This window comes from Rhodococcus mengyinensis (assembly GCF_048381435.1).
Taxonomy (GTDB): Bacteria; Actinomycetota; Actinomycetes; order Mycobacteriales; family Mycobacteriaceae; genus Rhodococcus_F; species Rhodococcus_F opacus_D.
The window spans coordinates 139,213-194,326 of sequence record NZ_JBLWIT010000154.1 but is presented as its reverse complement, the minus strand read 5'-3'; the positions used below and the strand labels follow the sequence as shown (position 1 = coordinate 194,326).

Annotated in this window: 57 protein-coding genes, 1 tRNA gene and 1 other RNA gene (1 of these 59 cut by a window edge); 26 read left to right on the top strand and 33 right to left on the bottom strand. The window is 68.4% G+C overall.

The features are described 5' to 3' along the window. Positions 1-52: transfer RNA gene (locus ACNJ7E_RS41110), tRNA-Val, on the top strand (it extends 20 nt beyond the left edge of the window). Positions 53-150: 98 nt separating this feature from the next. Here ACNJ7E_RS41110 and ACNJ7E_RS41105 read toward each other — a convergent pair. After that, on the bottom strand, positions 151-411 hold the full coding sequence (locus ACNJ7E_RS41105) for a hypothetical protein (protein ID WP_280784848.1): 261 nt from the start codon (positions 409-411) through the stop codon (positions 151-153). Beyond that, entirely contained in the window at positions 404-919 is a 516-nt protein-coding gene (locus tag ACNJ7E_RS41100; protein WP_280784847.1) for a GbsR/MarR family transcriptional regulator, read from the bottom strand. The genes ACNJ7E_RS41105 and ACNJ7E_RS41100 overlap by 8 nt, the downstream gene beginning before the upstream one ends. Positions 920-1,054: 135 nt before the next feature. Between ACNJ7E_RS41100 and ACNJ7E_RS41095 the strand changes: the two genes are divergently transcribed. Continuing rightward, complete coding sequence (locus ACNJ7E_RS41095) at positions 1,055-1,252, top strand: hypothetical protein (protein WP_105422786.1); 198 nt, start codon at positions 1,055-1,057, stop codon at positions 1,250-1,252. 4 nt (positions 1,253-1,256) lie between these two features. Here the strand turns inward: ACNJ7E_RS41095 and ACNJ7E_RS41090 are convergent, their stop codons facing one another. Continuing rightward, positions 1,257-1,448: a hypothetical protein gene (locus ACNJ7E_RS41090; RefSeq protein ID WP_280784846.1), complete on the bottom strand. Its 192-nt coding sequence runs from the start codon at positions 1,446-1,448 to the stop codon at positions 1,257-1,259. Between the two features lie 332 nt (positions 1,449-1,780). Then, positions 1,781-2,143 (bottom strand): DUF5655 domain-containing protein, encoded by a 363-nt coding sequence (locus tag ACNJ7E_RS41085; RefSeq protein ID WP_280784845.1) that lies wholly within the window; start codon positions 2,141-2,143, stop codon positions 1,781-1,783. A gap of 49 nt (positions 2,144-2,192) precedes the next feature. Here ACNJ7E_RS41085 and ACNJ7E_RS41080 point away from each other — a divergent pair, with 49 nt between their 5' ends. Further along, a complete protein-coding gene (locus tag ACNJ7E_RS41080) occupies positions 2,193-3,176 on the top strand; it encodes a cobalamin biosynthesis protein (RefSeq protein ID WP_418342513.1) in 984 nt (327 codons plus the stop codon). On the opposite strand, the gene ACNJ7E_RS41075 is transcribed toward ACNJ7E_RS41080, so the two are convergent. From ACNJ7E_RS41075 to ACNJ7E_RS41065, 3 genes are read right to left on the bottom strand one after another with little or no spacing between them, the layout of a single operon-like run. Further along, positions 3,117-3,998: an SURF1 family cytochrome oxidase biogenesis protein gene (locus ACNJ7E_RS41075; RefSeq protein ID WP_418342512.1), complete on the bottom strand. Its 882-nt coding sequence runs from the start codon at positions 3,996-3,998 to the stop codon at positions 3,117-3,119. The genes ACNJ7E_RS41080 and ACNJ7E_RS41075 overlap by 60 nt on opposite strands. Positions 3,999-4,041: 43 nt before the next feature. Next, a complete protein-coding gene (locus ACNJ7E_RS41070; RefSeq protein ID WP_005254274.1) occupies positions 4,042-4,515 on the bottom strand; it encodes a low molecular weight protein-tyrosine-phosphatase in 474 nt (157 codons plus the stop codon). Next, entirely contained in the window at positions 4,502-5,203 is a 702-nt protein-coding gene (locus tag ACNJ7E_RS41065; protein WP_280784842.1) for an HAD-IA family hydrolase, read from the bottom strand. Before ACNJ7E_RS41065 ends, ACNJ7E_RS41070 begins: the two co-directional genes overlap by 14 nt. 29 nt (positions 5,204-5,232) lie before the next feature. Between ACNJ7E_RS41065 and cobC the strand changes: the two genes are divergently transcribed. The 4 genes from cobC to ACNJ7E_RS41045 all read left to right on the top strand — a co-directional run bounded on the left by cobC (position 5,233) and on the right by ACNJ7E_RS41045 (position 9,342). Next, the gene (cobC, locus tag ACNJ7E_RS41060; RefSeq protein ID WP_418342511.1) at positions 5,233-6,267 is read left to right on the top strand and encodes an Rv2231c family histidinol phosphate aminotransferase CobC; all 1,035 of its coding nucleotides are present in this window, start codon (positions 5,233-5,235) and stop codon (positions 6,265-6,267) included. Next, positions 6,264-7,403, top strand: coding sequence for a Nif3-like dinuclear metal center hexameric protein (locus tag ACNJ7E_RS41055; protein WP_280784840.1), 1,140 nt, complete (start codon positions 6,264-6,266; stop codon positions 7,401-7,403). The genes cobC and ACNJ7E_RS41055 overlap by 4 nt, the downstream gene beginning before the upstream one ends. A 98-nt stretch (positions 7,404-7,501) precedes the next feature. Further along, positions 7,502-8,239 (top strand): zinc ribbon domain-containing protein, encoded by a 738-nt coding sequence (locus tag ACNJ7E_RS41050; protein WP_280784839.1) that lies wholly within the window; start codon positions 7,502-7,504, stop codon positions 8,237-8,239. Then, a complete protein-coding gene (locus ACNJ7E_RS41045; protein ID WP_418342510.1) occupies positions 8,236-9,342 on the top strand; it encodes a bifunctional RNase H/acid phosphatase in 1,107 nt (368 codons plus the stop codon). The genes ACNJ7E_RS41050 and ACNJ7E_RS41045 overlap by 4 nt, the downstream gene beginning before the upstream one ends. A 7-nt stretch (positions 9,343-9,349) precedes the next feature. On the opposite strand, the gene ACNJ7E_RS41040 is transcribed toward ACNJ7E_RS41045, so the two are convergent. Together ACNJ7E_RS41040 and ACNJ7E_RS41035 are read right to left on the bottom strand one after the other, a co-directional pair. Continuing rightward, the gene (locus ACNJ7E_RS41040; RefSeq protein WP_418342509.1) at positions 9,350-10,600 is read right to left on the bottom strand and encodes an SLC13 family permease; all 1,251 of its coding nucleotides are present in this window, start codon (positions 10,598-10,600) and stop codon (positions 9,350-9,352) included. Between the two features lie 7 nt (positions 10,601-10,607). Next, on the bottom strand, positions 10,608-11,135 hold the full coding sequence (locus ACNJ7E_RS41035; RefSeq protein WP_418342508.1) for a DUF1697 domain-containing protein: 528 nt from the start codon (positions 11,133-11,135) through the stop codon (positions 10,608-10,610). 60 nt (positions 11,136-11,195) lie between these two features. Between ACNJ7E_RS41035 and rnpB the strand changes: the two genes are divergently transcribed. Beyond that, positions 11,196-11,634, top strand: an RNA gene (gene rnpB, locus ACNJ7E_RS41030) — RNase P RNA component class A. A gap of 196 nt (positions 11,635-11,830) precedes the next feature. Beyond that, positions 11,831-12,634: an alpha/beta fold hydrolase gene (locus ACNJ7E_RS41025; protein WP_280784835.1), complete on the top strand. Its 804-nt coding sequence runs from the start codon at positions 11,831-11,833 to the stop codon at positions 12,632-12,634. Positions 12,635-12,642: 8 nt separating this feature from the next. Here ACNJ7E_RS41025 and ACNJ7E_RS41020 read toward each other — a convergent pair whose 3' ends face one another. From ACNJ7E_RS41020 to ACNJ7E_RS41010, 3 genes are read right to left on the bottom strand one after another with little or no spacing between them, the layout of a single operon-like run. After that, entirely contained in the window at positions 12,643-13,266 is a 624-nt protein-coding gene (locus ACNJ7E_RS41020; RefSeq protein ID WP_418342507.1) for a LysE family translocator, read from the bottom strand. A 22-nt stretch (positions 13,267-13,288) separates the two neighbouring features. Continuing rightward, complete coding sequence (locus tag ACNJ7E_RS41015) at positions 13,289-13,708, bottom strand: MaoC/PaaZ C-terminal domain-containing protein (protein WP_280784833.1); 420 nt, start codon at positions 13,706-13,708, stop codon at positions 13,289-13,291. Beyond that, a complete protein-coding gene (locus tag ACNJ7E_RS41010; RefSeq protein ID WP_418342506.1) occupies positions 13,705-14,151 on the bottom strand; it encodes an FAS1-like dehydratase domain-containing protein in 447 nt (148 codons plus the stop codon). Before ACNJ7E_RS41010 ends, ACNJ7E_RS41015 begins: the two co-directional genes overlap by 4 nt. Positions 14,152-14,555: 404 nt before the next feature. On the opposite strand from ACNJ7E_RS41010, the gene ACNJ7E_RS41005 reads away from it, so the two are divergent. Together ACNJ7E_RS41005 and ACNJ7E_RS41000 are read left to right on the top strand one after the other, a co-directional pair. After that, positions 14,556-14,741, top strand: a complete 186-nt coding sequence (locus ACNJ7E_RS41005; RefSeq protein WP_009473817.1) for a hypothetical protein — start codon at positions 14,556-14,558, stop codon at positions 14,739-14,741. Positions 14,742-14,772: 31 nt separating this feature from the next. Continuing rightward, on the top strand, positions 14,773-16,173 hold the full coding sequence (locus ACNJ7E_RS41000; RefSeq protein WP_418342505.1) for an RNB domain-containing ribonuclease: 1,401 nt from the start codon (positions 14,773-14,775) through the stop codon (positions 16,171-16,173). 4 nt (positions 16,174-16,177) lie between these two features. On the opposite strand, the gene pip is transcribed toward ACNJ7E_RS41000, so the two are convergent. The 3 genes from pip to panB are packed head-to-tail and all read right to left on the bottom strand — an operon-like array spanning position 16,178 to position 18,521. Continuing rightward, positions 16,178-17,143, bottom strand: a complete 966-nt coding sequence (gene pip, locus ACNJ7E_RS40995) for a prolyl aminopeptidase (RefSeq protein ID WP_418342504.1) — start codon at positions 17,141-17,143, stop codon at positions 16,178-16,180. Positions 17,144-17,150: 7 nt separating this feature from the next. Beyond that, positions 17,151-17,612 (bottom strand): hypothetical protein, encoded by a 462-nt coding sequence (locus ACNJ7E_RS40990; protein ID WP_418342503.1) that lies wholly within the window; start codon positions 17,610-17,612, stop codon positions 17,151-17,153. Between the two features lie 39 nt (positions 17,613-17,651). Then, positions 17,652-18,521 carry a 3-methyl-2-oxobutanoate hydroxymethyltransferase gene (gene panB / locus ACNJ7E_RS40985; protein ID WP_105422819.1) on the bottom strand — a complete coding sequence of 290 codons (870 nt, stop codon included), beginning with the start codon at positions 18,519-18,521 and terminating at the stop codon, positions 17,652-17,654. A gap of 183 nt (positions 18,522-18,704) precedes the next feature. Here panB and ACNJ7E_RS40980 point away from each other — a divergent pair, with 183 nt between their 5' ends. The 4 genes from ACNJ7E_RS40980 to ACNJ7E_RS40965 all read left to right on the top strand — a co-directional run bounded on the left by ACNJ7E_RS40980 (position 18,705) and on the right by ACNJ7E_RS40965 (position 25,715). Further along, positions 18,705-20,273, top strand: a complete 1,569-nt coding sequence (locus ACNJ7E_RS40980) for an alpha/beta hydrolase (protein WP_280784828.1) — start codon at positions 18,705-18,707, stop codon at positions 20,271-20,273. Between the two features lie 116 nt (positions 20,274-20,389). Beyond that, positions 20,390-21,730 carry a type I glutamate--ammonia ligase gene (gene glnA, locus ACNJ7E_RS40975; protein ID WP_005247775.1) on the top strand — a complete coding sequence of 447 codons (1,341 nt, stop codon included), beginning with the start codon at positions 20,390-20,392 and terminating at the stop codon, positions 21,728-21,730. A gap of 8 nt (positions 21,731-21,738) precedes the next feature. After that, positions 21,739-24,753: a bifunctional [glutamine synthetase] adenylyltransferase/[glutamine synthetase]-adenylyl-L-tyrosine phosphorylase gene (locus ACNJ7E_RS40970; RefSeq protein WP_283352605.1), complete on the top strand. Its 3,015-nt coding sequence runs from the start codon at positions 21,739-21,741 to the stop codon at positions 24,751-24,753. Then, positions 24,750-25,715: an endonuclease/exonuclease/phosphatase family protein gene (locus tag ACNJ7E_RS40965; RefSeq protein WP_418342502.1), complete on the top strand. Its 966-nt coding sequence runs from the start codon at positions 24,750-24,752 to the stop codon at positions 25,713-25,715. Before ACNJ7E_RS40970 ends, ACNJ7E_RS40965 begins: the two co-directional genes overlap by 4 nt. A gap of 3 nt (positions 25,716-25,718) precedes the next feature. On the opposite strand, the gene ACNJ7E_RS40960 is transcribed toward ACNJ7E_RS40965, so the two are convergent. The 6 genes from ACNJ7E_RS40960 to ACNJ7E_RS40935 form a co-directional block, all read right to left on the bottom strand. Further along, the gene (locus tag ACNJ7E_RS40960; RefSeq protein ID WP_418342501.1) at positions 25,719-26,702 is read right to left on the bottom strand and encodes a glycine betaine ABC transporter substrate-binding protein; all 984 of its coding nucleotides are present in this window, start codon (positions 26,700-26,702) and stop codon (positions 25,719-25,721) included. Then, the gene (locus ACNJ7E_RS40955) at positions 26,702-27,475 is read right to left on the bottom strand and encodes an ABC transporter permease (RefSeq protein WP_007299549.1); all 774 of its coding nucleotides are present in this window, start codon (positions 27,473-27,475) and stop codon (positions 26,702-26,704) included. Before ACNJ7E_RS40955 ends, ACNJ7E_RS40960 begins: the two co-directional genes overlap by 1 nt. Next, positions 27,472-28,698: an ABC transporter ATP-binding protein gene (locus ACNJ7E_RS40950; protein WP_418342500.1), complete on the bottom strand. Its 1,227-nt coding sequence runs from the start codon at positions 28,696-28,698 to the stop codon at positions 27,472-27,474. Before ACNJ7E_RS40950 ends, ACNJ7E_RS40955 begins: the two co-directional genes overlap by 4 nt. Then, positions 28,691-29,341 (bottom strand): ABC transporter permease, encoded by a 651-nt coding sequence (locus tag ACNJ7E_RS40945; protein ID WP_105422827.1) that lies wholly within the window; start codon positions 29,339-29,341, stop codon positions 28,691-28,693. Before ACNJ7E_RS40945 ends, ACNJ7E_RS40950 begins: the two co-directional genes overlap by 8 nt. A gap of 96 nt (positions 29,342-29,437) precedes the next feature. Then, positions 29,438-30,418, bottom strand: coding sequence for an antibiotic biosynthesis monooxygenase (locus tag ACNJ7E_RS40940; RefSeq protein WP_280784823.1), 981 nt, complete (start codon positions 30,416-30,418; stop codon positions 29,438-29,440). 6 nt (positions 30,419-30,424) lie between these two features. Continuing rightward, on the bottom strand, positions 30,425-31,678 hold the full coding sequence (locus ACNJ7E_RS40935) for a multidrug effflux MFS transporter (RefSeq protein WP_280784822.1): 1,254 nt from the start codon (positions 31,676-31,678) through the stop codon (positions 30,425-30,427). Between the two features lie 232 nt (positions 31,679-31,910). On the opposite strand from ACNJ7E_RS40935, the gene ACNJ7E_RS40930 reads away from it, so the two are divergent. Further along, complete coding sequence (locus tag ACNJ7E_RS40930; RefSeq protein WP_280784821.1) at positions 31,911-32,597, top strand: DNA alkylation repair protein; 687 nt, start codon at positions 31,911-31,913, stop codon at positions 32,595-32,597. A 114-nt stretch (positions 32,598-32,711) separates the two neighbouring features. Here ACNJ7E_RS40930 and glnA (ACNJ7E_RS40925) read toward each other — a convergent pair whose 3' ends face one another. Continuing rightward, positions 32,712-34,148 carry a type I glutamate--ammonia ligase gene (gene glnA / locus ACNJ7E_RS40925; protein ID WP_005247755.1) on the bottom strand — a complete coding sequence of 479 codons (1,437 nt, stop codon included), beginning with the start codon at positions 34,146-34,148 and terminating at the stop codon, positions 32,712-32,714. Between the two features lie 211 nt (positions 34,149-34,359). Here glnA (ACNJ7E_RS40925) and ACNJ7E_RS40920 point away from each other — a divergent pair, with 211 nt between their 5' ends. Continuing rightward, positions 34,360-34,836 carry an RDD family protein gene (locus ACNJ7E_RS40920; RefSeq protein WP_280784820.1) on the top strand — a complete coding sequence of 159 codons (477 nt, stop codon included), beginning with the start codon at positions 34,360-34,362 and terminating at the stop codon, positions 34,834-34,836. A 65-nt stretch (positions 34,837-34,901) separates the two neighbouring features. Here the strand turns inward: ACNJ7E_RS40920 and ACNJ7E_RS40915 are convergent, their stop codons facing one another. The 5 genes from ACNJ7E_RS40915 to sucB form a co-directional block, all read right to left on the bottom strand. Continuing rightward, complete coding sequence (locus ACNJ7E_RS40915; protein WP_005247752.1) at positions 34,902-35,660, bottom strand: DUF4191 domain-containing protein; 759 nt, start codon at positions 35,658-35,660, stop codon at positions 34,902-34,904. Between the two features lie 73 nt (positions 35,661-35,733). Then, entirely contained in the window at positions 35,734-36,744 is a 1,011-nt protein-coding gene (lipA, locus tag ACNJ7E_RS40910) for a lipoyl synthase (protein ID WP_005561159.1), read from the bottom strand. A 52-nt stretch (positions 36,745-36,796) separates the two neighbouring features. Beyond that, a complete protein-coding gene (gene lipB / locus ACNJ7E_RS40905; protein ID WP_418342499.1) occupies positions 36,797-37,573 on the bottom strand; it encodes a lipoyl(octanoyl) transferase LipB in 777 nt (258 codons plus the stop codon). Positions 37,574-37,621: 48 nt separating this feature from the next. Next, positions 37,622-38,512: a TIGR01777 family oxidoreductase gene (locus tag ACNJ7E_RS40900; RefSeq protein ID WP_105413604.1), complete on the bottom strand. Its 891-nt coding sequence runs from the start codon at positions 38,510-38,512 to the stop codon at positions 37,622-37,624. A 91-nt stretch (positions 38,513-38,603) separates the two neighbouring features. Then, positions 38,604-40,331 (bottom strand): 2-oxoglutarate dehydrogenase, E2 component, dihydrolipoamide succinyltransferase, encoded by a 1,728-nt coding sequence (gene sucB / locus ACNJ7E_RS40895; protein WP_280784818.1) that lies wholly within the window; start codon positions 40,329-40,331, stop codon positions 38,604-38,606. 329 nt (positions 40,332-40,660) lie between these two features. Between sucB and ACNJ7E_RS40890 the strand changes: the two genes are divergently transcribed. After that, positions 40,661-40,999 carry an oxidoreductase gene (locus tag ACNJ7E_RS40890; protein WP_283352584.1) on the top strand — a complete coding sequence of 113 codons (339 nt, stop codon included), beginning with the start codon at positions 40,661-40,663 and terminating at the stop codon, positions 40,997-40,999. Positions 41,000-41,068: 69 nt separating this feature from the next. On the opposite strand, the gene ACNJ7E_RS40885 is transcribed toward ACNJ7E_RS40890, so the two are convergent. Continuing rightward, positions 41,069-42,586 carry a leucyl aminopeptidase gene (locus tag ACNJ7E_RS40885; protein ID WP_418342497.1) on the bottom strand — a complete coding sequence of 506 codons (1,518 nt, stop codon included), beginning with the start codon at positions 42,584-42,586 and terminating at the stop codon, positions 41,069-41,071. A 121-nt stretch (positions 42,587-42,707) separates the two neighbouring features. On the opposite strand from ACNJ7E_RS40885, the gene gcvT reads away from it, so the two are divergent. Together gcvT and ACNJ7E_RS40875 are read left to right on the top strand one after the other, a co-directional pair. Then, entirely contained in the window at positions 42,708-43,808 is a 1,101-nt protein-coding gene (gene gcvT, locus ACNJ7E_RS40880; RefSeq protein WP_280782600.1) for a glycine cleavage system aminomethyltransferase GcvT, read from the top strand. Positions 43,809-43,871: 63 nt separating this feature from the next. Further along, positions 43,872-44,975, top strand: coding sequence for a branched-chain amino acid aminotransferase (locus ACNJ7E_RS40875; RefSeq protein ID WP_105413746.1), 1,104 nt, complete (start codon positions 43,872-43,874; stop codon positions 44,973-44,975). Between the two features lie 19 nt (positions 44,976-44,994). Here ACNJ7E_RS40875 and ACNJ7E_RS40870 read toward each other — a convergent pair whose 3' ends face one another. Genes ACNJ7E_RS40870 through cobU form a run of 3 tightly spaced genes read right to left on the bottom strand, consistent with a single transcriptional unit; the run spans position 44,995 to position 47,500 of the window. Then, a complete protein-coding gene (locus ACNJ7E_RS40870) occupies positions 44,995-45,735 on the bottom strand; it encodes an adenosylcobinamide-GDP ribazoletransferase (RefSeq protein ID WP_418342496.1) in 741 nt (246 codons plus the stop codon). A gap of 2 nt (positions 45,736-45,737) precedes the next feature. Continuing rightward, on the bottom strand, positions 45,738-46,856 hold the full coding sequence (gene cobT, locus ACNJ7E_RS40865; protein WP_280782598.1) for a nicotinate-nucleotide--dimethylbenzimidazole phosphoribosyltransferase: 1,119 nt from the start codon (positions 46,854-46,856) through the stop codon (positions 45,738-45,740). Beyond that, positions 46,853-47,500, bottom strand: coding sequence for a bifunctional adenosylcobinamide kinase/adenosylcobinamide-phosphate guanylyltransferase (gene cobU / locus ACNJ7E_RS40860; RefSeq protein ID WP_280782597.1), 648 nt, complete (start codon positions 47,498-47,500; stop codon positions 46,853-46,855). Before cobU ends, cobT begins: the two co-directional genes overlap by 4 nt. Positions 47,501-47,600: 100 nt before the next feature. On the opposite strand from cobU, the gene ACNJ7E_RS40855 reads away from it, so the two are divergent. Further along, positions 47,601-47,816, top strand: a complete 216-nt coding sequence (locus ACNJ7E_RS40855; RefSeq protein ID WP_280782596.1) for a hypothetical protein — start codon at positions 47,601-47,603, stop codon at positions 47,814-47,816. Positions 47,817-47,819: 3 nt separating this feature from the next. Here the strand turns inward: ACNJ7E_RS40855 and ACNJ7E_RS40850 are convergent, their stop codons facing one another. Next, complete coding sequence (locus ACNJ7E_RS40850) at positions 47,820-48,476, bottom strand: DUF3043 domain-containing protein (RefSeq protein WP_280782595.1); 657 nt, start codon at positions 48,474-48,476, stop codon at positions 47,820-47,822. Between the two features lie 88 nt (positions 48,477-48,564). Here ACNJ7E_RS40850 and ACNJ7E_RS40845 point away from each other — a divergent pair, with 88 nt between their 5' ends. The 3 genes from ACNJ7E_RS40845 (at position 48,565) to ACNJ7E_RS40835 (ending at position 51,283) form a co-directional block, all read left to right on the top strand. After that, positions 48,565-49,638 (top strand): glycerate kinase family protein, encoded by a 1,074-nt coding sequence (locus tag ACNJ7E_RS40845; protein WP_418342495.1) that lies wholly within the window; start codon positions 48,565-48,567, stop codon positions 49,636-49,638. A gap of 141 nt (positions 49,639-49,779) precedes the next feature. Continuing rightward, positions 49,780-50,130, top strand: a complete 351-nt coding sequence (locus ACNJ7E_RS40840; RefSeq protein ID WP_418342494.1) for an iron-sulfur cluster assembly accessory protein — start codon at positions 49,780-49,782, stop codon at positions 50,128-50,130. Between the two features lie 178 nt (positions 50,131-50,308). Further along, positions 50,309-51,283, top strand: coding sequence for a carbohydrate kinase family protein (locus ACNJ7E_RS40835; protein WP_280782593.1), 975 nt, complete (start codon positions 50,309-50,311; stop codon positions 51,281-51,283). Between the two features lie 71 nt (positions 51,284-51,354). Here the strand turns inward: ACNJ7E_RS40835 and asnB are convergent, their stop codons facing one another. Further along, complete coding sequence (gene asnB, locus ACNJ7E_RS40830; RefSeq protein ID WP_283352579.1) at positions 51,355-53,280, bottom strand: asparagine synthase (glutamine-hydrolyzing); 1,926 nt, start codon at positions 53,278-53,280, stop codon at positions 51,355-51,357. 272 nt (positions 53,281-53,552) lie between these two features. Between asnB and ctaC the strand changes: the two genes are divergently transcribed. Together ctaC and ACNJ7E_RS40820 are read left to right on the top strand one after the other, a co-directional pair. Then, positions 53,553-54,626 (top strand): aa3-type cytochrome oxidase subunit II, encoded by a 1,074-nt coding sequence (gene ctaC / locus ACNJ7E_RS40825; protein ID WP_418342493.1) that lies wholly within the window; start codon positions 53,553-53,555, stop codon positions 54,624-54,626. 41 nt (positions 54,627-54,667) lie between these two features. Beyond that, positions 54,668-55,084, top strand: a complete 417-nt coding sequence (locus ACNJ7E_RS40820; protein ID WP_005573189.1) for a cytochrome c oxidase subunit 4 — start codon at positions 54,668-54,670, stop codon at positions 55,082-55,084. The last annotated feature ends 30 nt before the right edge of the window (positions 55,085-55,114 follow it).

Sequence of the window (55,114 nt, the reverse complement as noted above, 5' to 3'; positions counted from 1 at the left end):
GAGCTCTGGTTTTACACACCAGCGGTCGGGGGTTCGAAACCCTCCGCGCCCACAGTCAGGCAAAGCCCCGATCTGCGTTTCCGCGCGGGTCGGGGCTTTCTCCGTGTCGGTGTTGACCGTGGTCCGCGTTCGACTGCCGCTCACCTCGTTTCACTCCTCGGTGAGCTCCATGAGCTGCTCGGCGGCGGTGATGTTGCCGTTGTCGGCGAGGCGGCGAAGTTCGTTCATGTCGCCCAGTTCCGTGGCGAGTTCGATGAGCTGGTCGGCCGCGTCGGAGCTGCCGTTGTCCGCGAGCCGGCGGAGTTCGTCCATGTCACCCCGCTCGCCGGCGAGCTCGATCAGGATGTCGAGCGCGGTCGAATCACCGTTGGCCGCCTGCTCGCGCAGGGCGGACAGGTCGAATTCAGTCATGGTGGACATCCTCTTCTCGATCGAGTTTCCTCGTGTGCCGAGCCCGGAGCTCGTCGCGATGCGTGTGCCACTCGTCCAGCAGCGCCGGAAGTCGCTCGCTGAGGAAGTCGGCCAGCGCGACCATCTCCTCGAGCGGGGCGCGACGTTCGGGTGGAGCGTCGACCAGCAACGCCAAGCCCTCCCGGAACAGCGCCGCGTGCTCCCGGTGCAGGGCGGAATCGAAGTTCTGCGGTTGCTGACTGGCCGGGTCCAGGCTCACCCGGTCCACCCGCTCGCCGGCCACTCGGGTTCGCCGCGCCATCCGATAGCCCTCGAGCAGCTTGACCGCCCCGGTGATGGCGCTCCGGCTCGCCAGCAACGCCTCGCCCAGTTCGTCGATCGTCTGCTGCGGCGGATCGCAGACGAACAGGTACCCCAGCAGCCGTCCCGCCATCGGCGGGAATCCGTATCGGCGTGCGTAGAAACGGCCGACGTGGTCGGCGAATATCAGCTGTGTGTCGGACGGCACAGTATCGAAAATAGCAGTTCTGACTGACATGACACAGATTTGTGTTATTTCAGTTCCACTGCGGTCCTGTGACAGGTTTCGTGGAGTTATCCTGTTCATCGCCCGCGGCTTCGCCTGCAGTGGCATATTCCTGACATGCCCAGGTACAAGGTGACGCTGCGCAACGGCACGTCGAGCGACAAGACCTTCGAATCAGACTTCCAGGCCGTCAACGAGACGCACCGGCCCACCGAAACCGGGGCGGGCATCGTGAAGATCGACCGCTACGAGGAGAGCGGGGAAGTGACCGGCGTCTGGTCCGCTCCCACCACGAGTCGCACGTCCCGCACGTAGCGCGTCAGGTCGCGTCGCGCGAGGTCGCGGAGCCGCGGCGATCGAGTTCGGCCTCGTACGCTGTGATCCGGCTGGTGACTCCGCGGACCGTTTCGCAACCGTAGTCGTTCGCGATCGACTCGCCGAGCAGTGCTCGGTGCTCATCCAGCTGGGCGAGCAGTTCGTCGTCGCCGAGCTTCGTCAGGTCGCTGCACACCTCTCGATCGTCCCAGGCGCAGTCGGCGAAACCAATGCCTCACATGAATGTCCACCGGACGCGCAGAACCCCGCCGGGCCACGTGGGTGTGTTGAGTCAGCACCGAAGATGTGAGCAGGGCGGGGCCGTGCGCCGCCCCTGAATGGGGGGAACGAGGCGGCATTTACCATGGTAGGCGCAATAAAGGGCGCTTGGCGAGATACTCGGCAGAGTTTCAGGAATCAGACATGCCGACCGGAACGGGTGCGTCGTTCGCAGCCGCCGACGGATTGGTGAGACGCACACGCTGTTGCGCGGGATTCCGGCGAATCGGCGCGCAATTGTGCCCTCGGCTAGCGCGCGCGAGTGCCCGGACCCACCGTGTCGTAGGCCTCGGCGAGGAGCGCCGCCAGGGTGTCGTCGAGTTGATCGTCGGAGGTGATCGTCAAACGGTGGGTGATCACCGTCTTCGTCGTGGGAAACGCCTCGCGGAGCTGCGGGTGATGGACGCGGCGACGCAGGTCGAGGGCGATCTCGAGCCGCGACGAGTAGATGAACGCGGCAGCGAAGACACGGGCACGAGCCCACGCGATCTCGGTCCGGTGGACCCGTTCGTCCACCTCGCCGCACGCGAGAACGAGGTCACGGAACTGCAGCAGGCGCTCGGTGGCGTCCGGGTTCTTGCCTGCCAGGTACTCGTCGATCGCGGCATTCATGGGACGCTCCTTTACATCGACTGCAACGTTAGTTGATACAAATATCGGCGTGCATCGAACCTCCCGTCCCGCCACCGCGCGTGCTGCAGGCCTGCTCCTCGGCTTCGCCGCCGACCGCGTGTTCGCCGATCCGGCCCGGTGGCATCCCGTGGCCGGATTCGGACGCACCGCAATGGCATTGGAGAAGGCGACGTACCGTGACTCCCGGTCGGCCGGGATCCTGCACGTGGCCGTCCTCGTCGGCGGAGCGGCGGGGCTGGGGGTCGCCGCGACGCGGATCGCGCGGCGCGGGGGATGGCCAGGCGAGGTAGCCGGAACGGCCGTCGCGACATGGGCCGTGCTCGGCGGGACGTCGCTGGGACGGACCGGATCGAGCATGGCCGCACACCTGGAGGCGGACGATCTTGCCGCCGCCCGCGCCCTGCTGCCGTCGCTGTGCGGTCGCGACCCCAGCGTGCTCGGCGTCGACGGGCTCACGCGGGCGACGCTGGAGTCGGTCGCCGAGAACACGTCCGACTCGGCGGTCGGGGCATTCGTGTGGGGCGCCGTGGCCGGAATTCCCGGACTGTTCGTCTACCGGGCGTCCAACACCCTGGACGCGATGGTCGGGTACCGCTCGCCGAAGTACCGCAACTTCGGATGGGCGGCGGCGCGGTGGGACGACGGCCTCAACCTGCTGCCCGCCCGCCTGACGGGTGCGCTGTCGGTCGTAGCCGCGCCGGCGGTCGGCGGGTCGCCGAACGAGGCGTGGGTGGCGTGGCGGCGCGACGCCTCCCAGCACCCCAGCCCCAACGCGGGCGTCGCGGAGGCCAGCGCGGCGGGCGCACTCGGGATCTCGCTGGGCGGGCGCACCGAATACGCGCACGGCGTCGAGATGCGACCCGTCCTGGGCTCCGGGCCGTCGCCCCTGCCTGTCGACCTCGACCGTGCGGTGCGGCTGTCCGCCGCGGTGCAGGGCGGTGCGGCGCTGGTGTCAGCGGCCCTTGCCGTAGCGGTCGGCCAGCTTCGCTTCCGCCGCCGTCCGCGGCGCTGACTCCACCGGCTTGCTTCGGGTGAACGGCTTCTTCCGGGCCACCGGTGCGTGAGCCGCAGCGGAGTCGTCGGAGGTCTTCGCGGACTTCTCCTTGCGGCGCTCGCGCCACTCCGCGCGGATGAAGTAGGCCAGGCCGAGCGGGGCCATGATGCCGAACGCCAGCCACTGCAAGCCGTACGACAGGTACGGGCCCGCGTCGAGCTGCGGGAGCGGGATGGTCCCGAGGCCGCCGGGCTGATCGGGTTCGAGTTGCACGTACGCGTCGACGAGATCGGTGCCGATGAAACCGCTGATCTGACCCGCGTCGATGTAATACACCTGCCGGAGCCCGTTCTCGTCGATCGGATCCTTGCCGGCGATGGTGCCCTCCGACTTGCGGACGCGACCGTCGAGCGTCACCTGCCCGGCCGGCGGCGGATCCACCGGAGGCGGCTCGGTTCCCTGGAGGGGGCGGACGTAGCCGCGGTTGACCAGGATCGTGCGACCGTCGGTCAGTTGCAGCGGGGTCAGGACCTCGTACGCGGGCTGCGATTCGATGGACCGCAACCGGACCAGCAGGTCACTGTTCTGGACGTAGGACCCGGTCGCGGTGACGCGGCGCCACTCGTCGTCCGGATTCGGGGCCGCGCCGGACAGCAGGGTCTCCAGCGGGACGGGGTCGGCGTCGACCGAGTCGGCGATCAGCTGGTTCCGGTGCTCCGTCGACGTGTTCTTGCCGAGCTGCCACGGCGCGAGCACGTAGAAACACATGAATGCGAATCCGGCGACCACCAAGGCCAACACCAACCAGCCGGGTCGCAACAAAAATCTCAGCCTTCGCACGCCTCCACGGTAGCCGCTCGCAGGTGGGGACCCTGATCGTGGGTTACCGGCTGCGCACCCAGTCGAGCAGCCCGGGCACCGCGGCCTCGATCTGCAGACGGACTCGCTCGAAGTCCTCGAGGTCGCCGTAGAACGGGTCGGGGACGGACGACGTGTCCGCATCCGGGTCGAAACTGCGCAGCAACCGGCGGCGCTCGTCGGGCACCCCCATGTGGGCAAGCTCACGGTCGTGGTTGGCCGCCAGTGCGACCACCAGATCGGCGCCGAGATGGAACGGTCCGACCTCCGCGGCCGTGTGGCCCGTCGGGTACCCGTTCAGCTTCAGGGTCTCGTTGGTGCGGATGTCGGCCTCGCGGCCGACGTGCCAGCCGTGGGTCCCGGCGCTGCTCACCATCACCCGGTCGTCGAGGGCTTCCCGGCGGAGGTGTTCGGCGAAGATCTTCTCAGCCATGGGGGAGCGGCAGATGTTGCCGGTGCACACGAACGTCACGTGCAGCGGGGTGTCAGGCTGCGGCATCGAGCAGCTTCCCGAGGTGGGCGACGGTCTCCGCCGTCGTGTGCGCGCGCTCGGCCTCGGCCGGGAAACCGTAACCCCACTCGACGAACACCGCGGGGATACCCCAGTGCGCGGCACCGAGGACGTCGTGGTCACGGTCGCCGACCATCAGGACGTCGGGGGTGGCGCCCTCGGTGGCGGCGACTCCCAGGTTCCGGAGGGAGTGGGCGATCACGTCCGACTTGGCGCGGCGACTGCCGTCGTCGCTGGCACCGCCGATGAACTCGAAGTAGTGGGCCAGCTCGAAGTGTTCGAGGATGCGGATCGCGAACCGTTCGGACTTCGACGTGGCGACGGCGAGCCGTCGGCCGCTGTCGCGGGCGTCGATCAGCACCTTCTCGATGCCGTCGAAGACGGCATTCTCCGCCCACCCCACGCTGTCGTAGCGCTCGAAGTAGGCCGCGATCGCATGCTGCACGACGTCTTCGTCCAGCCCCATCGACCGGAACGTGTCGATCATCGGCGGGCCGATGACGGCGTCGATCATCTCGTCGGTCGGTTCCGGCTGCCCGACCGTCGCGAGCGCATGACGGAACCCGGCGTGAATGCCGGGCGCGGAGTCGGTGAGCGTGCCGTCGAGATCGAACAGCACGATCGGAGCCGACAGGGCCGAAGGGGCGGAGGACAGGGAGGTGGAGAGAGATGTCACCGGACCATTGTCCCTTAGGCTCGACGGTTGTGGACATTCGTGCCGGTACCCGGGAGAGCCTGCGTCACCACGGAGACGTGGATGCGGGGCCCGGTCTCCTCGATTTCGCAGTGAACGTGCAGGGCGACGGGCCCCCGGAATGGCTGCGACTGCGCCTCGCGGACACGTTGCCGCGCCTGGGCTCCTATCCCACCGTCGGGGCCGATCGCGTCGCCCGGACCGCCGTCGCCGCCCGGCACGGCCGCTCGCCCGAGGAGGTGCTGCTCCTCTCGGGTGGGGCCGAGGGCTTCTCCCTGCTCCCGCGGCTCGGGGTCCGGGAGGCAGCACTGATCCACCCGTCGTTCACGGAACCGGAGTGGGCGCTGCGGGAGGCGAACGTGCCCGTCACACAGGTTCTCCTCGACGATCCGTACGTCCTGGATGCCGCCGCGGTCCCCGACTCCGCCGACCTGGTGGTGATCGGCAACCCGACCAACCCCACCTCGGTGCTGCACCCGGCGGAGGAGATCCTGCGGCTGCGCCGGCCCGGCCGGATCGTCGTGGTCGACGAGGCGTTCGCCGACGCGGTGCCGGGCGAGGTCGAGTCGCTCGCCGGTCGTTCGCTGCCCGACGTGCTGGTGCTGCGCAGCCTCACCAAGACGTGGGCACTGGCCGGACTACGCTGCGGATACGCGCTCGGCTCCCCGGAGATCCTCGAACGTCTGCAGGTGGGGCGGGCGCACTGGCCACTGGGAAGCCTGCAGGTGGAGGCGATCGCCGCATGCAGCGAACCGGACGCCGTCGCCGCCGCCCTGGAGCACGCCGTCGTGCTGGGTGCGTGGCGGGACGACATGATCCGCCGGTTGAACGAGATCGGCGTCGCGGTGCACCAGCCCGCCGTCGCACCGTTCCTGCTGTTCCGACTGCCGGACGGCGAACTCGTGCGGAAGCAACTACGCGAGCGGGGCATCGCCGTGCGGCGGTGCGACACGTTCCCCGGACTCGGTCCCGACTTCCTCCGGGTCGCGGTGCGACCCCGCGAGCAGACCGATGTCCTGATCGACGCGATGAAGGAGATCCTGTGAACCCGGTGCGTCTCGCCGACGTGATCGCGACCCTGGACGCGGCGTACCCGCCCGCCCTCGCCGAATCGTGGGACTCCGTCGGCCTCGTATGCGGCGACCCCGACGACACGGTGACGACGGTGACGATCGCGGTCGATCCGACCGCCGCCGTCGTCGACGAGGCGATCGACGCCGGCGCCGACCTTCTCCTCGTCCACCACCCGCTGCTGCTGCGCGGCGTCGACACCGTCGGCGCGCACACCCCGAAGGGCGCACTCGTCCACAAGCTGATCAGGGCCGGATGCGCCCTGTTCACCGCGCACACCAACGCCGACTCCGCGGACCCCGGCGTCTCCGACGCCCTGGCTGCGGCGCTCGGACTCACCGTCACCGGACCGATCGACCCACACCCCACCGAGAACCTGGACAAGTGGGTGGTCCTGGTCCCGGCCGGCGACGCCGACACGGTGCGCCGCGCCCTGTTCGACGCGGGCGCCGGGCACATCGGCAACTACCGCGACTGCAGCTGGTCCGTCACCGGGCAGGGCCAGTTCCTCCCGACCGACGGCGCGAACCCCACCCTCGGCGCGGTCGGTGCGCTCGAACGCGTCGAGGAGAGCCGGGTGGAGGTGATCGCCCCGCGCGGCATCCGGCAGAAGGTGCTCGCCGCGATGCGCGCCGCCCACCCGTACGAGGAGGTCGCGTTCGACGTCTTCGAGATGGCGACGTTCCCCGGTCCCCGCGGACTCGGGCGGGTCGGGGAGCTCGCCGAGCCGCTGTCGCTGCGCGACTTCACCGACCGGGTGGCGGACGCGCTGCCTGCCACGACGTGGGGTGTGCGGGCCGCGGGCGACCCCGAAGCCACGATCCGCACCGTCGCGGTGTGCGGCGGCTCCGGCGACTCGTACCTGGACGCCGTCTCCCGACTCGGCGTGGACGCCTACGTCACCGCCGATCTGCGACACCACCCGGCGGACGAGCACCTGCGCGCCGGAGGTCCGGCCCTGATCGACGTCGCGCACTGGGCGAGCGAGCAGCCGTGGTGTGACCAGGCCAAGGGCGTCCTCGACACCGCGTTCGGCCGCACACCGGAATGGCAGGTTCGGGTGTCGGCCGTACGGACCGATCCGTGGTCGGTCAGCGCGTCGCCGTCGTAGCGCCGTCCGGCCGAAACCCGTGATCCGCCGGGGTACGGTTGACACCCAGCAATCTGCACACCAGAACCCTTCACAGAAGACAGCAGGAGTTACCACGCGTGAACGTCGAACCACAGGTGCAGTCCAAGCTTCTCGACCTCGCCGGCGTCGATGCGGAGCTGTCGAGGATCGCCCACCGACGCACCGCGCTTCCGGAGCGCCAGGAAGTCGAGCGGCTCGAGGCGGAGCGCGTCACCCGTAAGGACGCGGCAGTGGCCGTCGAAATCGTCCTCGACGATCTCGACCGCGACATCCGCAAGCTCGAAGGTGAGGTCGACGCCGTCCGTCAGCGCGAGGACCGCGACCGCGCGCTGCTCCAGAGCGGAACGGTCGGATCGAAGCAGCTCACCGAACTCGAACACGAACTCGGCAGCCTCGTCCGCCGTCAGGGACTGCTCGAGGACGAATTGCTCGAGGTGATGGAACGGCGCGAGGCGTCGCAGTCCGACCACGACCACGCCGGTGCGCAGCTGTCGCAGATCGAGGAAGACCTCATCGACGCCGGCCGCCGCCGGGACGACGCCGTCGCGGATCTGGACGCCGCCGAGCAGCGCTGCATCCGCGACCGCACGGCGCTGGCCGACCAGTTTCCCGCCGACCTGATCGCCGTCTACGAGAAGCAGCGCAGCCAGAACGGTGTCGGAGCGGCACTGCTGCAGGCGCGGCGCTGCGGAGCGTGCCGCATCGAACTCGACCGCGGCGAGATCTCCCGCATCACCGCCTCGGCGCCCGACGTCGTCGTGCGCTGCTCCGAATGCGGCGCGATCCTGGTGCGCACCAAGGAGTCGGGTCTGTGAGTGCCGGTCGGGTCGTCGTCGAGGCAGACGGTGGTTCGCGCGGCAATCCCGGGCCGGCCGGCTACGGCGCCGTGGTGTTCGACGCCGCCAACGGCACCGTTCTCGCGGAACGCAAGGAAAGCCTCGGGATCGCCACCAACAACGTCGCCGAGTACCGGGGCCTGATCGCCGGTCTCGACGCCGCCGCCGAACTCGGCGCATCCGAGGTGGACGTGCGGATGGACTCCAAACTGGTGGTCGAGCAGATGTCCGGGCGCTGGAAGGTCAAGCACCCGGACATGATTCCGCTGCAGCGCCAGGCGTCCACACTCGCCCGGAAATTCGATTCTGTGACGTACACCTGGATTCCGCGGGCGGAGAACGCGCACGCCGACCGCCTCGCCAACGAAGCCATGGACGCCGCCGCCGGCAATGCCGACGTCGAACCGGAACCGGCTGCCGTCCCGTCGGAGAAGACCACCCCCGCGGCACCGGGCTGGATGGACACGACGGGCGCCCCGACCCGGATGCTGCTGCTCCGGCACGGGCAGACCGCGCTGTCCGTCGACCGGCGGTACTCGGGTCGCGGGAACCCGGCCCTCACCGAGATCGGTCAGGCCCAGGCGAACGGCGCGGCCGCCCGCTTCGCGGGCAACAACGGAATCGCGGCCGTGGTGTCGTCCCCGCTGGGGCGCGCGCAGCAGACCGCGACGGCGGCGGCGAAGGTGCTCGGACTCCCGGTCACCGTGCACGAGGGCCTCACCGAAACCGACTTCGGCGAGTGGGAGGGCCTCACGTTCCGGGAAGCTGCCGAGCGCGACCCCGAACTGCACCGCAAGTGGTTGTCGGACACGTCGGTGTGCCCGCCCGCGGGGGAGAGCTTCGACGAGGTGCGGGAGCGCATCCTGAAGGTCCGCGACGACCTCACCGCCTCCTACGCCGGCTCCACGATCCTCGTGGTCACCCACGTGACCCCCATCAAGACCCTGTTGCAGTTGGCGCTCGACGCGGGACCCTCGCTGCTGTACCGGTTGCATCTGGATCTGGCGTCGCTGAGCATCGCCGAGTTCTATCCCGACGGCGGCTCGTCCGTCCGCCTGGTGAACGACACCTCCCACCTGTGAGTACTTGTTAACCGCCCGCGGTTAATAAGTACTCACAGGCCCAGAGGGCAACGACCGCGGCGAGCAGGGTCAACGGCGTGGTCACCAGCGCGAGAACCGTGAACGTCCGGAGATCCGCGGGAGATCCGGCTCGCGCGGCCACGCGCCGCCACAGCATGATCGCGAGCGACCCCACGTAGGTGAGGTTGGGGCCGAGGTTCACACCGAGCAGCATCGCCAGCACGAGTCCGGTCGGAGGGTGCGGTCCGAGCGCTGCCAGCAGGAGCAGAGTGGCGGGCAGGTTGTTCACCAGGTTCGCCGCGACCGCGGCGACGACGGCCATCGTGAGCAGCGCCGTGAACGACGTGTCGGTCGGCAGCCGCGTGGCGATCCATTCGCCGATCGGACCGTTCGCCACCCCGGCCACGACGACGCCGAGGATCAGGACGAACGCGCAGAACCACACGTCGATCGAATACACGATCCGTTTCACGCTGGTCCGGCCGTCGCGCAGGGCGACGACGCCCAGCACGATCGCCCCCGCCGCGGCCACCCACGCCGGTGCGACCCCGACGAAGCCGGACACCGCGAACCCCAGGAGTGTGGCCGCGATGATCGACAGTGCGGCGACCGGCGCCTGCGGATCGCGTTTCGGCTCCGGCTCGGCTTCGGGCCGGACGAGGTGACGCCGGAAGAACACGCGGAACAGGATCAGTTCGACGACGATCGCCACCGCCCACGGCAGGGCCATCACGGCGGTGAAATGCAGGAAGGTCAACCCGGTCGCCGAGAACGCGATGAGGTTCGTCAGGTTGGACACGGGCAGCAGGGTCGACGCGGTGTTCGACAGGTGAGCCGTGGCGTACGAGTGGGGGCGCGGATCCATTTGCAGGGAGCGGGCCGTGGCGATCACCGCCGGTGTCAGCAGGACCACCGTGGCATCGAGACTCAGCACCGCGGTGGTCAACGCCGCCGCTCCGAACACGAGTGTCAGCAACCTCTTCGGATCCCCCCGCGCCCCGCGCCGCAACCGGCCCGCGATCCAGGTGAACACCCCCATGGCGTCCGCGAGGTGCGCAAGCACGAGGATCGCCGCCAGGAACCCGACGGTCGGCGCCATCTCCGACACTTCGTCCCAGGCCTCCGACGGCGTCACCAGGCCGGTGGCCAGGACGACGACCGCAGCCGGTGCGGCCGCGACGATCTCGGGCAGCCTGCGTGGGCGTACGACGGCGAAGACGAGGACTCCGGCGACGAGCGCCACCGCCAGAACTGTCACCGAGGGGTCACTTCAGGAGCTTGTGGAGGGTGCGCAGATTCCGGGTCGTGGTGAACGCCTTGAGCTTGGGAGCGCCCGTGCTCTTGCCGAACCTGCTCTTGAGCGTCATGCCCCGTTCGACTTCCCAGTACAGGACGCCGTCGCCGGCCTGCACCCGTTCGACCTCCGGATCCAGCTCGTCCTGGATGCTCAGAAGTGTGTCCAGGACCTCGCGTTCGAGCGTCACCAGCACGTACGGGTGCCATCCTTCTCGCTCGGGGTCGAACGGGTAGTCGTCGACGATCTTCCGGACCGTGTCGAGGTCGAGGACGAAAACCCAGGCTTCGTAGTGGAATTCGGCACGCAGCCCGGCTTCGATCTCACTCTTCAGTGTGGGGACGTCGTCACGGTCGGAATCGAAGAGCACGTTGCCCGACGCGAGAACGGTCTTCACGTTCTCGAATCCCAGATCGACGAAGGTGCTGCGGAGGTCGGCCATCTTGATGTTGATGCCGCCCACATTGATACCGCGCAGGAGGGCGGCGTATCGGGTCATGAACAGACCATAGTGCGGCGGCATGACACGTTCGCACGGACTGTAGGCTGATCGGGCGGACGAGTTGGCCGGGCGACCGCGGCACAGGGAACCAGCACTTCAGTGCACAGGCCCTGAGTCGAGGAAAGTCCGGACTCCACAGAGCAGGGCGGTTGTTAACGGCAACCCGAGGTGACTCGCGGGACAGTGCCACAGAAAACAGACCGCCGACGCCACATCCTCCGGGGTGCGGCGTCGGTCAGGGTGAAACGGTGCGGTAAGAGCGCACCAGCACCCCGGGTGACCGGGGTGGCTAGGTAAACCCCGCCCGGAGCAAGGTTGAAGGCCGCACCGTTTCCTCCGGGATCCCGGTGCGGCTGCGCAGGTGTTCGAGGGCTGCTCGCCCGAGCCTGCGGGTGAACCGCTCGAGGTACCCGGCGACGGTGTGCCCAGATGGATGGTCGCCACCCGGCGCTTCGGCGCTCGGGGACAGGATCCGGCTTACACGCCAACTCGTCCGCTTCACTCGTGCGCCGGTCGGCGAGGTCGGGAACCCGACTGGCGAGTAACAAACAGACCGGTTAGCATCTTTCCCGCATCGGCCCGACCGACCCGAATCGGGGTCGATGTCGGGGCCCGTCGCCCACGACCGTGGGCGATGGGGCCCCACTATCGGGGGCAATAGATGTTACTCGTGATAGCGGTAACATCTGTCCATGGACTTGCCCCACGACATCGCCGGCTCCGGCCCCACCCTGGTACTCGTGCACGGGGTGGTGCATCGCCGGCAGGCCTGGAACGCCCTCCTGGACCAGTTGACGCCCTACCGCCGGGTGGTCACCGTCGACCTTCCGGGGCACGGAGAATCGGCCGCACTCGAAGACGGCCCGGACATGATGGATCAACTCCTCGAGGAACTGAGCGGGTTCGTCCGCTCGGTGACGCCGGCCGGGGAACGCCCGCACGTCGCGGGGAACTCGCTCGGAGGCTGGCTGTCCCTCGCTCTCGCGGCCAGGGGCGAGGTCGCCTCGGCCACGGCCCTCTCACCGGCCGGCTTCTTCGTCAACCACGCCGACCAGGCACGCACCATCTACACGTTCCGTGCCCTGCGCGGACTCGCCCGGGCGATGGGTCCGAACGCTCCGAAGGCTCTGCGATACAAGGCTGTCCGCTACCCCTCGCTCGCCGCCTTCTTTGCCCGGCCCAGCCGGGTACCGTACGAGGACGCCGTGATCGACACGCACTCGCTCACCACGAACGCACTGGTCGACAAGGGGATGACAGCCAAGTTCGATCTCCCGCCGGTCGTCGACGCGACGGTTCCCGTCACCGTGGCATGGGGGCGGCGCGACCTGATTCTGCCGGTGTATCAGGCACGACGCGTGCGCCGATTCTTCCCGCAGGCGCGGATACTGGTCCTGCCCGGCATCGGGCACGTCCCGATGACCGACGACCCGAATCTGATCGGCACGATTCTGCTCGGCGGCAGTTCGGCGAATGCCGGCGACTCCCGGAACTGATCTCGGCCCTACCGCGCCTCGGCGACGACGACGGCGCCGAAACCGAACAGGACCGTTCCGGTGATCCGATCCAGGACCCGTCGCACCGACGGCTTCTCCAGCGTGGTGCGCGCCCGGGTCAGCAGGAGGCTGTACGCGCCGAGCCAGGCGATCCCGAGGAGCCCGTGAAGCAGCACGAGCAACGCCAGGGTCGGGGCGGTCGGCCACCCGGGCGGAACGAGTTGCGGGAGCAGGCCGGTGTAGAACACCGCGATCTTGGGGTTCAGGAGGTTCGTCAGGAACCCGGCCCGCCAATTCGATCCCGGCGACGGAACGGGTGCCGGTTCGGCCGCGGCGGTGCGTTGTCGCGACCGGCTGCGCCAGAGGGTGGAGAGTCCCAGATACACCAGGTACATCCCGCCGACGATCTTCACGACGGTGTACGCCTCCGCGGAGGCGGCGAGCACCGCTCCGAGCCCGACGACGGTCAGCGCGCCCCACACCATCAACCCGGCGACCACACCGAATGTCGCCCGCAGCGCGGCGCCCCGTCCAGCGGACAGTCCGGCGCGCGTCACCACCGCCATGTCCGGGCCGGGAATGACGGTCAGGAGCCCGAGCACTGCGAACGCGGTCACCACGACACCGATCATGGGGTCAGTATGTCGGGCGCGCTCAGCGCAGTGAAATCCACACCTGCGACTTGCCGAGCACCGCGTGTCCGTCGAACGTCACCGTCAGGTCGATCCGCGCGGTGCCCGCGGCCTCGTCGACCTGCGCGGCCTTCGCGACGACCTCGACGACCGCACCCTCGTCCGGGGCGACGATCACCGGCTTGGTGAAGCGGGCGCGGTATCCGGTGATGCGTGCCGGGTCGCCGAGCCAGTCGACGACGCACTGCGTCGCCAGTCCCAGCGTCAGCATGCCGTGCGCCAGCACACCCGGCAGTCCCACGGCGTCCGCGACGTCGTCCCGGTAGTGAATGGAGTTGAAGTCACCGGAGGCCCCGGCGTAGCGGACCAGGGATTCGCGGGTCACGTGGTATCGGGATTTGGCGACGGTGTCGCCGAGCATGATTCGCCCCGGGGACGTCATTCCTCCCCCCTGACGAACAGGGTCGACGTCATGGTGCTCACGTGATCGCCTGCGGCGTCGAGGATCTCGATGTCGGCGACGAGCAGCGTGTGCGGACCGCGCGACGTCACGTTCGTGACGGTGAGTACCGCGGAGAGTTCGTCGCCCGCGATGACAGGGCGGACGGACGTGGCGTGTTCGGTGCTGTGCACCAGGTTGACCGGCTCGATTCCCGACGTCGGATCCGCGACGAGTTGCGCCAGTGCACGTTCCTGCACGATGACGGGAAACGTGGGCGGGGCAACGAGATCGGTGTGACCGGCGGCGCGGGCACTGTCGACGTCGAACGACGTCGGGTTGGTGGCGAAGACGGCGCGGGCGAATTCCCTGATCTTCTCGCGGCCGACGAGGTAGGGCTCGGTCGGTGGGTAGACACGACCCTCGATCGCTGGATTCACTGCCATCAGGTCAGCCTAGAGACGTGCAGTCCCCTGGGCAGGGCGAAGCGTCCGGAGAAACGTCACGAATGTGTCGCGGGCGTGCCTGCCCCTTCACGGCGAAGCCCCCGCCGGACGTGTCCGGGCGGGGGCTTCGAGGTATCGACTGATCGATAGCCGTCAGACGGGATCGACCATCAGCAGTTGGGCCCAGTAGGTGGCGCCTTCGGCACCGAGGTAGGGAAGTAGCTGATCAAAAATGATCGTTGACATGCTCGCTCCATTCTCTGTTCGGGCACTGCGCCGGGAAGGCGAGCCATCGGCACCGCACTGACCGGCGCCGGGGACCGTATCACCGGACAGGTCTCCGAGGGTAACAGTCTGAGCGTGATCCACAACCCCACACGTCCCACCGGTGCCACACTGAGGGAATGACTGACGAAGATCATCTCTGGTACTACAACGTCGACGACGGCACGGTCACGCAGGGGAAGGCGGCATCGTCGATGTCCCGGATGGGGCCGTACCCCGATCGCGCGTCCGCCGAGAAGGCGCTGCAGATCGCCGCCGAGCGGAACAAGGCGGCGGACAGGGCAGACGAGGAGTGGAACAACTAGCGTTGCGGAAAAGGGTGTGCGTGAGGTGCCGATGAGTCGCTTCCTTGCGCGCGGAATCGATTTCGGCACCGTGCGCACCGAATTCCACCTGCCGGAGGGGTATCCGCCCGCGGCGGTCGCGCAGGCGCGGGCGGCGTCCGACCGGTACGCGTCCGAGCGGGAGGACCGCACCGATCTCGCGTTCGTCACCATCGATCCGCCCGATTCCCTGGATCTCGATCAGGCGCTGCATCTGGAGCGGACTCCCGACGGATTCGTCCTGCACTACGCGATCGCGGACGTCGGCGCCGTCGTGGAGCCCGGTGGGGTGCTCGACGTGGAGACCCGCAAACGCGGGCAGACGTTCTACCTTCCCGACGGCAAGGTGCCGCTGCACCCGCAGGAACTCTCCGAAGGATCCGCGAGTCTCCTCCCGGACGAGGATCGCCCGGCGGTGGTGTGGCGGATCGAACTGGACGAATCGGCCGAACCGGTGTCCTGCACGGTGTCCCGTGCCACGGTCCGTTCCGTGGCGCGGCTGGACTACGCCGGTGTGCAGGCCGATGCGGAGGCGGGGCGACTGCATCCGTCCATCGCGTCGCTGCCGGAGTTCGGCCGGCTCCGCACCGCGGCGGCGGTGGCGCGCGGCGCGATCGAACTCCGGCTCCCCGAGCAGGAAGTGGTGCCGGACGGGGACGGCTGGCGCGTCGACCTCGCGCCTCGCACCGAGGCGGACGACTGGAACGCCGAGGTTTCGCTCCTCACCGGAATGTGCGCCGCGGCCATGATGCTCGACGCGAAGGTCGGGTTGCTCCGCACGCTGCCGCCCGCCGGGCCGGACGCGGTCGAGGCGCTGCGACGCACGGCGTCGGCGTTGGGGATCGACTGGCCGGAGAGCGTCGGTGTCGGGGAACTCCTGGCGCGGCTCGACCCGAATTCGGCGTCGACGCTGGTGCTGATGACCGAGGCGCCGTCACTACTGCGGGGGGCCGACTACGCGGCGTTCGACGGCGCCCTGCCCGAATTGACCACGCACGCCGCCATCGGCGCCCCGTACGCCCACGTGACCGCGCCGCTGCGCCGGCTCTCGGACCGGTATTCCACGGAGGTGTGCCTCGCCGTCACCGCCGGAACACCGGTGCCGTCCTGGGCGCGGGAAGCGCTGGGCTCGATGCCCGAGATCATGGTCGGCTCGGACTCCCTCGCGAGCAAGATCGACCGTGCCTGCATCGACCTCACCGAAGCGACCGTGCTCGCCGACCGGGTGGGGGAGACGTTCGACGCGACCGTGCTGCGGTCACGGAACGGCAAGCGCACCGCGGACGTGTTCGTCCCGTCCGTGTCCGTGATGGCGAAATGCGTGGGCGACCCGGCCGAGGGCGAACAGGTGAAGATCAGGCTCGTGTCCGCCGACGTCGCGAAGCGGACCGTCGAGTTCGGTTACCCCGCATAGCGGGTCAGTCGCGGAACCGGTCCGTTGCCTCGACGAGGTGATGCACGATGCCCGGTTCCATCGCGGAGTGTCCCGCGTCGTCGACGATCTCGAGCCGCGAATCCGGCCAGGCCCGGTGCAGCGCCCACGCACTGGTCGCCGGGCACACCACGTCGTAGCGGCCCTGCACGATCACGCCCGGAATGCCGTCCAGTGCGGCGGCGTCCCGGAGAAGCTGACCCTCGTCCAGGAACCCGCGGTTGTGGAAGTAGTGGTTCTCGATGCGGGCGAAGGCCAGCGCGAACCTCGGCTGGGACGTCTCCACCACCCGTTCCGGTTTGGGGAGCAGTGAACTCGTCGCACCCTCCCACGTGGACCACGCGACCGCGGCCCGCGTCGCGACGTCGGGATCGTCGGAGTGCAGGAGCCGGTGGTAGGCCTCGACGAGGTCGCCACCCCGCTCCGATTCCGGCACCGGCGCCAGGAACTCCTCCCACAGTTCGGGGAACAGGTGTCCGGCGCCGCCGTTGTAGTACCAGTCGATCTCGCTGCGGCGCAGCAGGAAGATCCCCCGCAGCACCAGCTCGGTGACCCGGTCGGGATGCTTCTGGGCGTAGGCGAGAGCCAGCGTGGAGCCCCACGACCCGCCGAAGACCTGCCACCGGTCGATGCCGAGATGGGTGCGCAGCAACTCCACATCACCGAGGAGACGGTCGGTGGTGTTGACCGACAGATCCGCCCCATCGGCGACGTGGGGTGTGGAACGACCGCATCCGCGCTGGTCGAGCAGTACGATCCGGTACACCTGCGGGTCGAAGAACTGTCGTTGCGCAGGATCGGTGCCGCCCCCGGGCCCGCCGTGGAGGAACACCACCGGCTTCCCGTCGGGGTTGCCGCTCTGCTCCCAGTACATCTGCTGTCCGTCGCCGACGTCCAGATGCCCGAACTGGTACGGCTCGAGCGGCGGGTACAGGGTGCGCAGCTGGGTCACGTCGGCCTCAGAACCCGATCAGGCCGGACGCCAGATCGGGGATCTCCAGCGCGGTTACCGCCTCCTGCCGGATGCCGGGGCAGGCCGCCGTCGTGATCACGTCGATCCGGCCCCGGTCCTGCAGGAAATCGAGCGCGTTGAGGTTGTTCTGCGCGATCCAGGTGCCGACGAGACCGTTCAACCCGGTCTTGCCGATGGTCGGGGTGTAGGTGCGCCAGCTCTGCAACTGACCTTCGAGGTCGGTGCACAGCTGGGCGGCCTGCGCCTCGGTGACGCCACCCGGCACGAGGGCGGTGCCGGGAACCACCGTGGTGGCCGGTGCCGGGGGCGCGGTGCTTCCGGGGGCGGGTGCGGGGCCGGGGCCGGCGCACCCCGTGACGACCGCCGCGGCCGCCACCGTCCCGGCCGCCATCACGGCCAGGCGGTGACGCCGTCCGGTGCCGTGCACGTGTCGCTGTCCCATGAACATCCCCTCGAGTGTGTGCCGGCCCGGTGAGTCGAGGACGACCTAGAAGCTGTGCTCTTCCGCCGGGAACGTTCCGGCGCGTACCTCGGTCGCGTATGCGGCGGCCGCGTCACGCAACTCGTCACCGACGTTACCGAAGCGCTTGACGAACTTCGCCGTCTTGCCGCTGGTGTAGCCGGCCATGTCCTGCCACACGAGGACCTGGGCGTCACACTCGACGCCCGCTCCGATGCCCACGGTGGGGATGGTGAGCTTGCGGGTGACCTGGCCTGCGATCTCGGCGGGCACCATCTCCATGACGACGGAGAACGCGCCGGCCTCCTGCACGGCGATCGCGTCGGCGACCAACTGCTCGGCGGCGTCACCGCGGCCCTGCACGCGGAAACCGCCGAGCGAGTTCACGCTCTGCGGGGTGAACCCGACGTGGGCCATGACGGGGATGCCTGCCGCGGTGATGGCGGCGATCTGCGGCGCGACGCGCTCGCCGCCCTCGAGCTTGACCGCGTGCGCCAGCCCCTCCTTCATGAACCGGGTCGCGGACGCGAGGGCCTGCTCCGGGGAGCTTTCGTAGCTGCCGAACGGGAGATCCGCCACCACGAGAGCGTGCGGCGCACCGCGGACGACGCCGCGAACGAGGGGGAGGAGTTCGTCGATCGTGACCGGGACGGTGGTCTCGTATCCGTAGACGACGTTGGCGGCCGAATCGCCGACGAGGAGAACGGGAATCCCGGCTTCCTCGAAGATGCGGGCGCTGGAGTAGTCGTAGGCGGTGAGCATCGCCCAGCGTTCACCCTCGGCCTTCATGGCCTGCAGGTGGTGGGTTCGGGTCTTGCGCTTGGGAACGTCGTGCGATGGTGCTGATCCGTAGAGCCGATCTTCTGACGTGCTCGCGGACGACTTGCTATCGGACATCGTTGTCCCTTTCTGGCCTCGAGGCCCTTGACGGGTCCCCGGGTGCGGGTGATGACGCCTACAGTCTGCCACCGGCCCGCGGGGGAGCGAAGGGCTCGCGCGGGTGCGATAGGTCACACCCCCTGACTGTCCTCTGACCTGCGGGAAGGACTGCCGGCGCGGAACCCCTGGCACGATCGTCCTATGTCGAAGAGTGCTCGGGTACCGGCCGCGTTCGCGGGGTGCATCGCCGTCGTCCTTGTCGTCGCAGGCTGTGCGGGAGGCGGTCGGGACGCCGGTGAGGCCGTCGCCGAACCGTCGGCGGCCGCGGCGGCTCCGGCCGGACCGATCCCGGCGGGGCTCGAGGAGTTCTACACGCAGCAGGTGCAGTGGGGTTCGTGCGAGGGGTACAGCACGGACGGGTCTCCACTCGGCGACACTCTCGACTGCGCGAAGGTGACCGTGCCGAACGACTACGCGAACCCCGGGGGCGCCACCGCTCAGATCGCCGTCTCCCGGTCGAAGGCGACCGGCGACAAGGTCGGATCGCTGCTCGTGAACCCCGGTGGCCCGGGGGCGTCGGGGATCGGGCTGGCGTCCGTGGCCGACGGCACCGAGATCGCGGAGCGGTTCGACGTCATCGGTTTCGATCCGCGCGGCGTCGGCGCGTCCACCCCGCAGGTGACCTGCCTGACTCCGCCGGAGGTGGACGCGAGACGCAAGGACGACGACGTCGACATGAGTCCCGCCGGAATCGCACAGACGGAGGCCGAGAACCGCGAGTACGCGGACAAGTGCGCGGAGCGGACCGGTGTCGACGTCCTCGCGCACGTCGGCACGTACGACGTGGTGCGGGACATGGACGTCATCCGGGCGGTGCTCGGTGACGAGAAGCTCAACTACCTCGGCTACTCGTACGGCACCCGGCTCGGCTCGACGTACGCGGAGACGTTCCCGGGCAACGTGCGCGCGATGGTCCTCGACGGTGCCCTCGATCCCGAGCAGGACCCGACGGAGGAAGTGATCCTGCAGGCGGCCGGATTCCAGTCCGCGTTCGACGCGTTCGCCGCGGACTGCATGCAGCAGCCGGACTGCCCGCTGGGCACCGACCCGGCGCAGGCGAACGCGAGGTTCCGGGCGCTCGTCGACCCGCTGATCGACAAGCCGGCCGCGACCACCGACCCGCGCGGACTCAGCTACACCGATGCGATCACCGGCGTCCAGCAGGCCCTGTACTCGCCGAATCTGTGGGGCCCGCTCCGCGGCGGTCTGGAGAGCTTGCAGACGGGGACCGGTGATTCGCTGCTGATGCTGGCCGATCTGTACGAGGGGCGCGCCGACGACGGCACGTACTCGAATCTCAACGACGCCTTCAACTCGATCCGCTGCATGGACGATCCGCCGGTCACCGATCGCGCGGTCGTCGGGGAGGCGGATGTGCGGTACCGCCAGGCGGCGCCATTCCTCGACGACGGCCGGGGCACCGGCAGTGCGCCGCTGGACGTCTGCGCGTTCTGGCCCGCGCCGAACACGGGCGCGCCGCACACGGTGTCGGCGCCCGGGATCCCGCCGGTCGTCGTCGTGTCGACGACCGAGGATCCGGCGACGCCGTACCAGGCGGGCGTGGATCTGGCGAAGCAGATGAACGGCTCGCTCGTCACGTACCGGGGCACTCAGCACACCGTCGTTCTCGACGGCGAGGCGTGCGTCGACGACGCCGTTTCGGACTATCTGGTCGACCTCGCGGCGCCGGCTGCGGACCTGACGTGCTGACCCACGCCTGTGACGGGATCGACCGAGGTGCCCGCACGCTGGCACGATGCGGATTCCGGCAGAGTCGAATCAACGAAGTAACACAGATTTAACGAACTTTGCTTACTCTCGCGGACATGGATCGCCAAAAGGAATTCGTGCTTCGCACCCTCGAAGAGCGCGACATTCGGTTCGTCCGATTGTGGTTCACGGACGTTCTCGGATACCTGAAATCGGTGGCGATCGCCCCCGCGGAACTGGAAGGTGCCTTCGAGGAGGGCATCGGCTTCGACGGATCCGCGATCGAAGGCTTCTCCCGGGTGTCCGAGGCGGACACGGTCGCAAAGCCGGACGCGTCCACGTTCCAGGTGCTGCCGTGGAGTTCGAGCAAGGGGCATCAGCACTCCGCCCGCATGTTCTGCGACATCGCCATGCCCGACGGTTCGCCCTCCTGGGCGGACTCGCGGCACGTGCTGCGCCGTCAACTGAACAAGGCGAGCGATCTGGGCTTCAGCTGCTACGTGCACCCCGAGATCGAGTTCTTCCTCCTCGAGAACGGGCCGATCGACGGCACGCCGCCGAAGCCCGCCGACTCCGGCGGCTACTTCGACCAGGCAGTCCACGACTCCGCTCCCAACTTCCGCCGGCACGCCATCGACGCGCTCGAATCGATGGGCATCTCCGTCGAGTTCAGCCACCACGAAGCGGCCCCCGGCCAGCAGGAGATCGACCTGCGGTACGCGGACGCCCTCTCGATGGCCGACAACGTGATGACGTTTCGCTACGTCGTCAAGGAGGTCGCGATCGCCGAGGGCGTGCGCGCCACGTTCATGCCGAAGCCGTTCAGCGATCAGGCCGGCTCGGCGATGCACACCCACATGAGCCTGTTCGAGGGCGACACCAACGCCTTCCACAACCCGGACGATCCGATGCAGCTGTCGGAGACCGGTAAGGCGTTCATCGCCGGCATCCTCGAGCACGCCAACGAGATCAGCGCCGTCACCAACCAGTGGGTGAACTCCTACAAGCGTCTGATCCACGGTGGCGAGGCCCCGACGGCGGCGTCCTGGGGCCCGTCCAACCGGTCGGCGCTGGTCCGCGTCCCGATGTACACGCCGAACAAGGCGTCGTCGCGTCGCGTCGAGATCCGGAGCCCAGATTCGGCCTGCAACCCGTACCTGACGTTCGCGGTGCTCCTCGCCGCGGGTCTGCGCGGAATCGAGAAGGGCTACGAACTTCCGCCGGAGGCCGAGGACGACGTGTGGGCGTTGACGTCGGCCGAGCGCCGCGCCATGGGCTACCGGGAACTGCCCGGCAACCTCGACGGCGCGCTGCGCGAGATGGAGAAGTCGGAGTTGGTCGCCGAAGCACTCGGCGAGCACGTGTTCGACTTCTTCCTGCGCAACAAGCGTCGCGAGTGGGAGGAGTACCGGAGCCACGTGACGCCGTTCGAACTCAAGACGTATCTGGGGTTGTGAGCAAGAGCATGGTGAAGCCTCCGGCAGCGCGTTCTGCCGTTCCCGGTCCGGGTCGTCTGGGTCTCGTCGAGCCGACCGCTCCTTCCGAACTCCGCGATCTGGGGTGGGTCGGTGAAGACAGCATCGAACTGCTCTGGTCGTTGTCGCGGGCCGCGAACGCCGACCTCGCCCTCCGCACCCTGGTGCGCCTGAAGGACGGGCTCGGCGAGGACTGGGCCGAACTCGATGCGGCGCTCCGTACCGACAAGGGCCTGCGTGGCCGGCTGTTCGGTCTGTTCGGTGCGTCCAGCGCGTTCGGCGACCATCTGGTCGCGGATCCCGCGTCATGGAAGATCCTCGCCGGCGACGTCCGCCTCCCGTCGAAGAGCGAGGCGACCGCCACGATGATGGCCTCGGTCGGGGCCGAACCCGAGGAAGGCACTCACCGGGATGCCAACCTCTACCGGGCGAAGGTCACCGGACCCGATGCCATCGCGGCGCTGCGCAAGACATACCGCGACGAGCTGATGTTGCTCGCCGCCGTCGACCTCGCGGCGACTGTCGAGAACGAACCAGTACTTCCGTACCAGACGGTCGGGCATCAGCTGTCCGATCTGGCGGACGCCGCGCTGAACGCCGCCCTCGCGGTGGCCGTCGCAGCCGTGTGCCCGGACGCCCCCTGTCCCGTGCGGCTGGCCGTCATCGCCATGGGCAAGTGCGGTGCCCGCGAACTCAATTACGTCAGCGACGTGGACGTGGTCTTCGTCGCCGAACCCGCCGACGCCACCGCCAGCCGGATCGCGGGCGAGATGATGCGCATCGGCTCCTCCGCCTTCTTCGACGTGGACGCCGCGCTGCGGCCGGAGGGCAAACGCGGGGAACTCGTCCGCACCCTCGAATCCCACGTCGCGTACTACAAGCGCTGGGCCAAGACCTGGGAGTTCCAGGCGCTGCTCAAGGCCCGCCCGATGATCGGCGACGCCGCGCTCGGACAGCAGTACGTCGACGCCCTCAGCCCGATGGTGTGGACCGCGTCGGAGCGTGAGGACTTCGTTCCCGAGGTGCAGGCGATGCGCCGCCGGGTCGAGGAGATGGTTCCGCCGGAACTCCGCGAACGCGAACTGAAACTGGGACGCGGAAGTCTGCGCGACGTCGAGTTCGCCGTCCAGCTCCTGCAACTCGTGCACGGGCGCGCGGACGAGGCCCTGCACGTCCAGAGCACCATCGACGCGCTGACCGCTCTCGCCGCCCGCGGCTACGTGGGTCGCGACGACGCCGCGAATCTCGCTGCGTCCTACGAGTTCCTGCGGTTGCTCGAGCATCGGCTGCAGTTGCAGAAGCTGCGGCGTACACACACCCTCCCACCCGCCGACGACGAGGAGGCGCTGCGCTGGCTGGCCCGGGCGGCGCACATGCGGCCGGACGGCAGCAAGGACGCGCTCGGCGTTCTCAACGCGGAGATCAAGCGCAACTCGCACCGCGTGCGGCGGCTGCACGCCAAGCTGTTCTACCGGCCGCTGCTCGAATCGGTGGCGCGCATCGACAAGGAGGCGCTGCGGCTGAGCCCGGACGCGGCCATCCGCCAGCTGGCGGCGCTGGGTTACACCGCCCCGGAGAACGCGCTCGGGCACCTCACCGCTCTGACCAGCGGCGCGTCCCGTAAGGGTCGCATCCAGGCGCTGCTGCTGCCGACCCTGCTCGAATCGCTCGCCGACACACCGGATCCCGATGCGGGTCTGCTCGCGTACCGGCGGCTGTCGGACGCGATGACCGATCAGACCTGGTTCCTCCGGCTGCTGCGTGACGAGGCGTCGGTCGCCGAGCGGCTGATGACGGTGCTGGGATCCTCCGCCTACGTTCCCGACCTGCTGATCAAGGCGCCGGACGTGGTGCGCCTGTTCGCGGATTCGCCGGCCGGACCGCGACTGCTCGAGTCGAAGCCGGAGGACGTCGCGCGCGGCATCCTGACGGCGTCGGCACGCCACGACGACCCGGCCCGCGCGATCGCCGCGGCGCGGTCTCTGCGCCGCTACGAGCTGGCGCGTATCGCCTCCGCGGACATCCTCGGCATGCTCGACGTGCAGGGCGTGTGCAAGGCGCTGTCGTCCGTGTGGGCGGCGGTGCTCAATGCCGCCCTGGCGGCGGTGACCAAGGCGAGCGAGAAGGAACTCGGCACGCCCGCTCCCGCGACGTTCACGGTGATCGGCATGGGCCGGCTCGGCGGCGGCGAGCTCGGCTACGGCTCCGACGCGGACGTGCTGTTCGTCTGCGAGCCGCGCGAGGGGATCGACGAGACCGTCGCCGTCAAGTGGGCCAACAGCATCGGCGACAAGGTGCGGGCCCTGCTCGGCGCGCCCAGCACCGATCCGCCGCTCGAGGTCGACACCGGCCTGCGCCCGGAGGGCCGCAGCGGCCCGATGGTGCGCACCCTGGCGTCCTACGAGGCCTACTACGCGCAGTGGGCGCAGGCCTGGGAGATCCAGGCGCTGCTGCGCGCGCATCACGTCGCGGGCGACGCCGATCTGGGGCTGCGCTTCCTGCACATGATCGACAAGACCCGCTACCCGGAGGGCGGGGTGTCGGAGCAGGCGGTCCGCGAGATCCGGCGCATCAAGGCGCGGGTCGACTCCGAGCGGTTGCCGCGCGGCGCCGACCCCGCGACACACACCAAGCTCGGGCGCGGCGGCCTCGCCGACATCGAATGGACCGTGCAGCTGATCCAGCTCCGGCACGCCCACGAGATCGAGTCGCTGCACAACACGTCGACGCTCGAGACGCTCGACGCGATCGGCGCGGCCGAGTTGCTCAGCGAGTCCGACGTCGAATTGCTCCGTGACGCGTGGATCACCGCGACGAAGGCGCGCAACTGCCTCGTGCTCGTCCGCGGCAAGGCCACCGATCAGCTGCCCGGTTCGGGCCGGGTGCTGTCCGCGGTCGCGCAGATCGCCGGCTGGGGTGGCGGCGATGCGGGCGAGTTCCTCGACAACTACCTGCGGGTGACCCGACGGGCCAAGGCTGTGGTGGAGAGAGTCTTCGGGGAGTGATCGCCACCTGGGGGGTGCGGGCACTGACGGCCCTCGGGTGGCTCGCGGTGCTCGTCGGCGTGTTCGGTGTCGTGCTGAGATTCCTCGACGTCCAGAACCAGCGCCTGCTCGTGCTGGCGTCCGCGGCGCCGTACCTGATGGCCGTCGCCGCGGTCGGGGTGCTGCTGCTCGGAATCACCCGGCACTGGATCGGTTTCGGCGTGGCGCTGACGGTGGCCGCGGTGGCCACCCTGTCGCAGGGCCCGCTGTACGTCGCGAACAGTTCGGTGACGGCGTCCGGGCCGGAACTGACGGTGATGCAGGCCAACATCTGGCTCGGCAACGCGGACGCCGACTCCCTCGTCCGGCAGATCCGGGACCGCGACGTCGACGTGCTCACCGTCAACGAACTGACACCGGAGGCCGTCGACCGGTTGGTGGCCGCGGGAATCGAATCGACCCTGCCGTTCTCGTTCCTCGTGCCCGGCAGCGGCGGCGAGGGAACCGGGATCTGGAGCCGGTATCCGCTGACCGACAAGGTTCACCACTCGGAATTCGTCCTGTCCGCGCTGTCGGCGCGGGTGGAACTCCCGGACGGTGCGAGCACGGCACTGTATGCGTTCCATCCGGTTCCGCCGTGGCCGTCGGATCCGTCGCTGTGGTCGCGCGAGATGGACCGCATCAAAGCCGTTCTCGACGCCGTCCCCGCCGACTCGGGACCCGTGATCGTCAGCGGCGACTTCAACTCCACCCGCGACCACGTGAAGTACCGCAACCTCGTGACCGGACGCTACCGCGATGCCGCCGACCAGGTGGGTGCCGGAATCCAGAACACGTATCCCGCCGACCGGCAGCCGTTGCCGCCGATGATCGCGATCGATCACATCGTCACGAGCGGAGCGCAGGCGCAGTCCGTGGAATCGGTGGTGCTGACGGGTTCGGATCATCGCGGCCTGATCGCGAAGATCGACCTCGGCAGCTGACCGTCACGGCAGCGTGACGAATCCCTTCTGCACCAGCCAGTCCCGGGCCACGTCCGCCGGTTCCTCGCCCTCGACGTCGACCCGCCGGTTCAGTTCGGTGATCTCCTCGTTGGTCAGTGCCGCGGAGATCGGGGCCATCACCTCCGCGACCTGCGGATGTGCCTCGGCGAAATCCTTGCGCATGGTGATCGCCGGGTTGTACTTCGGGAAGAACTGGCGATCGTCCTCCAGCAGCACCAGGTCGAGCGCGATGATGCGGCCGTCCGTCGTGAACACCTCGCCGAACTTGCACTGCGTTCCGTCGGCGGTGGCCTGATAGATGATGCCGGTCTGGAGGATCTGGCGGTTCGCGCGGGCGGGGTCGAAGCCGTATTTGGCGGCCATACCCGGGAACCCGTCCTGGCGGACGTTGAATTCGGTTTCGACGCAGGTCGTCGCGGCAGCGGGGTCGCGGTTGACCAGATCTGCGTACTCCGACAGGGTGGTGATCCCGGTTTCCTCCGCGGTCTGCCTGCTCATCGCGAGTGCGTACGTGTTGTTCATCGGGGCCGGGTCGACCCACACCATGCCGTTGCTGTCGAGGTCCTCGTCGCGGACCGCCTCGAACTGCGCGGTCGGGTCCGGGATCGGAATCTCGTTGCCGAGGTAGTTGATCCACCCGGTCCCGGTGTACTCGTAGGTGACGTCGATCTGCCCGTCCAGTTGGGCGTCCCGGGTGCTGTTGGACCCCTGGATGTTGGTGAGGTCTCGCACGTCGGCACCGGCGGCACTGAGCGCGAACTCGATGATGTACCCGAGGGTGACCTGCTCGGTGAAGTCCTTGGAACCGACGGTGATCTTGACACCTTCGAGTCCGGGGACGGGCTGGATGCTGCCCGGTTCCACCGACAGCGGCAGGGCGCCACCGGATTCGAGGCCGCAGGACGCTGCGAGGACTCCGCAGAGTGTCACGGCCGTCGCGGCGATCGCCTTCCGGAGGTGGTTCATCAGCGCAGCCCCTTCGGGCCGAGGAACTCCTCGGCCAGGGCGCCGCACCAGTCGACGAGCAGCGCGAGCGCGACCGCGAGCACGGCTCCCACCACCAGCGTCACGTTGTCGCGCAACTTGTATCCGGTGTCGATGAGGATTCCCAGACCGCCGGCGCTGACGAGGAAACTGAGCGTCGCGGTGCCCACGGCGAGCACGAGCGACGTGCGCAGTCCCGCGAGGATGTACGGGACGGCGAGTGGGAACTCGACCTTCCGCAGGACGAGGCCGGCGGTCATGCCCTGTCCGCGCCCGGCGTCGATGACGGCGGGATCGACCTCCTGCAGACCCAGGATCGTGTTCCGGAGAACGGGCAGGAGAGAGTAGAACGCGATGGGGAGCACCCCGATCCAGAATCCGGTGGTCCCCGTCGCGAGGAAGAGCAGCACCAGGAGTCCGATGGCCGGCGCGGCCTGTCCGATGTTGGCGATTCCGAGGAAGATCGGCGCCAGCTTGGTGAACCCGGGCCGCGTGAGAAGGATCCCCAGCGGGACGGCGATGACGACGACGATCGCGACCACCGCGACCGTGATCAGCACGTGCTGCCACGTCAGGGTCGCGATGTTGGCGGCGTTGAGGCTGCCCTTCTGCGTGGCGGTGAGTTCGCGGTTGAAGGCCCAGGCGAGCACACCCACCACCAGGATCACGACGATGATCGGCTGGACCAGCAAGCGGGCCCGCTCCGACCGCCGGGCGGCCGGTGCGGTGGGTTTCGTGGCGACGGCGGCCGTCATGACGGTGTGCCGCCCTCGCTCGCCCCGTCCCGCTGCGGCTCGCTGGCCTCGTCGTCGTGCGCGTGTTCCTCACGCATCGCGGACAGGTGCGTCACCAGTGTGTCGATCGTGATCAGGCCGCGGTACTCGCCCCGCCGGCCGGTGACGATCGTCGACGCACTGCTCTCCGCGAGGAGCGCCTCGAGGGCGTCCTGCAGCGTCGACTGGGTCGACACCACCTCCTCGATCGGGTCGCCGATGTCGCGCAGCGACGTGGCGTTGGCCAGATGCCGCAACGACACCCAGCGGGTCGGGCGGTCCCGCGCGTCCAGGAGGACGCCCCACTTGATCCTGCGGGACGAGATCGCCGCCCGCAGATCGTCCACCGAGCCGTCCTCGTACGCGGTGGGGCAGTCGAGGAGTTCGACCTCCGCCACCCGGGTGAGCGTCAGCTGCTTCAGGGAGGCGTCCGCGCCGACGAACCCGGCCACCATGTCGTTGGCGGGATGGGCGAGGATCGCCTCCGGAGTGTCGTACTGCATGATGTGCGACTGGTTGCCCAGCACCGCGATCCGATCGCCCAGCTTGACCGCCTCGTTGAAATCGTGCGTCACGAAGACGATCGTCTTGCCGAGATCGGACTGCAGTCGCATCAATTCGTCCTGCAGCAGTCCGCGCGTGATCGGGTCGACCGCGCCGAACGGCTCGTCCATGAGCAGCACCGGGGGATCGGCGGCCAGCGCCCGCGCCACCCCGACGCGCTGCTGCTGACCGCCCGACAACTGCCGGGGGTAGCGCTCGCGGTAGAGGTCGGGTTCGAGTCCGACGAGGTCGAGCATCTCGTCGGTGCGGTCGGCGATCTTCTTCTTGTCCCAGCCGATCAGACCGGGGACCGTGCCCACGTTCTTCGCGATCGTGAGATGCGGGAACAGTCCGGCCTGCTGAATCGAGTAGCCGATGCCGCGCCGCAACTTGTCCGGGTCGATGGACAGGGCGTCCTTGCCGCCGATCGTGATCTTCCCCGACGTCGGTTCGATGAGCCGGTTGATCATGCGCATGGTGGTGGTCTTGCCGCAGCCGGACGGGCCGACGAGGACCACGATCTCGCCGGCGGGGATGCGCATCGACACGTTGTCGACAGCCGCCTTCTCCTGGCCCGGGTAGCTCTTGACGACGTCTTCGAGGACGATGTCCACTCCCGAGACGGTGCTTCCGTTGGTGTGCGGTGTGTCGAGGTCAGTCACGGATCCCCCTGGAGGTGGTGAGTCGGCCGATGACGGCGAGGATGCCGTCGAGTACGAGGGCGAGGATCACGATGAGAACGGTCCCCGTGAGGGCCTGCGGTATCGCTGTCGGGCTGCCGACGCGGGACAGTCCCGAGAAGATGAGGTTGCCGAGCCCGGGACCCTTGGCGTAGGCGGCGATAGCGAGGATGCCCATCAGCATCTGGGTGCTCACCCGCATGCCCGTCAGGATCGACGGCCAGGCGAGCGGGATTTCGATCCTGCTCAGCACCGTCGTGCGGCTCATTCCCACGCCCCGGGCGGCGTCGGTGATCGCGGGGTCGACGGAGGCGAGTCCGAGGATGGTGTTCCGGATGATCGGCAGCAGTGCGTACAGCACGAGAGCGGTGACGGTGGGGGCGACACCGAGTCCGAGGATCGGGATCAGCAGGCCGAGCAGGGCGAACGACGGGATCGTGAGGATCGTGCTCGCGAGTGCGGTGGCGATCGCGGAGCCGGCCGGGCTGCGGTACACGAGGATCCCGATCGCCACCGCGACGATCGTGGCGATCACCACCGACTGCACGACTGCGCTGACGTGCAGGAAGGAATCGGTGAGCAGTTGCTGCTTCCGGGCGGAGACGAAGTCCCACAGTTGCTGCATGTCCAACCGTGAACACCTTTCTCCCAATGTGAAACAGACCTCGGTCCTTCACAGTGCTATGTACCCGAACATCGCGCAGGTGAATCGGAAACTCTGTTACGTGGTCGGGATCATGAACAGCAGGGTGCACACGGCGATCGACATCCCGAACAGCGCGATCATCACGGCGTAACCAAGGTTCCGCCGGCGGGGGGAGATCGCCGGGTCCATCCACCACCCGAACACCTTGAACGCCGCCGGAACGGCCCACCAGCCGAGGATCTGGGTGGTGACGAGGTTCCCGACGAACAGGGCGACGGCGATCGGAACCCCGTGCGCCTCGATGAAGGGTGCGCTGACGAAATGGCCCCAGATCACCACCAGTGGATACAGCACCAGCAGGGCCAGGAGATTGCTTCGGGCGACGGGCACCGGGGGCGGTTCGTCGCCGCCCGCGCCGCGGAACCAGAAGTCGAAACCGTAGCTCGCTTTGCGGATTCGGAGATTCTTGTTGAACTTCTCACCCTCCTTCAAGAGGGCGGCCCGCTCGGGTGAATCCATCCACGCCGCCAAATTGTCCTCGGTGTCGAAGCTCAGCACGATCGTCCAGTCCTCGGTGATTCCCTGCACCGGCCTCTCGACCTTGTGCCCCCGGAAACCCCGGAACCCCGCCTCGGCGGCGGAGATCTTGCGCTGCCAGTCCATGAACGCCGACTCGTCCTCGGGGTCGACGTGACAGGAGATGACCACCGACGTCGCCGACTGCTCCCGGGTCTGCTCGCCGGTGAGCAGGTGGACGTCCTCGTTGCCGATGAAGGCGTGCTTGATCTCCGCCACGAGTTCCGTCCGGAGGTCGCTGTCGAGCCACGCGCGGGCGTCCTCGATGGTGGCGAACCGCAGCACGTCCACCCAGTCGTCCTGCACGGGCGGCGACGGCGGCACGATGTCCTGATCGATGAAACCCGGAACTGTCCCGAGGGCCTCCGCCGCGCGTTTCTGCCACCGTGCGTAGTCGGCGTAGCTCGCGTCGTCGATCCGGCGTTGGAAGATCACCGACACCGGGGACGCGGCAGGGCTGCGCGGGTGTGAATGCGGCACGTGAGGTCACCTCCGTTCTGGTCGTGGTGCGGGTGCGGCGGAGGGAGAACCCTGAGACCGCCGGGTGGACGTGGTGAGGAGCAGCAGGATCCCTGCTCCCGCGCCGAGGGTCAGGTACAGCCAGCCCAGCGGTGCCTGGCTGTTCTCCGGCAGCACTCCGGCGACGGCCATCGCCGCACTGACGACGAGATAGCAGGCCGCCGTGACGACACCGCCGATCAGTCCGAGGTTGCGCGTGAACAGTCCGAGGGCCAGCCCGTACATCTGCGGGCAGAGCACCCCGCATCCGGCGAGCGCGAGGCAGGCACCGATCGTGATGGCTGGTGCGGTGACGACGGACAGCCCGGCCGTGACGGTGAGTACGAGTGCGCCCGACACGAACACCCACCACGCGCCGAACGCGAGCCGGCGGGTGCCGACCCGAACAGCCAGCGCACTGCAGGCGAGTTCGCCGAGGAGGTTCGCGCCGCCCACGACCAGCGCCACCGCACCGTAGGCGGCAGGGGAGAAGCCCAGGATCTGCTGGTACAGGAAGGGCGCGACGACACCGAAGACCATCTGAGCGGACGCCATCAATCCGAACACGAGCACGAACCCCACGAAGATGCGGTGGCGCAGGGCAGCACCCAGCACCCGCGCCGCGGCGCCGACGTCGACCGGCGCCCGCAGTTCCGGCGGAAGGGTCTCCGGCAGTCCCGCGACGACGAGGGGAACGGCGAGCGCCGCGAGAAGCGCGATCAGCCCGAACACCAGACGCCACGAGATGAACTGCACCAGTACCCCGCCCACGGCGGGTGCGAGAACGGGTGCCAGCCCCCACGCGGCCCCGAGGAGACCGGACACGGACGTGAGCCGGGCGCCGCGATAGCAGTCGGCGGCGATCGCGTAGGCGAGGACGAGGCACGCGCACCCACCGATACCCTGCACGAATCTCAGACCGAGCAGGAGTGTGATGTTCTGCACGAGTGCGCATCCCACGCTGGTGACGACGAGGATCGCCAGGCAGGTCACCAGAGTTCGTTTGCGGCCCACCGCATCCGCGATCAGGCCGACCGGTATGAACGCCAGACTCATGCCCAGCATGTAGGCGGTCACCGTGTTCTGCACCACTGCGGCGGACGCGTCCAGATCGAGCACCATCTGCGGCAACGCCGGGGTGTAGATGTCGAGCGGGATCTGGCTGAGCGGAATCACCAGCAGCAGAATGACCACGACACGGCGCGGAACGGGCACACCGGACGGCGTCGTGGGCACTGACATCCCGCATCACCTGCTTCTCGACCCGAGGGGGCTGGAGAACGGAGCAAGTATCCCGAAAGGTTTCGACCGCACGGTCCGCAACGGTCCGTGCGGTCGGTTCCCTGGATCATACGACGCGGCCTGCGGCGCTCGGGCAGGTTCCGGACCGGTCGGCAGGGGACCGTCGCACCACACGACGGGGGCCGGCGTCCGTCGTAGGCTGAATCTCCCATGTGACGGACAGGAGACTCAGGTGGCCGAGACGGCGCTGACGGAGACCACGGTGGCCGAGGTGATGGCCGAGCTGGCCGAGCTCGAGGACCCGAAGGCACGCGAGGTGAACGAGAAGCACGGTGACGATCACGGGGTGAACCTCGGCAAGCTGCGCGCGCTCGCGAAGAGGCTGAAGACTCAGCAGGAACTCGCGTACCGGCTGTGGGAGACGGGTGATACCGCGGCACGATTGCTGGCGATCCTGATCTGCCGCCCGAAGGCGTTCGAGCGTGACGAGTTGGACGTCATGCTGCGCGAGGCGCGCGCACCCAAGGTGCACGACTGGCTCGTGAACTACGTGGTGAAGAAGAACCCGCACGCCGAGGACCTGCGCCTGGCGTGGTCCGCCGATCCGGATCCCGTGGTCGCCAGTGCCGGCTGGGCGCTGACCACCGAACGCGTGGCGAAGAAGCCCGAGGGCCTCGACCTCGCGGGACTGCTCGACGTCATCGAGGCGGAGATGACAGACGCCCCGGATCGCCTGCAGTGGGCGATGAACCACTGCCTGGCCCAGATCGGGATCGAGCACACCGGGTACCGCGCCCGCGCACTCGACATCGGTGAGCGCCTCGAGGTGCTGAAGGACTACCCGACCTCCCCGGGATGCACGTCCCCGTTCGCGCCCATCTGGATCACCGAGATGGTGCGCCGACAGGGCGGCGAATAGAAGGTTCGACCCGACGACCGCGGCGGCCACCTGTGACCGGACGCAGAAGAGCCCACCCGCGCCGCGATCGGTGTCGTGATCGCGGCGCGGGTGGGCTCGACTGAAGCTATCGACTCACACGTCGTAGTACAGCTGGAACTCGTAGGGGTGCGGACGCAGGTTGACCGGAGCGATCTCCTGCTCACGCTTCAGCGAGATCCACGTCTCGATCAGGTCGGACGTGAACACGCCACCCTCGGTGAGGTAGTCGTGATCGGCCTCGAGGCGATCGATGACGGCCGACAGGCTGGTGGGAGCCTGCGGGATGTTGCGGGCCTCCTCCGGCGGGAGCTCGTAGAGGTCCTTGTCGACGGGAGCCTGCGGCTCGATCTTGTTCTTGATGCCGTCCAGGCCGGCCATCATCTGCGCCGCGAAGTTCAGGTAGGGGTTACCCGAGGAGTCGGGGGCGCGGAACTCGAGGCGCTTGGCCTTCGGGTTGTTGCCGGTGATCGGGATACGCACGGCCGCCGAGCGGTTGCGCTGGCTGTACACGAGGTTGATGGGGGCTTCGTAGCCCGGCACCAGACGGTGGTACGAGTTGATCGTCGGGTTGGTGAACGCCAGCAGCGACGGGGCGTGGTGCAGGATGCCGCCGATGTAGTGACGCGCCATGTCGGACAGGCCCGCGTAGCCGGCCTCGTCGTGGAACAGCGGCTTGCCGTCCTTCCACAGCGACTGGTGGACGTGCATGCCCGAGCCGTTGTCGCCGAACAGCGGCTTCGGCATGAAGGTGGCCGACTTGCCGTGCTGCCAGGCGGTGTTCTTCACGATGTACTTGAACAGCTGCAGGTCGTCTGCTGCCGCGAGCAGCGTGTTGAACTTGTAGTTGATCTCCTGCTGTCCGCCGGTGCCCACCTCGTGGTGGCCGCGCTCGAGCTCGAAGCCCGCGTTCTGCAGGTTGGTGGAGATCTCGTCGCGCAGGTCGACGTAGTGGTCGTACGGAGCGACGGGGAAGTATCCACCCTTGGGGCGGACCTTGTAGCCCAGGTTGGGGCTGCCGTCGGCGTTCACGTCGTTGCCGGTGTTCCAGGAACCCGAGATGGAGTCGAGTTCGTAGAACGCGCCGTTGATGCCGGAGTCGTAGCGGACCGAGTCGAAGATGTAGAACTCGGCCTCGGCGCCGAAGAAGGCGGTGTCGGCGATGCCGGTCGACTTCAGGTATTCCTCGGCCTTGCGCGCGACGTTACGCGGGTCGCGGCTGTAGGACTCACGCGTGAACGGGTCGTGCACGAAGAAGTTGATGTTCAGCGTCTTGGCCGCGCGGAACGGGTCGATCTGAGCGGTGGCGACGTCGGGGAGGAGCATCATGTCCGACTCGTGGATCGACTGGAAGCCGCGGACGGACGAACCGTCGAACGCGAGGCCGTCCTCGAAGACGTCCTGGTTGAACGCGGACGCCGGGATCGAGAAGTGCTGCTGCACGCCCGGCAGGTCGCTGAACCGGATGTCGACATATTCGACGTTCTCGTCCTTGATGAACTTGATGACCTCTTCGGCCGTGGTGAACGCCACGCTTGTGCTCCTTAAGTCGCTTCAGCCAAGTGGATATTGGCGAATTCGTCGAGCCAGACGGTAAGGACTTGGTGTTGCCCGCTGGTCAACCTTTTGTTTCGCCCGTGTTACGCGTCGAATCTTCCTGGGCTTTTACACCGGCTGTGACTGCGCACACAGCCCAAACCTCCGGTGTGAGGTCCTCGGAGAGGCGACGCCTATCCTGGACAGCATGGCACGTATCACCGGTTCCTGGCTTTCCGGACCTTCGGCCGCACTGCCGGACGGCGCGGACGAGACGACGCAGTCCTTCCGGGGCGAGCGCCTCGGGTTGCAGGCGGAAGGTCCCGGTTCGCTCGCGAGCACGGGACGCCGTCTCGCCGCGCTGATGATCGACTGGGTGTCGTCGGCGGGTGTCGCGGCACTGATCATCGGCGACAACTTCTTCGAGGGTCCGTTCTCGACCTTCACTCTGCTCGTCTGGTTCGTCGTCGGTGTCGCCACGGTGTCGCTGTTCTCCTTCACGCCGGGGCAGCTGTTCCTCGGCATGCAGGTGGCGCGGGTGGACGGACCCGCCCGTGTCGGCTTCGTCCGGGCCCTGGTGCGTCAGGCGCTGCTCGTGTTCGTCGTGCCCGGGACCATCACGGACATCGACGGTCGTGGCATGCAGGACCGGGCCACCGGCACCGCCCTGATTCGCACGCGCTGACCCCTTGGAACGTCTTCCGCCCGATGCCGGATCGACATCGGGCGGAGTAGTGGGGCGACAGGCTTCTAGCGACGACGGATGGTGCGCTGCACGCCACGCATCTTCGCGCCGCCGGGCATCGGACCCTTGGGCAGTGCGGCGCCGCCACCGCGGCTGCTGAGCGCGGCGAGCCGCGACTCGATGGCGTCCATCCGCTTGGTGTCGATGTTCTTCGGGAGCTTGTTCAGATGCTTCTGCAGCTGCGACAGCGGGACCTGTCCCTCGTCGTTGCCGATGACGATGTCGTAGATCGGGGTGTCGCCGACGAGGCGCGCCGTCTTCTTCTTCTCCTGGGCCAGGAGCGACTTCACGCGTTGCGGCGATCCCTCGGCGACGAGGATGACGCCGGGGCGCCCGATCACGCGGTGAACGGCGTCGAGCTGCGTGGTGCCCGCGACCGCACTGGTCACGCGCCAGGAGCCCTGCATGTTGTCGAGCGCCCAGGCGGCCGCGCCTGCCTGGCCCTCGGCCTTGCCGTACACCGTCTTCTGGACGCGCCGGCCGAAGATGATGAACGCTCCGAGCACGCCGAGGAGGAGACCGATCGGGAGAAGGAACCACTGGAGGCCCCAGATCAGACCGACGAGGAAGAACACCACCGCGAGTCCGATGAGCGTGCCGAGCATGAGCGGCAACAGCAGCTTGTCTTCCTTGCGCTGCATCTGGAACGCCTGCCAGAGCTGAGTTCTGCGTTCCTTCGACGCCTGCCTGCGGGCTGCCTTGGCGGCTGCCTTTGCTTCTTTACTGGGTTTGCCCGCTTTACCGGATTTACTGCCGTTCGCCATGCTCTTCAGGATACGTCCCTGGCCGTGCGCGGTGATGACCCGTCCGGTGTCGACCACCGCGCACGCGGGGAGGTCAGCGGGCGAGCCGCGCCATGAGGGAACTCGCCTCCTGCGACGCATCGCCGCTTTCGGTGAGATGTGCCTGTCCTGCAGGCAATTCGCGGCCGTGGTGGGCCATCGCCTGCGCGTAGAGCCGGCCGGCGCGGTAGGAGGAGCGGACGAGGGGTCCGGCCATGACGCCGGCGAACCCGATTTCCTCGGCGGTCTTGGAGTGCTCGACGAACTCCTCGGGCTTGACCCACCGCTCGACGGGGTGGTGGCGGGGCGAGGGGCGCAGGTATTGGGTGATGGTGATGATGTCGCAGCCGGCGTCGTGCAGGTCGTGCAACGCCTGGGTGACCTCGTCGGGGGTTTCGCCCATCCCGAGGATGAGGTTGGACTTGGTGACGAGGTTGTCTTCGCGGGCGGCGGTGATCACATCGAGGCTGCGCTGGTAGCGGAACGCGGGCCGGATCCGCTTGAAGATGCGGGGGACGGTTTCGACGTTGTGGGCGAGCACCTCGGGGCGGGTGGAGAACACCTCGGCGAGCTGATCGGGCTTGGCGTTGAAGTCGGGGATGAGCAGTTCGACGCCGGTGCCGGGATTGAGCTGGTGGATCAGGCGGACGGTTTCGGCGTAGAGCCAGGCGCCGCCGTCGGGGAGGTCGTCGCGGGCGACGCCGGTGATGGTGGAGTAGCGCAGTCCCATCGCCTGGACGGATTCGGCGACGCGGCGGGGTTCGTCGCGGTCGAGGTCGTCGGGTTTGCCGGTGTCGATCTGGCAGAAGTCGCAGCGGCGGGTGCATTGTTCACCGCCGATGAGGAAGGTCGCCTCGCGGTCTTCCCAGCATTCGTAGATGTTGGGGCAGCCGGCTTCTTCGCAGACGGTGTGCAAACCCTCGCGCTTGACGAGGCTCTTGAGCTCGGAGTATTCCGGGCCCATCTTCGCTCTCGTCTTGATCCAGTTCGGTTTGCGTTCGATCGGAGTCTCCGCATTTCGGATCTCGAGGCGGAGCAATTTGCGTCCTTCTGGGGCCACAGTCACGCGGTCGATGGTACGCCCGGCCCGTCGCACCCGGCGGGCCGGGGAGCGGTCGTCAACCGTACTGAACAGTAGTGAAGGTGGGCGCGGAGGACGTCGTCCCGGCGGCGGCGGAGTCGAACGTCACCCGCTCGATGTCGTGTTCGGTCACCGGAAGTTCGCCGTCGAGCGCGGCGACGACAGCCGCCGTGACTGCGGGCGTGACCTCCTCGACCGTGACGTCGCGGCCCAGTTCCCGCGACAGCGACGTGACCCCGGCGTCGCGGATACCGCACGGGATGATCGCGTCGAACCCGGTGAGAACGGAATTGCAGTTGAGCGAGAAGCCGTGCAGTGCGACACCGCGCTGTACCCGCACCCCGATGGCCGCCACCTTGCGCTCGGGCAGCCACTGCCCGTTGTCGAGGGACGTAGGCAGCCACACACCGGAGCGACCGTCCACCCGGCCGCAGTCGATGCCGAGGTCGGTGCACACGGTGATCAGCGCCTGCTCGAGCCGTCGTACGTACCGCACGACGTCGACCGGTTCGGCCAGCTTGACGATCGGGTAGCCCACCAGCTGTCCCGGACCGTGCCAGGTGATCTTCCCGCCGCGGTCGACGTCGATGACGGGAGTGCCGTCGGTCGGACGGTCCTCGGGTTCGGTCCGGCGCCCCGCGGTGTAGACGGCCGGGTGTTCGAGCAGGAGCAGCGTGTCGGTGCCCGCGTTCTCGGCGCGTTCGGCCGCCAGCTCGCGCTGTCGATCCCAGGCGTCGACGTACCCGATCGTGCCGAGGTGTTCGACGGAAATCGGGGAGGGGCTGAAACGGGCGGATTGTGTCGCGCTGCTCATGCGCTAGAGGTTACGCCGGGGCCGCCGAGGCACCACCACGACCTGGGTTCACCGCATGAGGGCGGCGTCGAGCCCTTCCCCGATGGTGTTGTGCCGGAACCGGAATCCCGCATTCTCGAGCACCGTGGGTATCGCGCGCTGTCCGGCCAGAATGCCTTCCTGCGCGAACTCTCCGACCAGCGCGCTGAGCGCGAACCCGGGAACGATCCACGGCGCGGGGCGGTGCAGCGTCCGCGCGACGGCGCCGTTGAACTGGGCGTTGGTGACGGGCGCCGGGCCGGTGACGTTCACGGGTCCGGCGACGTCGTCGCGGGCGAGGACGAACTTGATCGCATCGACCTCGTCCTCCAACGAGATCCACGACAGGTACTGGCGGCCGTTGCCGAGCCGGCCGCCGAGCCCGAACGAGTACAGGGTCTTCAGCCTGCCGAGCAGGCCGCCGTGGGGGGAGAGGACGATGCCGCTCCGCAGCAGAACCGTCCGGATCTTCGAGGTGCGGGCGGGGGCGGTCGCGGCCTCCCAGTCGCGGCAGGTGTCCGCGAGGAAACCTGTCCCGGACGGCGAGGTCTCGTCGACGACCCGGTCGCCGGTGTCGCCGTAGTAGCCGACCGCGCTCGCATTCACGAACACGGGCACCCCGGCCTCGGCGACACCCTCGGCCAGGACGTCGGTGGCGGCGATGCGGCTGTCCCGGATCAGTTGCTTGTACGCCCCGGTCCAGCGTTTGTCGCCGACCCCGACGCCGCACAGATTCACGACCGCGTCGGCGTCCGCGAGGATCCCCGTGTCGATCCGGTCCTTCTGCGGATCCCAGCGCGACTCGTCGGGACCCGCGGACGACCGGCGGACGAGGCGGACGACGTCGTGACCGTCGCCGCGGAGAGACGAGACGAGAGCGGTGCCAATCAGCCCGGAGGAACCGGCGATGACCACTCGCATGTGCAACAGCCTCCTTCACAGCGCAGGGGCACCATCCCTGCTGGAAATGGTGCCCCTGCGAAACTACGTTCGGCTCGAAGTCCGGTGACGATCAGAGGCCGAGGTCGGCCTCGAACGCTCCCTGCTCCAGACGCTGCTTGATGGTGGTCAAGAAGCGGCCGGCGTCGGCACCGTCGACGAGGCGGTGATCGTAGGTGAGTGGCAGGTAGCACATCGAGCGGACGCCGATGCTTTCACTGCCGGACTCGTCGGTCACGACCACGGGACGCTTGACGATCGCACCGGTTCCGAGCATCGCGGCCTGCGGGGGCACGAGGATCGGGGTGTCGAACAGGGCGCCCTGGCTGCCGATGTTCGTGATCGTGAACGTTCCACCCGACAGCTCGTCCGGCTTGAGCCCACCGGATCGGGCGCGCTTGGCGATGTCCGCGATGGCGCGGGCCAGTCCGGCCAGCGACAGGTCGCCGGCGTTGTGGATCACGGGGGACAGCAGGCCCTGGTCGGTGTCGACCGCGATGCCCAGGTGCTCGGCGTCGTAGTAGGTGATCTGCTTGTTCGCCTCGTCGTAGCTGGCGTTGATGTTCGGGTGCGACTTCAGCGCCTCGACGACGGCCTTCGCGAAGAACGGGAGGAACGTGAGCTTGACGCCCTCGCGCTCGAGGAAGGTGTTCTTGGCCTGCGCGCGCAGGGCCGCGATCTTGGTGACGTCGACCTCGAAGGTCTGGGTGAGCTGCGCCGTGGACTGCAGCGACTCCCGCGTCTTCGTGGCAGTGATCTGGCGAATCCGGTTGGCCTTCTGCGTGGTTCCGCGCAGGTGCGCCAGTTCGGGGCGGACCCCGGCGGAGGCGGCTGCGGGAGCAGCGGCGGCGGCCGGTGCGGCAGCAGGCGCGGCAGCGGCGGCCGGTGCCTTCTTGGCCTCGGCGGCGGCGAGGACGTCCTGCTTGCGGATGCGGCCACCGACTCCGGTGCCCGTCACCGAGGACAGGTCGACGCTGTTGTCCGCAGCGAGCTTGCGCACCAGCGGGGTGACGTACGGGGTGCTGTCTCCGGACGTGGCCGCGGGAGCGGGTGCGGCGGCTGCGGGAGCCGGCGCGGATGCTGCCGGTGCCGGGGCACTCTTCGCGGGTTCGGGCTTCGCGGGTTCGGGGGCCGAAGCGGGCTTCGCGGGCTCGGGGGTCGGCTCGGGCTTCGGTTCCGCGGCCGGCTTGGCGGCGGGCGCACCCGAACCGATGACGGCGAGCTGACCGCCGACGGAGACGGTGTCGTCTTCCTCGGCGCTGATCTCGAGGAGCGTACCGGCGACGGGGGACGGGATCTCCGTGTCGACCTTGTCGGTGGATACCTCGACGAGCGGCTCGTCCACGGCGACCTCGTCGCCGACGGCCTTGAGCCAGCGGGTGACGGTGCCCTCGGTGACGGACTCGCCCAATTCGGGCATCTTCACGGCGGTGCCCTCGGCGGAACCGTTGCCGGATGCTGCGGGCGCAGGCTCGGTGGCAGGCGCCTCCGCGGCGGGAGCCGGCTCGGCGGCGGGCTCTTCGGCGGCGGGTGCGGGAGCGGAGTCGGAGGCAGGAGCCTCACCGGCGTCGCCGATCACGGCAAGCTCGCCACCGATTTCCACGGTGTCGTCTTCCTGAGCAACGATCTTGCTGAGAACGCCGGCCACGGGAGACGGGATTTCCGTGTCCACCTTGTCCGTGGAGACTTCGAGCAAGGGTTCGTCAACTTCGACCGTGTCTCCTTCCTGCTTGAGCCACCGCGTGACAGTTCCCTCGGTGACACTCTCACCAAGCGCTGGCATCTGGACGGAGAAGGCCATGTCTTTTGACTCCTCGACAGTTGTGTTCGGGTTGTTGAATTTTGTCGACTTGTGGTCGTGAACCATTGTGCTTCGAGATGCACGTGTCTTGCGTCTACTTGCAGGTAATTCCGATTCGTCGTCACCCACTCGCTGTGTCGGCGCTCCACATCTTTCCATTGATCCGGCGGGCGTGTCCGCCGAGGGGCACCCGTCGGGGACTCCGGTGTGTCGCGACGTAATCGCTACCGGCCAGTAGTTTTCGTGTGCGGCGGAAACCGGGCGTTCGCTGGCAAACTTGGAGGACAGTCGCAGGCATCGTCCGGCGCACGCACTCGAGGAGGCTCGACGTGGGCTTGTTCGACCGATTCTCGCGGCCTCGGTCCGGCCGATCTCAGGCGTCCCCGGAGGACGCCGCATATCTCGCGAACTGGACTCGCACGCACCTCGGTGTGGAGGGCTACGTGGAACCTCGCACGACAGTGACGGAAGTCACTGTCGTGCTCGTCGCGGCGGACGGCGAGTGGACCCGGCGCCGGGTGGGCGGTGAACGTGGCGCCCGCAAACTCGGCGAGGATCTCCGCATCCCCGTGTACGACGTCCGCAAGACCGGCTACCCGCAGCGGATGCGTGACCACGACGCGCGGCGCCGCATCGAGCGGAAGCGGGAACGCGAGCGCGACCTCTAGGCCCTTCGGGCCCGTGCGCCTTTCTGGTAGCCGGAGCAACCAGANGAAAGGCGCACGGGCGCGGAGCGCCTATCCGTTGGCGGCGATGTCCTCGATCACCGAGATCATTGTGCGCACGGGCACGCCGGTGCCGCCGCGGCCGGTGTATCCCCACGGTCCCGACGAGTTGTAGGCCGGTCCGGCGACGTCGATGTGCGCCCACTGGACGCCGTCGGCGACGAACTCCTTCAGGTACAGGGCCGCCGCGAGCATGCCGCCCCAGCGATGGTTGGTGACGTTGGCGAGGTCGGCGACCTTCGAATCGAGGTCCGAGCGAAGTTCGGCGGGCATCGGCATGGCCCACGCGTTCTCGCCGATCTCCTGGGAGATGGCGGCGACGCGGTCGCGGAACTCGTCGGTGCCCATGACACCGGGCGTCCGGTTGCCCAGCGCCACCATCTGCGCGCCGGTGAGGGTCGCGGTGTCGATGAGGTAGTCGGGGTCGTCCTCGCATGCGCGGACGATGGCGTCGGCGAGGACGAGGCGTCCCTCCGCGTCGGTGTTGATGACCTCCACCGTGGTTCCGCCGTACTGGGTGAGGACGTCGCCGGGACGCTGCGCGGTGGACGACGGCATGTTCTCGGCCATCGGCACGGTGGCGGTGACGTCGACGGGCAGTCCGAGCTTGGCGGCGAGGACCACGGTGGCGACAACGGCTGCGGCGCCGCCCATATCGGACGTCATGTTCTCCATGCCTGCGGCGGGCTTGATGGAGATGCCGCCGGTGTCGAACGTGATGCCCTTGCCGACGAGCGCGACCTTGGGGGCGTTCCGCTTCTTGGCCGAATAGGTCAATCGGACGAGTCGCGGCAGCCGGGAGGAGCCCTTGCCCACCCCGAGGATGCCGCCGTACCCGTTCTTTTCGAGCGCCTTCTCGTCGAGGACCTCGACCTTCAGTCCGGCGTCGGTGCCGAGAGTCTTTGCGCGGTCGGCGAATTCGGCGGGGAACAGGTGGCTCGGGGGAGTGTTGACGAATTCGCGGGCGGTGGCGACGGCGTCGGCGATCGCCGCGGACCGTGTGAGGGTCTCCTTCGCCTCCTTCGCGCGCGGAGACGAGACCAGCAGCTCCACCCGCGAGACGGGCTGTGCGTCGGGGCCGGGGGCGGATTTCGCGGACTTGAATTCGTTGAAGCGGTACGCGCCGAGGGCGAAACCTTCGGCTGCCGCACCGAGATCGAGTACCGACAGGGTGGTCGCGACGGTGCCGACGCCGCTGAGCGATCGCGCCGCGGCGCCCGCGGACTTGCGGATCTGCTCGGAGTCGAGCTTCTCGGCGGAACCGAGTCCGACGGCGAGCACGCTGTCGACCGGAAGCGTGTCGGGTGCGGGGATGCGGGTCGTCTCCTCCGCCTTGCCGGAGGCCCCCACCGCGAGGAGTGTGTCGAGCAGACCGGCCAGCACCGATTCGTCGACGAGGCCGTCGCCGAGCGCGATTTCGGGGCCGTCCGAGGTCGACGTCAGCCCGATCACCAGCACGTCCACCCGCTTGCCGACGGTGCCGGCGAGGGCGAGTTGTGGTCCGAGGGGTCGGGCTGTGTGAGTGCTCACGGTGTCTCTCCTGCAGCGGTTCGGGATCGGGTGGTGTCGGATGGTCGACGTCCGTCCCGATGGTAGTGCTCGTCCGCCGTCGCCTATCCGGTGCGCCCTGGGGTCGGATAAGTTGAGGCCCATGACCGAGGAGCAGTTGTCGCAGGGTCCCGTCCACGCCGTTCACGTCGAACTCGGGGCCACGTTCGCTCCCTTCGGCGGCTGGGAGATGCCCGTCTCGTACGCCGGTGTCGTCGCCGAGCACACCGCGGTGCGCGAGTCGGTAGGGGTGTTCGACGTCAGCCACCTCGGCAAGGCCCTCGTGCGGGGCAGCGGCGCCGCCGCCTTCGTCAACTCGGCGCTGACCAACGATCTCGACAAGATCGGGCCCGGCAAGGCGCAGTACACGCTGTGCTGCACGCCGTCGGGCGGCGTGATCGACGACCTGATCGCCTACTTCGTGAGCCCCGACGAGGTGTTCCTCGTCCCCAACGCGGCCAACACCGCGGACGTGGTCGCGGCACTGGCCGCCACGGCGCCCGAGGGTGTCACGGTGGAGAACCAGCACCGGGACTTCGGTGTGATCGCCGTCCAGGGTCCGAAGTCGGCCGAGGTGCTCACCGCGCTCGGCCTGCCGACGGACATCGAGTACATGGCCTTCGCGGACGCCACCTGGGACGGGGTTCCCGTCCGCGTCTGCCGCAGCGGGTACACCGGTGAGATCGGATTCGAACTGCTGCCGCGCTGGGAGGACAGCGAGACGCTGTTCCGGGCCGCGGTCGAGCAGGTCCGCACGCACGGCGGCCAGGTCGCCGGTCTCGGTGCCCGGGACACGCTGCGCACCGAGATGGGATACCCATTGCACGGTCACGAACTGTCCCTGGAGATCTCCCCGCTCGAGGCGCGATGCGGCTGGGCGATCGGGTGGAAGAAGCCGAAGTTCTGGGGCAAGGAGACGCTCACCGACGAGAAGGAGTCCGGCCCGGCGCGCAAGCTGTGGGGCATCAAGGCACTGGACCGCGGGGTACTCCGAGCCGGTCAGACCGTGCTGCGCGACGGCGAGTCGATCGGCGAGACCACGTCGGGCACGTTCTCGCCCACGCTCAAGGTCGGGATCGCATTGGCATTGCTCGACTCCGGAGCCGGCGTGTCGGCGGGTGACGAGATCGCCGTGGACGTCCGGGGGCGCTCGCTGCGCGCCGAGGTGGTGTCTCCGCCGTTCGTGGAGATCAACACCAAGTAAGCGCCTGTCGCGGACGACCTGTCGGCCGTGGGGCGGCGGAAGGCGTTCGATAAGATCACGGGCATGACAGGTGTCACCGAGTTCGTTCGCGTCCCGCATCCCGCCCTCACCTCCGACGAGGTACGGCGAGAGATACTGGCGGCGCCCGGATTCGGCCGGTACTTCACGGACCACATGGTGTCGATCACCTACTCCACGGAGCTCGGCTGGCACGACGCCAAGGTGGAACCGTACGGGCCGCTTCAGCTCGACCCCGCCGCGATGGTGCTGCACTACGGACAGGCCATCTTCGAGGGGCTGAAGGCGTACCGGCAGCCCGACGGCGGCATCTCGACGTTCCGCCTCGAGGCGAACGCCGAACGACTCGCGACGTCGGCTCGCCGTCTCGCGATGCCGGAACTGCCGGAGGAGTTGTTCGTCAAGTCGATCACCGAACTGCTCGAGCTGGACCACGAATGGGTCCCCGCCGCCGGTGGTGAGGACGCGCTGTACCTCCGCCCGTTCATGTTCTCCACCGAGGCCGGACTCGGGGTGCGTCCGGCCGACGAGTACCGCTACCTGCTGATCGCCTCGCCCGCAGGCGCCTACTTCCCGCGTGGTGTGAAGCCGGTCAGCGTGTGGCTGTCGACGGAGTACGTGCGCGCCGCACCCGGTGGCACCGGCGCCGCCAAGTTCGCGGGCAACTACGCGGCTTCGCTTCTCGCGCAGGCGCAGGCCGCCGACGAGGGATGCGACCAGGTGGTGTGGCTCGACGCGATCGAGCGGTCGTACGTGGAGGAGATGGGCGGCATGAACCTCTTCTTCGTGTTCGGCTCCGGTTCCGACGCCCGACTCGTGACGCCGTCCCTGTCCGGTTCGTTGCTGCCGGGTATCACCCGCAACTCGCTGCTGACCCTCGCGATCGACGCCGGGTTCGCGGTGGAGGAGCGTCGGATCAGCACCGACGAATGGCGCACCAAGACCAAGTCGGGCGAGATCACCGAGGTGTTCGCGTGCGGTACGGCGGCGGTCATCACGCCCGTCGGCCGGGTCAAGTCGGCCGAGGGTGAATTCACGATCGCCGACGGCGAGCCCGGCGAGGTCACCATGGCCCTGCGCGACACTTTGACCGGCATTCAGCGGGGAACGTTCGCCGACACCCACGGGTGGATGACCAAACTGCGCTGAGCTCGGTTCCGGCGGTCACTCAGAAAGTGAGACCGATCGCCGCGACGGTGACGGTGATCTCGAGCGCGGCGCCGAGAACGTCGCCGTTCAGGCCGGCGAATCGCCGGACGCAGTGGGCCACCAGCAACGCGGTGAGCGTCAGCGCGACTACCACGACGACCGATCCCTGCCACCACGGCGAGGTGCACCACGCGGCCGCCGCAAGGAGCGGAACGGTCCAGGCGACGCCGGTCCACGGTGACTGGGTTTCGGCGACCAGTGCGCCGAAACCTTCCGTCGACGACGCGGGAATTCCGCGCCGGCAGGCGAAGACGACCGCCACCCGCCCAGCCACCACGGCGACGGCGACGCACGCGAATTGTCCTGCGGCGGCGAGAGATCCGAACGCCAGTCCCTGCGCGCCCAGGCAGATCACCAGGGCGCACACCCCGAACGGGCCCGCCCCGCCGCTGTGCATCACGGCCCGCGCCCGCTCCGGCGGCCCGTAACAGCCGAGCCCGTCGACGGTGTCGGACAGACCGTCGATGTGCATGCCCCGGGTGGCGAGGGCGTGTGCACCCACTGTCATCAGGCCGGCGAGGGCGGGGTCGAGACCGGCGGACACGAGTGCCCACAGCAGCCCCGCGACCAGCACCCCCAGCGCGATCCCGGTCACCGGCGCCGCCCGGATCGCGCGGCGACCCGCCGCACGGTCCACGGAATCCGGTCCGCGCAGGGGGAGGACCGTCAGCCAGGAGAACGCGAGCAGCACCCCCGACACGGTCAGCCCGCGGTATCGGCGGCGGAGCCGGTCTCGGTGCCGTCGCCGTCCTCGGCGTCGCGGGTGCTGACCCCGGCCTCCGCGAACGTCGCCATCTCCGCGAGCGTCGCGACGGCGCCCTGCAGGATCGGCAGCGCAGTGACGGCGCCGGACCCCTCACCGAGCCGCATGTCGAGTTCGAGGAGAGGGTCGAGTTGCAGATGCTTCAGCGCGATCGTGTGTGCCGGTTCCGTGGAACGGTGACCGGCCAGCCACCACGCGCGGGCGCCGTGCGCGAGTTCCTCCGCGACCATGGCGGCCGCGGTCACGACGACGCCATCGAGAATCACCGGGGTCTTGCGGGCGGAGGCCTGGGCGAGGAAGCCGGCCATCGCGGCGAGGTCGGCGCCCGACACCGTCCGCAGGAGCGCCACCGTGTCCCGGACCACCGGCCGGGCCCGGCGCATCGCGTCGCGGATCGCTGCCGTCTTCCGGATCCAGCCGGCGTCGTCGACACCGGTGCCCCGGCCGACCGCCGCCACCGGCTCGGTGTCCGTCAGCGCGGCGATGAGAACGGTGGCCGGTGTGGTGTTGCCGATTCCCATGTCGCCGGCGATCAACAGGTCTGCGCCGGAATCGATTTCGGAGTCGGCGATGGACCGTCCGGCCTCGATGGACTGCAGTGTCTCCTCGTGGGTGAGCGCGTCCTCGCGGTCGATCGCCCCCGACGAGCGGCGGATTTTGAACGCGGACACCGACGGATCCGTGTCGCCGTCCACGGACAGGTCGACGACGCGCACGCTGGCGCCTGCCCGGTTCGCGAGAGCGTTGACGGCTGCCCCGCCGCCGACGAAGTTGGCGACCATCTGGGCCGTCACCTCGGGCGGATACGCCGAGACGCCGGTCCGGGCCACCCCGTGGTCACCGGCGAACACCACCACCCGCGCCCGCGCGAAGGGGACGGGCGGGCAGACGCCCTGGCAGGCCGCGGCCCAGCACGCGAGCGTCTCGAGGCGTCCGAGCGAGCCGGCCGGTTTGGTGAGCTGCATCTGACGGGCTTCGGCCTGTGCGCGCACCCCTTCGTCGGGTGGGGTGACGGGTTCGAACCGACCGGGGTCGGTGCTCACGGACTCGCTGGTCACGCTTGGCCTCTCGCTCGAGTGGACACTTCTGGCCCGCGCGACTCACGTGCGGGATCATCTTTCAAGATCATGGTCAGCCCGGCGACGACGAGGACGACGCGATCGCAGACCTGGGCGAGTCGCGCGTTGAGGGCGCCGATCTCGTCGCGGAACAGGCGACCGGACCGGGTCTCGGGAATGACACCGAGACCCACCTCGGGAGTCACCAGCACGAGTGCGCCGCGGTAGTCGCGGACGCTCGCGACGAGTTCGTCCGTGCGTGAGGTGATGGTGCCCCGCGGCGATTCCCAGGCTGCGGCGCCGTCGAGTTCGACGGTGAGCCAGGTGCCGAGATCGTCGACGAGGGTGGCCGCGGCCTCGGTGGGAGAACGCAGCTGGTCGGCGAGGTCGAGCCGGTGCGCGGTTTCCACGGTGAGCCAGCTGCCGGGACGTCGATCGCGGTGCTGAGCGATGCGGTGTTCCCAGTCGTGGTCGTCGGGGTCGCGGTGACTGGTGGCGACGTAGCGCACCCGACCCGCCCCGGCCAGGGCCTGCGTCAGTTCCTCGGCGTGAGCGGATTTTCCGGAGCGTGCACCGCCGAGCACCAATGTTCGCGACGTCGGGTTCGGACGGCTCGGGCGGTCCGGGGAATCGGCGGTGGGCACGGAGGGAAACGCTACCAACCCACGGGAGTGGCAGTATTTTGACGAAGAACGTCAATTCCGCCACTGTTGGCGGGAAGTGAATGGGCGGAAAATTTCAGCCATGACCGAATTCCTCGTCCTCGTTGCACTTCTCCTCGTGCTGCATGCGGCCGTGATGTACGCCGGTCGGCACCTGGGTCCACTCCCGCCGCGACTGCGGAAAAGCTACCGCGACAACTTCTTCCGACCGGCTGATCCCATGACCGACCTGTCGTACGACCGCGACGCCGAACTGGGGCGGCTGCTCGCCGAGACGCACCGCGCGCCCCACAACTGACCGTCAGATGGCGTCGCCGGGGCGCACCCGCGGCTTGGGGGCGCGCAGCTTGCGGATCTGCGACGCACGCACGAACGCATACCACCCGAGCTTGAAACCGCCGTCGGGGGTGTCCGGGAAACGCTCCCGCACCTGATTGTTGATCTTGCGGCCCAGCCAGACGCCCTCGATGGCCATGAACATCATCATGATGAGCATGGCGAGCGTCACGATCGCCTGCAGCGCCGGGCTGACGAACATCGCCATGATGAGAACCAGGGCCAGCGGCATGAACAGGCCAACCAGGTTGCGCCGGGCGTCCACGATGTCCCGGACGTACGCGCGGACCGGGCCCTTGTCGCGGGGGAGGAGGTACTTGTCCTCGCCGGCGAGCATGCGGGCGCGTCGCTCGGCGGCGGTGGCGCGTCGCTCCGCCGCGGCGACCTTGCGCTCTTCCTTGCTGCCGCGGGTGGCCTTCTTACGGGCGCGTGCCTCTTTCGCCGTCAGGGGCGCGGGCGCGACCGGTCCGCGACGCCTCGCCTCGGCGTCGCGTCGCTTGGGGGTCGGGCGGCCCTTGCCCGCCTGTTCGGCGGACTCCGCCTCCGAGGCCGTGGACGACTCGGCGACCTCGACGTCCCGCTTGTCTGAATTGTCCGAATCACCGCGGCGTAGCAATTTCACCCTTCCAGAGTATGGGAAGACGGCACCGGGAGGAAAACCGCCCTCACATCGAAATGCCGGGTCGCGCCCGTCGCCATACACTTCGCCGATGCGAGTGATGATCGCACCGGACTCCTTCGGTGAAACGCTGACCGCCGTCGAGGCGACCGCCGCGATCGCGGCGGGATGGTCGGCCGTGCGCCCGGACGACCAGCTGATCGAAGCGCCGCAGTCCGACGGCGGCCCCGGATTCGTGGACGTGATCGCCGCGGCGGGTGGCACCGTCCGCACCGCGGTCGTGGAAGGGCCGCTCGGCGCCGACGTCACCGCCCGCTGGCTCCTCGACGGCACCGACGCCTACCTCGAATCCGCCCAGGCCTGCGGACTCGGACTGCTGGGCGGACCGCCGACGCCCCGCACCGCCCGCGACGCACACAGTCGAGGCGTCGGTCAACTCGTCGTGGCGGCCCTCGACGCCGGAGCGCGCAGAATCGTCGTCGGTCTCGGCGGCAGCAGCTGCACCGACGGCGGCCGCGGCCTCGTCGAAGCCCTCGCGCAGGGGTTCGGGAGCGCGGACGCCGCCGTCGCCCGCCTGCGTTCGGTGGAACTGGTCGCCGCGTCCGACGTCGAGCACCAGTTGCTCGGCGAGCACGGCGCCGCCCGCGTGTTCGGACCGCAGAAGGGTGCCGACCCCGACACCGTCGCCTTCCTCGAGGACCGGAACGCCGCGTGGGCGGGGCAACTGCAGCGGGTGACGGCCCGGGAGGTCGCCGCCGAGGCCGGAGCCGGCGCCGCCGGTGGCATCGGCGCCGCGCTGCTCGCCCTCGGCGCGACCCGCGAATCCGGTGCTCAGGTGGTCGCTCAGCGCACCCGGCAGGACCGCCAACTCGCCTCCGCCCAGCTCGTGATCACCGGCGAAGGCCGCCTCGACCAGCAGTCGCTGCGCGGGAAACTCGTGATCGCGCTCGCCGCTGCCGCCCGCCGGCGGTCGATCGCGACGCTCGTCCTTGCCGGGCAGGTCCTCCTCGACGCCGCGGACCTCGACAGCGCGGGCATCGACGACGCATTGTCCCTGGTCGATCACGCGGGATCGACCGAACTCGCGATGTCGGACGCATACGCGCAGCTGAGAGACCTCGCGGCGGCCGCAGCCCGGGGGTGGGAAGGTGTGGCCGCAGGGTAGTAACCCGAATCCGTGACGTCGGATACCATGGACGTGGATCGATCTGCGGACGCTGCCGCAGGGAATGGAACCCGGGAATAAGTCGGGCGCGGAGTACCGTTGAAGCGTTCACGGGTTTGTTACGAACTACAGGGAGAGCCCATGACTGTGCAGAACGAGACCGCCGTCCACGGCGTCAAGATGACCGAAGCCGCGTCCGCCAAGGCGAAGGCGCTGCTCGATCAGGAAGGTCGCGACGACCTCGCACTGCGTATCGCCGTGCAACCCGGCGGCTGCGCAGGACTGCGTTACCAGCTGTTCTTCGACGACCGGAACCTGGACGGCGACCTGATCGTGGACTTCGGTGGCGTCGCCCTCGCGGTGGACCGGATGAGCGCGCCGTACGTCGAGGGTGCCTCGATCGACTTCGTCGACAGCATCGAGAAGCAGGGTTTCACCATCGACAACCCCAACGCGACCGGTTCGTGCGCCTGCGGCGACTCCTTCAACTGAGTCCCAGGCCGAAGTACAACTGAATCGACAAGTCTGACGCGGCGCCGACCGGCTGCCGCGTCAGACTTTTTTCGTGCCCGATCTCCACGTACCCGGGTCCCGTGCTGCCGACCGATCATGGTGGTACCCCGGGGTACGGTGAGAAATCCCGACCGAACTCATCGAAAGGCATCCGCCCGTGACAATTGCGGTAACCGGTTCCATCGCCACCGACCACCTGATGCGGTTTCCGGGCCGGTTCGCCGAGCAACTGCTCGCCGATCAGCTCAGCCACATCTCGTTGAGCTTCCTGGTCGACGACCTCGTAGTCCGGCGCGGGGGAGTGGGCGGCAACATCGCCTACGCCATGGGCGTCCTCGGTGGATCTCCGCTGCTGGTCGGGGCTGTCGGAGCAGACTTCGCGGACTACCGCCAGTGGCTCGAGAGCAACGGCGTCGACTGCACCGCCGTCCGGATCTCGACCACCGCGCACACCGCGCGTTTCGTGTGCACCACCGACGAGGACATGGCGCAGATCGCCTCGTTCTACCCCGGTGCGATGAGTGAGGCCCGCGAGATCCAGCTGTCCGGGATCGCGCAGGACGCCGAACCGCTCGAACTGGTCCTCATCGGCGCCAACGACCCCGAGGCGATGATCCGCCACACCGAGGAATGCCGCCGGCAGGGCATCCCGTTCGCCGCCGACCCGTCGCAGCAACTCGCCCGACTGAACGGCGAGGAGGCGGCGGCGCTGATCCACGGCGCAAAATACCTGTTCACGAACGAGTACGAATGGGGACTGCTGCAGCAGAAGACCGGACTGTCCGAAGAGGAGATCCGCGCTCAGGTCGGTGTCCGCGTCACGACGCTCGGTTCCAAGGGCGTCGAGATCGTCGATTCCGAGGGCAACTGGACCCGCGTCGCCGTCGTCCCCGAGAAGGCGAAGGTCGACCCGACCGGTGTCGGTGACGGATTCCGGGCCGGATTCCTCCTCGCGCACAGCGCGGGCCTGAGTTTCGAGCGCTCCGCACAGCTGGGGTCGCTGGTGGCCGTGCTCGTGCTGGAGACCGTCGGAACCCAGGAATGGACGTTCGACCGCGACGAGGCCGTCAAGCGCCTCGCAGACGCCTACGGATCCACCGCGGCCGACGAGATCGCTGCCGTCCTGCCGTAACAGGCGGCTCCGCCGCCCGTGCGCCTTTTTGGTAGCGCCAACTACCAAAAAGGCGCACGGGCGCGAAGCGCCTACAGCGAGACCGGGTACGCCGGCTCGGCGATCTCCGGAACGATGCGGTTCTCGACGAAGATGCCGTGCCAGACCATGAAGATCAGCACGGTCCACAGGCGACGGCTGTGGTCGGACACGCCGTCCCGGTGGTCGTTCAGCATCTTCGTGATCGCGGCCTTGTCGAGCAGGTGATCGGTGCCCGACGCCGCGATCTGCTCATGTGCCCAATCGAACAGTTCCGTGCCGCGCAGCCAGTGCCGCAGCGGCACCGGGAAGCCCAGCTTCGCCCGATGGAGCACGTGCCCGGGCACGATGCCCTCCAGTGCCTGACGCAGCGCGTACTTGGTGGTGCTCTTGGTGATCTTCTGATCCAACGGCACCTGCGACGCCACCTTGAAGACCTCGGGATCGAGGAACGGCACCCGCAGTTCGAGCGAGTTGGCCATGGTCATCTTGTCGGCCTTGACGAGGATGTCGCCGCGCAACCACGTGAACAGGTCCAGGTGCTGCATCCGGGCCACCGGATCCCACCCCTGCGACTGCGCGTAGATCGGGTCGGTGACGTCGCGGTGCGTCCACTCCGGCCGGAAGTCGCGCAGGACGGCGCGCAACTGTGCGTCGTTGAAGCTGCGCGCGTTGCCGTAGTACCGCTCTTCCAGGGTCAGTGAACCGCGGTTGAGCAGGCTCTTTCCCCGGGTGCCCTCGGGGATGCGCTCGGACAGCTTCCCGGCGGCCCGCCGCAGGCCCTTGGGCAGGTACTCGAACGGCTTGAGCGAAATCGGCTCGCGGTAGATGGTGTACCCGCCGAACAGCTCGTCGGCGCCCTCACCGGACAGCACGACCTTGACGTGCTTGCGCGCCTCCTTGGCCACGAACCACAGCGGAACCAGTGCGGGATCGGCAACCGGATCGTCGAGGTACCACACGATCTCGGGGATGGCGGCGGCGAACTCGGACGGGCTCACCACCTTCACCACGTGGCGCGCGCCGATCGCTTCGGCGGATTCGGCTGCGACGTCGACCTCGGAGTAGCCCTCGCGCTCGAAACCGGTGGTGAACGTGATCAGGTTCGGGTTGTGGCGCATCGCGAGCGCCGCGATTGCCGTCGAGTCGATGCCGCCCGACAGGAAGGACCCGACCGTGACGTCGGCGCGCATGTGCTTGGCGACCGAATCCTCGAGCGCCTCGGCGATCTCGCGGTAGCGGGCCTGCTCGGTGCCCGCGGCGAACGGACGCACCGGGAACGTGGGCGCGAAATAGCGGGTGATCACGGGTTCTTCGCCCGGGCGCACACGTGCGAAGCAACCGGACTCGAGGCGGCGGATCTGCTTGTGGAGGGTTTCCGGCTCCGGCACGTACTGAAGGACGGTGTAATGCTCGACGGCCCGCGGATCGAGTTCGGTGCCGATGCCGATCAGGCTCGCCAGCTCCAGCAGACTCTTCTTCTCGCTACCGAATGCGGTGCCGCCGGTGCCCGTCGCCAGGAAGAGCGGCTTGATCCCGAACGGATCGCGCGCGATGAACAGCTCCCGCGTCTCCGTGTCCCAGATCGCGAACGCGAACATGCCGCGCAGACGACGGACGGCGTCCTCGCCCCAGTAGTGGAACGCGGCGACGATGGACTCGCTGTCACCCTCTGTGACGAACTGCGCACCGAACTGCTCGGCGAGTTCGGCCCGAACCTCGAGGTAGTTGTAGATCTCGCCGTTGAACGTCAGCGCGTAGCGTTCCGGATTCTCCGCCGGACCCCACCGCAAAGGCTGGTGGGAGTGTTCGATGTCGATGATCGACAGCCGATTGAACCCGAAGACCAGGTGGTCGTCGTGCCAGGTCCCGTGCTCGTCCGGCCCACGGTGCCGCAGGCAGTGCATTGCCTGGTCGACCTGTGAGACGGCGTTGTCGCTGGTTTCTCCAGAGGTCAGTAGCCCGAGCAGTCCGCACACAGCGTCCGGTACCTCAATTCAGAATCTTGGAAGGCTCCACGAGGTGGAGTGGTCAGGGATCTCTGCCGGAAAGTATGCCGCAGATTCCCGGAGCGTCCGGTTCGGGCCGCCGGTGACGGTGCCCCGGCTCGAACAGCGACACCGCCGCGGCACCGGCAGCGACACGTCGCCCGACCCGAGGATGGAGAGCCGCCGCCTTTGGTCTACGCTGCGTAGTAATTGGGCCTTCCCATCGGGTGTGCCCTAGTGGAATTTGCGGCGATCAGGAAGGCGTGAACGTGGCGCAAGGTCGGATCCTTCGGCGGGCAGGGTTGGCAGTATCTTTGGGCATTGCTGCCTTGCTGCTGTCGGGTTGTTCAATCGACAACGAGGTGCTTCGTTTCGGGTGGCCTTCGGGCGTAACCCCGCAGGCGCACCGCATGCGTGAACTGTGGACCTGGTCGGTCATCGCCGCCCTCGTCATGGGTGTGCTGGTGTGGGGACTCACCTTCTGGGCGGTGATCTTCCACCGTAAGAAGAAGGACTCACCCGAGTTCCCGCGGCAGACGGCATACAACGTGCCGCTCGAGCTGGCGTACACCGCGGTTCCGTTCGTCATCATTGCCGTGCTGTTCTACTTCACGGTGGTCGTGCAGAACCATGTCCTCGAGAAGGAGGACAACCCCAACGTGGTGGTGGATGTCACTGCGTACCAGTGGAACTGGAAGTTCGGCTACCGCTCCATCGACCTCGGTGAGGGTGGCGGCAAGTACGACGGCGTCGATCAGGAAGCGCAGGCTGCGGTCGAGTCCGCGCCGGCGTCCGAGGCGGAGGCCGAGGGTGAGGGTGAGCACGCCCAGCCCGGGCCGATCCACGGCAAGACCCCCCAGGACCTGTCCTACCTGCACTACGACAAGATCGAGACGATCGGCTCGAGCAACGAGATCCCGATCCTCGTTCTGCCGACCGGCAAGCGGATCCAGTTCGAACTGGCCTCGGCCGATGTCATCCACGCCTTCTGGGTGCCGGAGTTCCTGTTCAAGCGCGACGTGAACCCGAACCCGAAGGAGAACCACTCCGACAACGTCTTCCAGATCAGTGAGATCGAGAAGGAAGGTGCCTTCGTCGGGCGCTGCGCCGAGATGTGCGGCACGTTCCACGCGATGATGAACTTCGAGGTTCGCGCCGTGAGCCCCGACAAGTTCGCGCAGTACATCGAGCTGCGCAAGCCGGCGAGCGAAGGCGGCCGGGATCTGACCACGGCGGAGGCTCTGCAGGCCATCGGTGAGTCCCCGGTTGCGACGTCGACGTCTCCCTTCACCACCGATCGCGGCTACAAGCAGGCGAGCGGTGTCGAAGGTAACTGAACCTGCTGCTGATACCTCACTGACCAAGGACAAGTGCTGATATGAAGATCGAAGCCAAGCTCTTCGAGATCCTGACGGTATTCTTCATTCTCGTCGCGATCGTCTACGGCGTCTTCACCGCCGTTTCACGAACCGGTATCGAGTGGGCGGGTCTGACGGGCATCTGCCTGTCGGCGGGACTGACGCTGATCATCGGAACGTACTTCCGGTTCGTTGCCCGTCGACTCGACACCCGTCCCGAGGACTACGAGGACGCGGAGATCGCCGACGGCGCAGGCGACCTGGGATTCTTCAGCCCCGGTAGCTACTGGCCGATCCTGCTCGCCGCTTCTGCCGCCTTCGTCGCAGTCGCGATGGCGTTCTTCCAGCCGTGGATGATCGTGGTCGCCGTGATTGCGGTTCTCGCGGCCGCTGCGGGTCTCGTCTTCGAGTACTACGTCGGGCCCGAGAAGCACTAGTTCCACCCACAGTCGGACCGCGGAGGCGCC

What these genes read in the sequence shown, in the direction of transcription:
- ACNJ7E_RS41105 (WP_280784848.1), bottom strand. Translation starts at nt 411, where the DNA reads ATGACTGAATTCGACCTGTCCGCCCTGCGCGAGCAGGCGGCCAACGGT.
- ACNJ7E_RS41095 (WP_105422786.1), top strand. Translation starts at nt 1,055, where the DNA reads ATGCCCAGGTACAAGGTGACGCTGCGCAACGGCACGTCGAGCGACAAG.
- ACNJ7E_RS41085 (WP_280784845.1), bottom strand. Translation starts at nt 2,143, where the DNA reads ATGAATGCCGCGATCGACGAGTACCTGGCAGGCAAGAACCCGGACGCC.
- ACNJ7E_RS41070 (WP_005254274.1), bottom strand. Translation starts at nt 4,515, where the DNA reads ATGCCGCAGCCTGACACCCCGCTGCACGTGACGTTCGTGTGCACCGGC.
- ACNJ7E_RS41035 (WP_418342508.1), bottom strand. Translation starts at nt 11,135, where the DNA reads ATGACCCGATACGCCGCCCTCCTGCGCGGTATCAATGTGGGCGGCATC.
- ACNJ7E_RS41025 (WP_280784835.1), top strand. Translation starts at nt 11,831, where the DNA reads ATGGACTTGCCCCACGACATCGCCGGCTCCGGCCCCACCCTGGTACTC.
- ACNJ7E_RS41020 (WP_418342507.1), bottom strand. Translation starts at nt 13,266, where the DNA reads ATGATCGGTGTCGTGGTGACCGCGTTCGCAGTGCTCGGGCTCCTGACC.
- ACNJ7E_RS41015 (WP_280784833.1), bottom strand. Translation starts at nt 13,708, where the DNA reads ATGACGTCCCCGGGGCGAATCATGCTCGGCGACACCGTCGCCAAATCC.
- ACNJ7E_RS41010 (WP_418342506.1), bottom strand. Translation starts at nt 14,151, where the DNA reads ATGGCAGTGAATCCAGCGATCGAGGGTCGTGTCTACCCACCGACCGAG.
- ACNJ7E_RS41005 (WP_009473817.1), top strand. Translation starts at nt 14,556, where the DNA reads ATGACTGACGAAGATCATCTCTGGTACTACAACGTCGACGACGGCACG.
- ACNJ7E_RS41000 (WP_418342505.1), top strand. Translation starts at nt 14,773, where the DNA reads ATGAGTCGCTTCCTTGCGCGCGGAATCGATTTCGGCACCGTGCGCACC.
- ACNJ7E_RS40990 (WP_418342503.1), bottom strand. Translation starts at nt 17,612, where the DNA reads ATGTTCATGGGACAGCGACACGTGCACGGCACCGGACGGCGTCACCGC.
- panB (WP_105422819.1), bottom strand. Translation starts at nt 18,521, where the DNA reads ATGTCCGATAGCAAGTCGTCCGCGAGCACGTCAGAAGATCGGCTCTAC.
- ACNJ7E_RS40980 (WP_280784828.1), top strand. Translation starts at nt 18,705, where the DNA reads ATGTCGAAGAGTGCTCGGGTACCGGCCGCGTTCGCGGGGTGCATCGCC.
- glnA (WP_005247775.1), top strand. Translation starts at nt 20,390, where the DNA reads ATGGATCGCCAAAAGGAATTCGTGCTTCGCACCCTCGAAGAGCGCGAC.
- ACNJ7E_RS40970 (WP_283352605.1), top strand. Translation starts at nt 21,739, where the DNA reads ATGGTGAAGCCTCCGGCAGCGCGTTCTGCCGTTCCCGGTCCGGGTCGT.
- ACNJ7E_RS40960 (WP_418342501.1), bottom strand. Translation starts at nt 26,702, where the DNA reads ATGAACCACCTCCGGAAGGCGATCGCCGCGACGGCCGTGACACTCTGC.
- ACNJ7E_RS40955 (WP_007299549.1), bottom strand. Translation starts at nt 27,475, where the DNA reads ATGACGGCCGCCGTCGCCACGAAACCCACCGCACCGGCCGCCCGGCGG.
- ACNJ7E_RS40945 (WP_105422827.1), bottom strand. Translation starts at nt 29,341, where the DNA reads ATGCAGCAACTGTGGGACTTCGTCTCCGCCCGGAAGCAGCAACTGCTC.
- ACNJ7E_RS40935 (WP_280784822.1), bottom strand. Translation starts at nt 31,678, where the DNA reads ATGTCAGTGCCCACGACGCCGTCCGGTGTGCCCGTTCCGCGCCGTGTC.
- ACNJ7E_RS40920 (WP_280784820.1), top strand. Translation starts at nt 34,360, where the DNA reads ATGGCACGTATCACCGGTTCCTGGCTTTCCGGACCTTCGGCCGCACTG.
- ACNJ7E_RS40915 (WP_005247752.1), bottom strand. Translation starts at nt 35,660, where the DNA reads ATGGCGAACGGCAGTAAATCCGGTAAAGCGGGCAAACCCAGTAAAGAA.
- lipB (WP_418342499.1), bottom strand. Translation starts at nt 37,573, where the DNA reads ATGAGCAGCGCGACACAATCCGCCCGTTTCAGCCCCTCCCCGATTTCC.
- ACNJ7E_RS40900 (WP_105413604.1), bottom strand. Translation starts at nt 38,512, where the DNA reads ATGCGAGTGGTCATCGCCGGTTCCTCCGGGCTGATTGGCACCGCTCTC.
- sucB (WP_280784818.1), bottom strand. Translation starts at nt 40,331, where the DNA reads ATGGCCTTCTCCGTCCAGATGCCAGCGCTTGGTGAGAGTGTCACCGAG.
- gcvT (WP_280782600.1), top strand. Translation starts at nt 42,708, where the DNA reads ATGACCGAGGAGCAGTTGTCGCAGGGTCCCGTCCACGCCGTTCACGTC.
- ACNJ7E_RS40875 (WP_105413746.1), top strand. Translation starts at nt 43,872, where the DNA reads ATGACAGGTGTCACCGAGTTCGTTCGCGTCCCGCATCCCGCCCTCACC.
- ACNJ7E_RS40855 (WP_280782596.1), top strand. Translation starts at nt 47,601, where the DNA reads ATGACCGAATTCCTCGTCCTCGTTGCACTTCTCCTCGTGCTGCATGCG.
- ACNJ7E_RS40845 (WP_418342495.1), top strand. Translation starts at nt 48,565, where the DNA reads ATGCGAGTGATGATCGCACCGGACTCCTTCGGTGAAACGCTGACCGCC.
- ACNJ7E_RS40840 (WP_418342494.1), top strand. Translation starts at nt 49,780, where the DNA reads ATGACTGTGCAGAACGAGACCGCCGTCCACGGCGTCAAGATGACCGAA.
- ACNJ7E_RS40820 (WP_005573189.1), top strand. Translation starts at nt 54,668, where the DNA reads ATGAAGATCGAAGCCAAGCTCTTCGAGATCCTGACGGTATTCTTCATT.